The 53,724-nt window shown below is 63.1% G+C and carries 53 protein-coding genes and 1 tRNA gene (1 of these 54 only partly in view); 13 read left to right on the forward strand and 41 right to left on the reverse strand.

The window, feature by feature from the left end:
* Positions 1–421, reverse strand: partial view of a glutamate--tRNA ligase gene (gene gltX, locus H1S03_RS05575; RefSeq protein ID WP_185803526.1) — the 5' portion only. The gene continues 902 nt to the left of window position 1, outside the view; the window shows 421 of its 1,323 coding nt (coding positions 1–421); the start codon lies at positions 419–421; its stop codon lies off the left edge, out of view.
* A 104-nt stretch (positions 422–525) separates the two neighbouring features.
* Here gltX and H1S03_RS05580 point away from each other — a divergent pair, with 104 nt between their 5' ends.
* Positions 526–930, forward strand: a complete 405-nt coding sequence (locus H1S03_RS05580) for a metallopeptidase family protein (RefSeq protein ID WP_185803527.1) — start codon at positions 526–528, stop codon at positions 928–930.
* Between the two features lie 347 nt (positions 931–1,277).
* Here the strand turns inward: H1S03_RS05580 and H1S03_RS05585 are convergent, their stop codons facing one another.
* The 9 genes from H1S03_RS05585 to H1S03_RS05625 all read right to left on the reverse strand — a co-directional run bounded on the left by H1S03_RS05585 (position 1,278) and on the right by H1S03_RS05625 (position 8,651).
* The gene (locus H1S03_RS05585) at positions 1,278–2,369 is read right to left on the reverse strand and encodes a DUF1513 domain-containing protein (RefSeq protein WP_185803528.1); all 1,092 of its coding nucleotides are present in this window, start codon (positions 2,367–2,369) and stop codon (positions 1,278–1,280) included.
* 5 nt (positions 2,370–2,374) lie between these two features.
* Positions 2,375–3,391, reverse strand: coding sequence for an imelysin family protein (locus H1S03_RS05590; protein WP_185803529.1), 1,017 nt, complete (start codon positions 3,389–3,391; stop codon positions 2,375–2,377).
* Entirely contained in the window at positions 3,388–4,956 is a 1,569-nt protein-coding gene (locus H1S03_RS05595) for a di-heme oxidoreductase family protein (RefSeq protein ID WP_249777814.1), read from the reverse strand. Before H1S03_RS05595 ends, H1S03_RS05590 begins: the two co-directional genes overlap by 4 nt.
* Before the next feature lie 98 nt (positions 4,957–5,054).
* The gene (locus H1S03_RS05600; RefSeq protein ID WP_185803530.1) at positions 5,055–6,317 is read right to left on the reverse strand and encodes an imelysin family protein; all 1,263 of its coding nucleotides are present in this window, start codon (positions 6,315–6,317) and stop codon (positions 5,055–5,057) included.
* A gap of 27 nt (positions 6,318–6,344) precedes the next feature.
* On the reverse strand, positions 6,345–6,830 hold the full coding sequence (locus tag H1S03_RS05605; protein WP_185803531.1) for a hypothetical protein: 486 nt from the start codon (positions 6,828–6,830) through the stop codon (positions 6,345–6,347).
* Entirely contained in the window at positions 6,827–6,991 is a 165-nt protein-coding gene (hemP, locus tag H1S03_RS05610) for a hemin uptake protein HemP (RefSeq protein ID WP_166189013.1), read from the reverse strand. Before hemP ends, H1S03_RS05605 begins: the two co-directional genes overlap by 4 nt.
* Before the next feature lie 287 nt (positions 6,992–7,278).
* Positions 7,279–7,818, reverse strand: a complete 540-nt coding sequence (locus H1S03_RS05615; RefSeq protein ID WP_185803532.1) for an AAA family ATPase — start codon at positions 7,816–7,818, stop codon at positions 7,279–7,281.
* 164 nt (positions 7,819–7,982) lie between these two features.
* Positions 7,983–8,058 (reverse strand) — tRNA-Ala (locus tag H1S03_RS05620).
* Positions 8,059–8,318: 260 nt separating this feature from the next.
* On the reverse strand, positions 8,319–8,651 hold the full coding sequence (locus tag H1S03_RS05625; RefSeq protein WP_185803533.1) for a TIGR02300 family protein: 333 nt from the start codon (positions 8,649–8,651) through the stop codon (positions 8,319–8,321).
* A 129-nt stretch (positions 8,652–8,780) separates the two neighbouring features.
* Here H1S03_RS05625 and H1S03_RS05630 point away from each other — a divergent pair, with 129 nt between their 5' ends.
* Positions 8,781–10,055: a polyhydroxyalkanoate depolymerase gene (locus H1S03_RS05630; protein ID WP_249777815.1), complete on the forward strand. Its 1,275-nt coding sequence runs from the start codon at positions 8,781–8,783 to the stop codon at positions 10,053–10,055.
* Between the two features lie 7 nt (positions 10,056–10,062).
* Complete coding sequence (locus H1S03_RS05635; protein WP_185803534.1) at positions 10,063–10,749, forward strand: M48 family metallopeptidase; 687 nt, start codon at positions 10,063–10,065, stop codon at positions 10,747–10,749.
* A 12-nt stretch (positions 10,750–10,761) separates the two neighbouring features.
* Here H1S03_RS05635 and H1S03_RS05640 read toward each other — a convergent pair whose 3' ends face one another.
* The 16 genes from H1S03_RS05640 to H1S03_RS05715 all read right to left on the reverse strand — a co-directional run bounded on the left by H1S03_RS05640 (position 10,762) and on the right by H1S03_RS05715 (position 26,991).
* A complete protein-coding gene (locus tag H1S03_RS05640) occupies positions 10,762–13,146 on the reverse strand; it encodes a ligase-associated DNA damage response DEXH box helicase (protein ID WP_185803535.1) in 2,385 nt (794 codons plus the stop codon).
* A 26-nt stretch (positions 13,147–13,172) separates the two neighbouring features.
* A complete protein-coding gene (locus tag H1S03_RS05645; RefSeq protein WP_185803536.1) occupies positions 13,173–13,952 on the reverse strand; it encodes a crotonase/enoyl-CoA hydratase family protein in 780 nt (259 codons plus the stop codon).
* Positions 13,949–15,262, reverse strand: a complete 1,314-nt coding sequence (locus H1S03_RS05650; RefSeq protein WP_185803537.1) for an ATPase — start codon at positions 15,260–15,262, stop codon at positions 13,949–13,951. The genes H1S03_RS05645 and H1S03_RS05650 overlap by 4 nt, the downstream gene beginning before the upstream one ends.
* Positions 15,263–15,265: 3 nt before the next feature.
* Positions 15,266–15,754, reverse strand: a complete 489-nt coding sequence (locus H1S03_RS05655) for an A24 family peptidase (protein WP_185803538.1) — start codon at positions 15,752–15,754, stop codon at positions 15,266–15,268.
* A complete protein-coding gene (locus tag H1S03_RS05660; RefSeq protein WP_185803539.1) occupies positions 15,751–16,599 on the reverse strand; it encodes a tetratricopeptide repeat protein in 849 nt (282 codons plus the stop codon). Before H1S03_RS05660 ends, H1S03_RS05655 begins: the two co-directional genes overlap by 4 nt.
* On the reverse strand, positions 16,596–17,162 hold the full coding sequence (locus H1S03_RS05665) for a tetratricopeptide repeat protein (RefSeq protein ID WP_185803540.1): 567 nt from the start codon (positions 17,160–17,162) through the stop codon (positions 16,596–16,598). Before H1S03_RS05665 ends, H1S03_RS05660 begins: the two co-directional genes overlap by 4 nt.
* Positions 17,152–18,162, reverse strand: coding sequence for a type II secretion system F family protein (locus H1S03_RS05670; RefSeq protein WP_185803541.1), 1,011 nt, complete (start codon positions 18,160–18,162; stop codon positions 17,152–17,154). Before H1S03_RS05670 ends, H1S03_RS05665 begins: the two co-directional genes overlap by 11 nt.
* Before the next feature lie 3 nt (positions 18,163–18,165).
* Positions 18,166–19,128 (reverse strand): type II secretion system F family protein, encoded by a 963-nt coding sequence (locus H1S03_RS05675; RefSeq protein ID WP_185803542.1) that lies wholly within the window; start codon positions 19,126–19,128, stop codon positions 18,166–18,168.
* Entirely contained in the window at positions 19,128–20,615 is a 1,488-nt protein-coding gene (locus H1S03_RS05680) for a TadA family conjugal transfer-associated ATPase (protein WP_430700879.1), read from the reverse strand. The genes H1S03_RS05675 and H1S03_RS05680 overlap by 1 nt, the downstream gene beginning before the upstream one ends.
* Positions 20,616–20,665: 50 nt before the next feature.
* Positions 20,666–21,880, reverse strand: a complete 1,215-nt coding sequence (locus H1S03_RS05685) for a CpaE/TadZ family protein (RefSeq protein WP_185803543.1) — start codon at positions 21,878–21,880, stop codon at positions 20,666–20,668.
* A 17-nt stretch (positions 21,881–21,897) separates the two neighbouring features.
* Complete coding sequence (locus H1S03_RS05690; protein WP_185803544.1) at positions 21,898–22,539, reverse strand: TadE/TadG family type IV pilus assembly protein; 642 nt, start codon at positions 22,537–22,539, stop codon at positions 21,898–21,900.
* Positions 22,536–23,150, reverse strand: coding sequence for a TadE/TadG family type IV pilus assembly protein (locus H1S03_RS05695; protein ID WP_283810337.1), 615 nt, complete (start codon positions 23,148–23,150; stop codon positions 22,536–22,538). The genes H1S03_RS05690 and H1S03_RS05695 overlap by 4 nt, the downstream gene beginning before the upstream one ends.
* 112 nt (positions 23,151–23,262) lie before the next feature.
* Entirely contained in the window at positions 23,263–23,907 is a 645-nt protein-coding gene (locus tag H1S03_RS05700) for an OmpA family protein (RefSeq protein WP_185803546.1), read from the reverse strand.
* Positions 23,894–25,285, reverse strand: coding sequence for a type II and III secretion system protein family protein (locus tag H1S03_RS05705; RefSeq protein WP_185803547.1), 1,392 nt, complete (start codon positions 25,283–25,285; stop codon positions 23,894–23,896). Before H1S03_RS05705 ends, H1S03_RS05700 begins: the two co-directional genes overlap by 14 nt.
* A 234-nt stretch (positions 25,286–25,519) precedes the next feature.
* Positions 25,520–26,371, reverse strand: a complete 852-nt coding sequence (gene cpaB / locus H1S03_RS05710; protein ID WP_185803548.1) for a Flp pilus assembly protein CpaB — start codon at positions 26,369–26,371, stop codon at positions 25,520–25,522.
* A 404-nt stretch (positions 26,372–26,775) separates the two neighbouring features.
* Entirely contained in the window at positions 26,776–26,991 is a 216-nt protein-coding gene (locus H1S03_RS05715; protein ID WP_185803549.1) for a Flp family type IVb pilin, read from the reverse strand.
* A 283-nt stretch (positions 26,992–27,274) separates the two neighbouring features.
* Here H1S03_RS05715 and H1S03_RS05720 point away from each other — a divergent pair, with 283 nt between their 5' ends.
* The gene (locus H1S03_RS05720) at positions 27,275–28,030 is read left to right on the forward strand and encodes a lytic transglycosylase domain-containing protein (RefSeq protein WP_221892601.1); all 756 of its coding nucleotides are present in this window, start codon (positions 27,275–27,277) and stop codon (positions 28,028–28,030) included.
* A 12-nt stretch (positions 28,031–28,042) separates the two neighbouring features.
* Here H1S03_RS05720 and H1S03_RS05725 read toward each other — a convergent pair whose 3' ends face one another.
* The 4 genes from H1S03_RS05725 to H1S03_RS05740 all read right to left on the reverse strand — a co-directional run bounded on the left by H1S03_RS05725 (position 28,043) and on the right by H1S03_RS05740 (position 31,388).
* On the reverse strand, positions 28,043–28,684 hold the full coding sequence (locus H1S03_RS05725) for a CoA transferase subunit B (protein ID WP_185803550.1): 642 nt from the start codon (positions 28,682–28,684) through the stop codon (positions 28,043–28,045).
* Complete coding sequence (locus H1S03_RS05730; RefSeq protein ID WP_185803551.1) at positions 28,684–29,391, reverse strand: CoA transferase subunit A; 708 nt, start codon at positions 29,389–29,391, stop codon at positions 28,684–28,686. Before H1S03_RS05730 ends, H1S03_RS05725 begins: the two co-directional genes overlap by 1 nt.
* Before the next feature lie 114 nt (positions 29,392–29,505).
* Positions 29,506–30,177: an alpha/beta fold hydrolase gene (locus tag H1S03_RS05735; protein WP_185803552.1), complete on the reverse strand. Its 672-nt coding sequence runs from the start codon at positions 30,175–30,177 to the stop codon at positions 29,506–29,508.
* Between the two features lie 119 nt (positions 30,178–30,296).
* Positions 30,297–31,388, reverse strand: a complete 1,092-nt coding sequence (locus H1S03_RS05740; protein WP_185803553.1) for a class II histone deacetylase — start codon at positions 31,386–31,388, stop codon at positions 30,297–30,299.
* 126 nt (positions 31,389–31,514) lie between these two features.
* Here H1S03_RS05740 and H1S03_RS05745 point away from each other — a divergent pair, with 126 nt between their 5' ends.
* A complete protein-coding gene (locus H1S03_RS05745) occupies positions 31,515–32,042 on the forward strand; it encodes a L,D-transpeptidase (RefSeq protein WP_185803554.1) in 528 nt (175 codons plus the stop codon).
* On the opposite strand, the gene H1S03_RS05750 is transcribed toward H1S03_RS05745, so the two are convergent.
* On the reverse strand, positions 32,035–32,634 hold the full coding sequence (locus H1S03_RS05750) for a ParA family protein (protein WP_185803555.1): 600 nt from the start codon (positions 32,632–32,634) through the stop codon (positions 32,035–32,037). The genes H1S03_RS05745 and H1S03_RS05750 overlap by 8 nt on opposite strands.
* Before the next feature lie 101 nt (positions 32,635–32,735).
* On the opposite strand from H1S03_RS05750, the gene H1S03_RS05755 reads away from it, so the two are divergent.
* Positions 32,736–34,217 carry a flavin-containing monooxygenase gene (locus H1S03_RS05755; RefSeq protein ID WP_221892602.1) on the forward strand — a complete coding sequence of 494 codons (1,482 nt, stop codon included), beginning with the start codon at positions 32,736–32,738 and terminating at the stop codon, positions 34,215–34,217.
* Here H1S03_RS05755 and H1S03_RS05760 read toward each other — a convergent pair.
* The 8 genes from H1S03_RS05760 to H1S03_RS05795 form a co-directional block, all read right to left on the reverse strand.
* The gene (locus tag H1S03_RS05760; protein WP_185803556.1) at positions 34,193–34,423 is read right to left on the reverse strand and encodes a hypothetical protein; all 231 of its coding nucleotides are present in this window, start codon (positions 34,421–34,423) and stop codon (positions 34,193–34,195) included. The genes H1S03_RS05755 and H1S03_RS05760 overlap by 25 nt on opposite strands.
* A 9-nt stretch (positions 34,424–34,432) precedes the next feature.
* On the reverse strand, positions 34,433–34,933 hold the full coding sequence (locus tag H1S03_RS05765; RefSeq protein ID WP_185803557.1) for a GNAT family N-acetyltransferase: 501 nt from the start codon (positions 34,931–34,933) through the stop codon (positions 34,433–34,435).
* The gene (gene rimO, locus H1S03_RS05770) at positions 34,930–36,309 is read right to left on the reverse strand and encodes a 30S ribosomal protein S12 methylthiotransferase RimO (RefSeq protein WP_185803558.1); all 1,380 of its coding nucleotides are present in this window, start codon (positions 36,307–36,309) and stop codon (positions 34,930–34,932) included. Before rimO ends, H1S03_RS05765 begins: the two co-directional genes overlap by 4 nt.
* Before the next feature lie 156 nt (positions 36,310–36,465).
* On the reverse strand, positions 36,466–37,707 hold the full coding sequence (locus tag H1S03_RS05775; protein WP_185803559.1) for a GAF domain-containing sensor histidine kinase: 1,242 nt from the start codon (positions 37,705–37,707) through the stop codon (positions 36,466–36,468).
* Between the two features lie 203 nt (positions 37,708–37,910).
* Entirely contained in the window at positions 37,911–40,370 is a 2,460-nt protein-coding gene (gene ligD / locus H1S03_RS05780; protein WP_185803560.1) for a DNA ligase D, read from the reverse strand.
* The gene (gene ku / locus H1S03_RS05785; RefSeq protein ID WP_185803561.1) at positions 40,371–41,198 is read right to left on the reverse strand and encodes a non-homologous end joining protein Ku; all 828 of its coding nucleotides are present in this window, start codon (positions 41,196–41,198) and stop codon (positions 40,371–40,373) included.
* Positions 41,199–41,361: 163 nt separating this feature from the next.
* On the reverse strand, positions 41,362–42,138 hold the full coding sequence (locus H1S03_RS05790) for a COG3904 family protein (RefSeq protein ID WP_185803562.1): 777 nt from the start codon (positions 42,136–42,138) through the stop codon (positions 41,362–41,364).
* Positions 42,139–43,416: a hypothetical protein gene (locus H1S03_RS05795; RefSeq protein WP_185803563.1), complete on the reverse strand. Its 1,278-nt coding sequence runs from the start codon at positions 43,414–43,416 to the stop codon at positions 42,139–42,141.
* A gap of 134 nt (positions 43,417–43,550) precedes the next feature.
* Here H1S03_RS05795 and mgtE point away from each other — a divergent pair, with 134 nt between their 5' ends.
* Positions 43,551–44,930 (forward strand): magnesium transporter, encoded by a 1,380-nt coding sequence (gene mgtE / locus H1S03_RS05800; RefSeq protein WP_185803564.1) that lies wholly within the window; start codon positions 43,551–43,553, stop codon positions 44,928–44,930.
* An 83-nt stretch (positions 44,931–45,013) separates the two neighbouring features.
* On the opposite strand, the gene H1S03_RS05805 is transcribed toward mgtE, so the two are convergent.
* Positions 45,014–45,352: a DUF3140 domain-containing protein gene (locus tag H1S03_RS05805; RefSeq protein ID WP_185803565.1), complete on the reverse strand. Its 339-nt coding sequence runs from the start codon at positions 45,350–45,352 to the stop codon at positions 45,014–45,016.
* Positions 45,353–45,498: 146 nt separating this feature from the next.
* On the opposite strand from H1S03_RS05805, the gene H1S03_RS05810 reads away from it, so the two are divergent.
* The 5 genes from H1S03_RS05810 to infB all read left to right on the forward strand — a co-directional run bounded on the left by H1S03_RS05810 (position 45,499) and on the right by infB (position 51,827).
* Entirely contained in the window at positions 45,499–46,182 is a 684-nt protein-coding gene (locus H1S03_RS05810) for a type 1 glutamine amidotransferase domain-containing protein (protein ID WP_185803566.1), read from the forward strand.
* A gap of 191 nt (positions 46,183–46,373) precedes the next feature.
* Positions 46,374–46,937, forward strand: a complete 564-nt coding sequence (rimP, locus tag H1S03_RS05815; RefSeq protein ID WP_166189096.1) for a ribosome maturation factor RimP — start codon at positions 46,374–46,376, stop codon at positions 46,935–46,937.
* A gap of 6 nt (positions 46,938–46,943) precedes the next feature.
* A complete protein-coding gene (gene nusA, locus H1S03_RS05820; protein ID WP_166189099.1) occupies positions 46,944–48,575 on the forward strand; it encodes a transcription termination factor NusA in 1,632 nt (543 codons plus the stop codon).
* Positions 48,576–48,599: 24 nt separating this feature from the next.
* The gene (locus tag H1S03_RS05825; protein WP_185803567.1) at positions 48,600–49,211 is read left to right on the forward strand and encodes an RNA-binding protein; all 612 of its coding nucleotides are present in this window, start codon (positions 48,600–48,602) and stop codon (positions 49,209–49,211) included.
* Positions 49,212–49,289: 78 nt separating this feature from the next.
* A complete protein-coding gene (infB, locus tag H1S03_RS05830; protein ID WP_185803568.1) occupies positions 49,290–51,827 on the forward strand; it encodes a translation initiation factor IF-2 in 2,538 nt (845 codons plus the stop codon).
* A 116-nt stretch (positions 51,828–51,943) separates the two neighbouring features.
* Here the strand turns inward: infB and hppD are convergent, their stop codons facing one another.
* Entirely contained in the window at positions 51,944–53,044 is a 1,101-nt protein-coding gene (gene hppD / locus H1S03_RS05835; protein ID WP_185803569.1) for a 4-hydroxyphenylpyruvate dioxygenase, read from the reverse strand.
* 134 nt (positions 53,045–53,178) lie between these two features.
* Here hppD and H1S03_RS05840 point away from each other — a divergent pair, with 134 nt between their 5' ends.
* Positions 53,179–53,643 (forward strand): Lrp/AsnC family transcriptional regulator, encoded by a 465-nt coding sequence (locus tag H1S03_RS05840; protein ID WP_185803570.1) that lies wholly within the window; start codon positions 53,179–53,181, stop codon positions 53,641–53,643.
* Positions 53,644–53,724 lie beyond the last annotated feature (81 nt).

The following is a 53,724-nucleotide window of genomic DNA, read 5'->3' on the forward strand; positions in this document are numbered from 1 at the left end:
GGCCGCCCCGCTCCGCCCGCAGGGCTGCCTTCTCGGCGTCGCTGAGGGCGAGGGCGCCGCGATCATAGACGGGGGGGCGGCCCATGTTGAGCTGCTTCTTGCGCTTCAGATCCAGTTCGGTGGGCGTCTCGAACGCCTCATAGAGCCGCCCGTTGGCGCGCATCCGGTCCGCCGCATCGGCGTAGCGGTCCAGCCGGCTGGATTGCGTCTCGATCCGGTCCCAGGTCAGGCCCAGCCATTCCAGATCCTGCTGGATCGCATCGGCATATTCCGGCTTGGACCGCTCGGGATCCGTATCGTCGAGGCGCAGGATGAACGTGCCGCCCTGCTGCTTCGCGATCAGCCAGTTGAACAGCGCGGTGCGCAGGTTCCCGATATGCAGATATCCGGTCGGCGAGGGGGCGAAACGGGTGACGGTCATGACAGGCTTTCGGCTGTGAAAATGCTTGCCACTGCATAGACCAGTCGCGCGGGGCATTTAAGGGGGAATGTTGCCTATATGGGCGCACCCGGTACTGTGCGCGCATGGAACAGATCGACATCCTGCCTCCGGGCCTGCCCGAAATCGCCGCAATGGCGCAGGCCGTGCGCGATGCCTTGCCCGAAGATATGCGCCGGATGTGCGCCGATCTGGTCGTGCGGGTCGAGGATTTTGCCGATGATGAGACGATGGAGGAGATGGGGATCGCATCGCCCTACGAGCTGACGGGCCTCTACAGCGGCATCCCCCTGACCGAGAAATCCGTGGCCGATCAAGGGTACGGGCCCGACACGGTCTACCTCTACCGTCGGGCGATACTGGAGGAGTGGATCGAGAGGGGCGATGTCGGGCTGGAGCATCTGGTTGGCCATGTGCTGATCCACGAAATCGCACATCATTTCGGCTGGTCGGATGCGCAGCTTCACGCGATCGAGGATTGGACGCTCTAGCCTTGTGCGGAAATGCCGGGTCCTGTCTCTGGATCGTGCGCGGATCGGATTTGGCCCTGATTGCATGGAGCGGATCCTTCTGAATTCAAGCGTTAATCATCTATCAACGTTCACGACTTTGTTGTCCCGTCTCTGCGGGAATGTTCATGCTATCACAGTTACTTATAACGACGTCATGCAGCGTCATCCTACAGCGCTGCATGATGTGAGCCGGTTCGGTTCATGTTGAAAACAGTCGGGTGGGCACTCCCCCCTCCAGACCCGCCCGATGTGACTGCGCCTGCGGACCCCACGCCGCAGGCGTAGTTCTTTTAAGGGTGGAATTTTGGGCGAAGCGGGTGCCGGTTTCACGCGCTATCGGGCGTGATCGCGATCAGGTGGTTGTCCCATGTATATCGGCCCGATCCCTGCCTCGACTCCGGCACTGCGCCGATCCGGTGAAAGCTGCCCAACCCCGAGGTGACTGCGAACCCACCCCTTGCGTGGGCCACGCCGCTGGCATCCTCGACCGCATGGCTCTCGATCAGATGCCCCGCCTGCGTGTCATAGACCTGCACCAGTCCGCCGCGAGGTGACGTGACGGCGACGCGGCGATCATCGGGCGCGAAGGCGACGCTGCCGACATAGCCCCGCATCGCGCGTAGCGCCTCGGCGGGGGCGTTCATCAGAACGGGCGAGGATGCGCCGCGCCGATGCGTGCCGAGCAGGGCCACGACGTCCTCCCCGCCTTGCCACTGCATGGCGAAGGCGACCTGGCCGCGCGTGGAAATCGCCATATGCCGGATCGAATTCTTGTGCAGCGCCGGGGGCAGGGCGGCGACCTGCTGCACGGTGCCGTCGGTGATGTAGGCCAGATTCGGGGCCATGGTCGGAATGTTCAGCTTGACCCGTCCGCTATCGGGATGCGTGTCGATGCCGCCATTGGCCACGACCAACATGTCCGTGCCGGGCAGGCGCTGGATGTCGTGGGGGCCTACACCGCCGCTGGACCATTCCGCCACGCGCACATATCCGGCGGCCACGTCCCAGACGCCGATTCGGCCCTGTCCCGCCTCGAAGTCGTTTTCCGTGGTGAACAGCCAGTTTCCATCTGCGGAAAACGCGCCGTGCCCGTAGAAATGCCGCCCCTCGGGCGCGGTCAGCGTCGCGGTTGCGCGGCCCGTCAGGCAGTCGATGACAACGGCGAAGGTGCCGGGTCTGCGGGCGAAGGCAACGGCCTCGGGGCGGGTGGGCCGTGCCGCCGCCGCATGACCGCGCCCCGGCAGCGGGATCTGGAACAGGACATCCAGCGCCGCGCCGATTCCGCACAGTGCATAGCGCCCGTCCGGCAAGGCCGCCGCCGCCAGATAAGCGGGTGAGCCGACATCCGCCCAGGTCGGTTTCGGGATCAGACCCGCCGCCAGCAAGCCGCCGACGAAATGTCGCCTGCCCGTGTGCATGGCGCTCAGTCCCCGTCCATCGAGTTGAAACCGGCGGCGACGCCCAGACGTGGACCAAGCTCATCCCGCGCGAGGGTGCGGATCGCCTGCACGCCCTGTTCGATGACCTCGATCCGCAGGCGACCCTGCGCAGCCGAGACGCCTGAGAAGGTCGGATCATCCAGCCGCGCCAACCGCGTCTGGCTGTAGGCGAAGGCGGTGTTGAACTCCGAAGCGAGGTCCGTCCCCTCACCCGCCATGCGGATTGCAAGGTCGTTGAGCGCGTCCAGGCTCAGTTCCACATGCCGCGCTGAGCGGCCGGATCGCCATGCCTCGGCCCGGGTGGGGCGGGGGCGATCGAATGAGCCCATCGGACGGCTGAGACGTGTGTCCGCCGTGAATTCCAGCCCGGTGGTCAGGGATTTGAACAATTCGCGCAGCACCTCGTTTTCGGACCTGTAGGTGCCATCCGGCGCAGGGTTCAGCATCCGCGCGGCGTAATCCTCATGCCAGTCACGGGAAATGGCGGCTGTGGTCGCGGCGATATCCTGTGTGGCGGTGCGCACCAGTTGGCAGCGATAGGTCGCATCCCCCATGGTGGAGATCGCAGGATCGTAAAGCAGGAATTCCAGCGCGTAGAATCCCCGTGCCGCGATTGAAACGTCGGCATATTCCTCCGCAATGTTCGCGATCGGATCCTGATCCGCGATCAGTTCGGCCAGACGCTTCGGTGTCGCCCCCCGGCTGTCGGGCCAGAAGGCCAGCGCGAAGGCCCGGTCGTCCTGCTCCGTCGGGCCGAATCGCAGGTGGCTGGCCGCGACCCAGGCATCGAACGCCTCGCCGTAGGCCGTCCGCAGCGGGGGCGCGGTCGCCTCGCATGTTTCCTGCGCAATGTCGGCCAGATGATCCGAACGTTCGGCGAGCATCTCGAACCTGGGCAGGATGTGACTGTTCACCACATCCTCGACCATTGCGGCATCGTCCTGCGCGGCGAGGGCGGTCGGCAGGGTCAGTATCGTCAGGGCGGCAAGAATACGAATCATAAGCTCTCCAGAAAGGCGATCAGCGCGGCGCGATCCTCGGTTGGCAGGGCGATGACGGCATCGCGCTGCGACGCGGCCTCCCCCCCGTGCCACAGCACCGCTTCGAGCAGGGAGCGCGCACGTCCGTCGTGCAGGAAATAGGTATGGCCACTGACCTGTTGCGTCAAACCGATGCCCCACAGGGGGGGCGTGCGCCATTCCTGACCCGTTGCGCGACCCTCGGGCCGGTGATCGGCCAGGCCCTCGCCCATGTCGTGCAACAGCAGGTCGGTATACGGCCAGATCAACTGAAAGCTCTGCTCGGAGCGGTCGCGCAACCGGTGCGTCACGAAGGACGGCGTGTGGCAGGCGGTACAGCCGGTGGAATAGAACACCTCCTTGCCGCGCAGAACCCGCGGGTCGTCCACATCGCGCCGCGCCGGAACGCCCAGATTGCGACTGTAGAAAGCGACCAGTTCCAGCCCCTCGGCGTCTACCTCGGTGCCGCGATCGTCGCCGTCGCCGTGAATGGCGTTGCGGCAATCGACCTGCGCGGGGGTGCATTCGCCCGCCGCCGCCGGAAAGATCGGGGTGGAGATGCCGATATCGCCCGCAAAGGCACCGGCGGATTGTTCCAGCACCGTCGGCTCAATCGCCTTCAGCCCGAACCGGCCCAGCATCGGTTCGTCGTGCACCAGGGACCAGACCACGTTGGGCCGCCCGGAAATGCCGTCATCGTTGGCGTCGTCGGGGTCGGCATTGGCCAGAATGTCCGCCGCCGGGATCGCCTCCAGCAGGCCCAGCCCGATCATCTGCGGCGCCAGGCGCGGGCTGAACATCGCGTCGGGGTGCAGCGGTCCATAGCCCAGATCGGCGGCGGTATAGGTCGGATGGCGCAGCGATGCCGTCTGACCGTCGGGGAAGGTCACGGTTTCCTCTTGATAGCTGATGTCGAGGCGATATTCCGCGCGGTAGCCCTGCACCGCGAAATCCTGCAACTGCACGCCGTAATTGGGATCCGGGCTGGTGGCGATGTAGCCCTCGATCTGCGGTATCAGATCGTCCAGCGTGCCGGGGATCGACACGCGCAGGAACATCGAGATTGCGTTGCTGTCCTCCGCCTCGGGCGGGTGGCCGCGGCCGTCCTTGATGTGGCAGCGCTGGCACGAGCGTGCATTGTAAAGCGGCCCCAGCCCGTCCGAAGCGAGGGTGGAGGACGGCGCGGAGACCCACAACTTGCGAAACAGCCCGTTGCCAACCTTGAAGGTCAACTCATCCTCGAAGGTCAGATTGTCCGAGGGCTGCGAGAACGCGTCGGCTGTGCCCACCACCCGCACGGTCGCGGCCCCGGCGGACAACTGCTCGAACCGGGCGGGGGCGGTGAAATCGTCGGTCAGCGCCGTGACGCCGGCGATCCGCGCGGTTTCCTCCGCCGTGCGGGGGATGACGTTCAGGTGCGGATCGCCCAGAGTGGCCCGGAAATCCTCAGCCTGAATGGCCGGGGAATTATCAGCCTGAATAGCGGAGCCAGCCAGCAGCGTAAGGCCGAGCGTCAACATGGCGTGGCGCGATGATCTGTTGAGCATTCCGTGTCCCGCTACGAAGGATACGGGCGGTTCGCAATCGAACCGCCCTGATGTTCAGGCGAAGCCCGGCCACCGCGATGTGCGGCCGGGCATATGCTTTATTGGAAGACCGCGTTCGGATCGTCCAGACTGTCCGAACCTTCGATGGCGATCTGGTCCAGTTCCAGCGCCGTCACGACACGTTCGATGGATCGGGTCTGATCTATCAACCCCTCGACGCCGCCCATGATCAGGTCCTCACCAGCGGAGTTGCCGCGCTCCAGCATCTGATCGTAGGCAAAGCCTGCCTCGGCGGTGGTCTTGATCCGGCCCAGTGCCATCATGGTGGTGTTCAGCCTGGTCAGCATCTCACGGTCCAGCTCCGGGTTGGTTTCGGCCACCAGATCGGACAGCGAGGCACCTGACACCAGCGTGCCGTCGATGCGGATATATTCGCCCATATATGCGCTCTGCACGCCCAGACCGTCATAGTAGTGATCGTTATGCGTGTTGTCCGCGAAGCAGGAATGCTCCTCCTCGGGGTCGTTCAACATCAGGCCGAGGCGCATCCGCTCACCTGCCTGCTCGCCATAGGACAGCGATCCCATGCCGGTCAGGATGGTGGACAGGCCGGAGGTCTCATCACTCAGCACCTCAGTACGGGCGGCACCGCCGTCGGCCCATTGCGCGGCCATCCATTCAAGGTCGGAGACCAGCAGATCGGTCGCGGCCTTCAGATACGCGCCCCGGCGGTCGCAATTGCCGTTGGTGCAGTCATCGCCGGTCGCGTAGTCGGTCCAGGCGCGGTTTCCGGCCCCGGCCTCGTGCCCGTTCAGATCCTGCCCCCACAGCAGAAATTCGATCGCGTGATAGCCTGTGGCCACGTTCGATTCGATGCCGTCGGCCTCGCGCAAGGTCTCGCTCAGCAGTTCGGGCGTGATGGCGCTGGCATCGACCTGCGTGCCGGAGAGGGTGAATTCGGGGCTGGCGATGACGTTCAGTGCCGCGAAGGCGTTTTCATCGGTCGGCCCGCCATAGGTGGCATCGACGTAATCGATCAGGCCTTCGTCGAGCGGCCAGGCGTTCACCTTGCCCTCCCAATCATCCACGATCGCGTTGCCGAAGCGGTAAACCTCGGTCTGCTGATAGGGCACACGCGCGGCAAGCCACGCGTCCTTCGCGGTCTGAAGCGCCGGGGCCGACGGGTTCGCGATCAGCGCATCGACCGCCGATTGCAGGCGCTGCGCGGCGATCAGGCTGTCCTCGTACTTCGCTGCCGCGATATCGGCATATGTGTCGAGTACATCGGCCCTTTCAACGGCCAGCGCGGGAGAGGCGAGGGCGAGGCAGATCCCGGTCGGGATCAGATAACTGCGTTTCATAGGCTTTCCTGTCAGTGGGATGTCGTTTCAGTGGAATGTAGGTGGCTGAATGTCCGTCTGCGCCACCTCACGCGGGGCGCTCAGATGCATCCGCCTGAGCGCCAGTCCGAAATCGGTGGCGAGCGCGGTAACGAGGGGCGCCATGTCTGGCCGCACCAGAAGGGTGGCGATCAACATCGCGTCGTCGCGGTCCCCCTCCGCCGCCGTGGCGATGAAATTGGCAAAGCACGATTCATCGGCGCCCAGGCACTGACAGCCCACCGTGTGCAGCATCAGCGGACGGCGACCGTGGCGGGTGCACAAACCGCAAAGCTGTCCGAACGTGTCCAGAAGGCGACCGCCATTTGCGGGGCCGAAGCACCGCTCGAAATCGCCAGACACGCAGGTTCGGCTCTCATCCCCGTCGGACCAGAGGCGCAGGTAGAGGACGCTTGCCGCCTCGATGCCGCCAAGCTCGGTGATGTAGCCGACAGGCGCGCCGCCGCGCCGCGCATGTGAAACGTCATGGGTCATTTGGTCAGGATCAGTTTTCCGGCCCGCGTGATCCGCAGGGTGTAGACCTGATCGCCCAGAACGATCTGCGCCTGGTCGCGGCCCTCGGTCAGATCTGTCGCGGCATAAGTGGGCAGAGCATTGGGCACGGTCTGTTTCGGGGGGATCGCATGAAAGGACATTACAGCCACCCCCCGGTTCTGCCTGCATTTCGGCAAGTGGAAAGCTGTGGTGCGTTCCTGTGAGTGGTCTTCGAGCGTTCGATCAGCGGCCGCATCAGGGGTTCCCTCGCATCTGATGATTTTCGGGCTTCTCTGGCGCGAGGCCTGAGTGGCTGGACTGCGGTGAAGTTGAGTGATTTGCTCGGATATGTCAACCCGACAATTTCAGTCGGGAAAGAGAGGCCGTATGTCCGCTCTGCCACTTCTGCCGAAAAGCAGTATCGATGTGAGGTAGCACTTCGGAAAATTCACAAGCTCAGCTGTGTGGCTATGAAATTGGCGCGCTGCTCAATGTCGACGAGCGGAAGCTCCGTGATCTCGTATTCGAGCGCGGCGTAGGTTTTGCGCATGATCGCACAGGTTGCTTCGGCTTCGGCACTGTTCTGCTTGCGCTCCGCGTCCTGCGTAAAAATGTCATCCCAGTAAGGCGCCAGAAAGACGCGACGGTTGTAGCGGGTCGCTCTGGCCGCTGCGATGACGTGGGGCGGCACGGGGAGGGCGCAGAGCGTCAGGTAGCCCAGGATGTCGGGAATGCCGCGATCGAAGATTACGGGGCCTGGAATGGCCTCAGCGGAACTATAGGCGCGAAGGTCGCGCGCCAGCATCCTCTCGGCGTAAGCGGCGCGGTCCGCCCAGGGCAGGGCGCTGCCGGCGTTATCTCTCTCCTCGCGGATGATCGCGCGGCCGGATTCAGGGATCGTGTGGAAGCCGCGGCGGGCGAGCTCTGTGATCAAGCTGGTCTTGCCCGCACCGGGGCCACCCGTCACGACAAAGAAATGGTCGCTCATGGGCATCCTCGGGTTTGACAGGGGGGAAGAACTGCGAAGCGATCAGCTGCAATGGGCGTGGATCGAGGCAGCATGAGATTTTTCAGGTAAACAGCACCCGTCGGCGCGGCAGAGGCAAGGCACCTGATGATAAAAGCAGAACTATCTGATGCTTTTAGGGGTTTTGGTGGAGCCTAGGGGGATCGAACCCCTGACCTCCTGCATGCCATGCAGGCGCTCTCCCAGCTGAGCTAAGGCCCCGAACCGCTTGCGCGATACCGGCGGATGTCTAGGCCGACTGCGGGTATCGCGCAAGTGTAAAATACGACATTCGTCTTCGCTAAATTCTATGGCCCGCACACAGTGAAGACTCAGGTGCCTTCGCGGTGGCGAAGATCAACTCCCACCGCGATAGCGAAAATCAACTCCCACCGCGGTAGCGAAGATCAACTCCCACCGCGGCAGCGAAGATCAACTCCCACCGCGGCAGCGAGAATCAATCCGCATCGCGGTAGCGAAAATCAATCGTCGTCGTTGTCGTTCGCCTTCTCGGCGATCTCATCCAGCGAGACGTCGTCATCATCGTCGTCCAGAACGGTATCGTCATCCGCTTCCAGATCGGCATCATCGTCATCGTCCAGCACGTCATCGACGACCTCTTCGGCCGCGGCGGCCTTGGCCTTTTCCTTCTTCGCAGCCTCGGCGCGCGCGCCTTTGGACTTGGTCAGGGTAAAGGCCGACAACTCATGCACCGTACCGCAGTTCGGGCAGGTCGTCGGATCGTTGTTCAAATCGTAGAAGCGTGTCGTGCAGCTAGGGCAGAGACGTTTCGTGCCCCATTCCGGTTCCGGCATCTGACTTCCCTCATTCTCATGTATCCAAAGCGGTGCCGTGCCATAGGCCCGGCCTGATGTCAAAGGCTTTGGTCCCCACACAGGGCAGCTATGTGTTGCAATGCGGTGAAATTCCGCGCACCTTCGCAGATGCAAACAAAAAATGATGAGGGACAGGCGATGCTATATCACGCTTATGAGTACACGCACGCCGCGATGGGCCCCATGCGACAGGCCGCGCGCATGGGCCAGCAGATGCTGACATCGCCTTTCAATCCCATGGTCAGCACCTATCAGGCCCGTGCGACCGCCGCCGCGTGTGAGATGTTCATCAATGCGACGCGACGTTACGGAAAACCCGAATTCGGGATCGATACGGTCGAGTTGAACGGCAAGACCCTGGACGTGGTCGAGTCGGTTCCGTTCGCATTGCCGTTTTGCGACTTGCTGCACATGAGCAAGCCTGACGCGCCTGCGGATCAGACTCCGGTGCTGATCGTGGCGCCCATGTCGGGCCATTATGCGACCCTGCTGCGCGGCACCGTGCGCCAGATGCTGCCCGATCACGACGTCTATGTCACCGATTGGGTGGACGCACGCGACGTGCCATTGAGCGAGGGACGCTTCGATCTGGATGACTATACCGACTATGTGATGGAGCAGTGCCGCTATATCGCCAAGGTCACGGGTGAGCGTCCTGCCGTTCTGGCCGTATGCCAACCCGGTGTTCCGGTTCTGGTCGCGGCCTCCCTGATGGCGGAGGATGGCGACCCCGCGCGCCCGGCCTCGGTTACGCTGATGGGATCCCCGATCGACGTGACGAAGAACCCCAAGCAGCCCAACGAACTGGCCACCGGCCGGCCGCTCAGCTGGTTCGAGAACAACGTCATCGTCACGGTGCCGTTTCCCAACAAGGGATACATGCGTCGCGTCTATCCAGGTTTCCTGCAATTGTCGGGCTTCATGTCGATGAACATGGACCGCCATGTCGATGCCCACGTCAAACAGTTCCGCAACCTGATCAAGGGCGACGGGGACAGTGCCGAACAGCACCGCACCTTCTATGACGAATACAATGCCGTGATGGACATGACGGCGGAGTTCTACCTTCAGACCATCGAGAGGGTGTTCCAGAAGGGCCTGCTGGCGACGGGCGAGTACATGTACCGCGACCGTCTGGTGGAGCCATCTGCGATCACCGACATCGCCCTGATGACCATCGAGGGTGAGATGGACGACATCACAGGTCTGGGTCAGACGGAGGCGGCACATACGCTCGCCACCAATCTGCCGGATGACAAGCGGGCGCATTATGTGCAGGCCAAGGTCGGGCATTACGGCGTGTTCAACGGATCGCGCTGGCGCCAGTTCATTCAACCCAAGGTCGCGGAATTCATGCAGGCGCAGCGCGCTCCGTTCGCCTGAGATCGCGATGGCCGAGGTGCTGCGCATCGGATCGCCGCCGATCACCGTGGTTCTGCGCCGGTCCACGCAGGCGCGGCAACTGACGTTGCGCGTGCCCTCCATCGGGGGCGACCCGATCCTGACCGCGCCCCGCCGGGTGGCGCGGCATGCGATAGACGGTTTCCTGATTGAGCGTGAGGACTGGCTGCGCGCCGCATTGGGACGCACCCCGCAACCCGTGGACATCGTCGAGGGCGCGCGGATCCCGGTGGAGGGGCAGCTGCATACCGTGCAATTGACGGGCCGTCGCGGCATCCGGGCCGAGCCCGGTCTGCTGGAGGTTCCCCGCACGGGGGCGGGCAGTGCGCTGTCCGGCTGGCTGCGTGGGCTGGCCCGTGACAGGCTGGCCACCGCGACCACGCGCTATGCGGCCCAGCTCGGGGAGGTGCCGGGAAAATTGACCCTGCGCGACACGCGCTCGCGCTGGGGCAGTTGCACCTCGGACGGCAACCTGATGTTTTCGTGGCGGTTGATCATGGCCCCGGTCGAGGTGCTGGACTACGTCGCCGCGCATGAGGTCGCGCATCTGGTGGAAATGAACCATTCCCCCGATTTCTGGGCCATCGTCGACCGGCTGAAGCCCGGCTGGCAGGTGCATCGCGACTGGCTGCGCCGCGAGGGAGCGGATCTGCACCGCTATCGTTTCGATCCCTGACGGGCGCGCGGGTTACTGCCCGATCTTTGCCTCACGCAGGAGCGCGCCGATTTCCTCGTCCAGCAGGCGGCGCTCGGCCTCGCCCTTTACCGGCACGCGGCCGACTTCAAGGATCAGCGGGGCGCTCAAGGGCGTGACATGCGGGGCGGCCACGTGGTCCACCCGCCCCTTGATCCGATCCATCAACTCCTCGATCCGGTCGAAATCGACCATGCCGCGCATCGCCTCGTCGCGGGTGATCTGCAACATCAGGTGGTCGGGATCGTATCGGCGCAGCGTATCGTAGAGGATATCGGTGGAAAACGTCGCCTGACGGCCTGATTTGCGCTGGCCCGGCTGGTTTTGACTGATCAGGCCGGCGACGCGGGCGGGAATGCGGAATGTCCGCTTCATCACCATGTTCTCGGAAAACCAGGTGTCCAGGGCCTCTCTCAGATCACCCTGATCCAGCAAGCTGCCCGGATCCTCCACCGGGTCGAGCGCCCAGATCATCAGGGCGTAATCATTGGCGACAAAGCCGAGAGGGCCCAGCCCCGCGGCCTCCATCCGGCGGGTCAGGATGATACCCAGCGTCTGATGCGCGTTGCGCCCGGCAAAGGCATACCAGACCGAATGGAACTGCGCTCCGCGCTTGAACGTCTCAACCAGCAGGCGGTCGGCTTGCGGCATTTTGCTGATCCGGGATTGCAGGTCCAGCCAGTTGGCGGTGTGTTCAGGCAAGCGCGACCAAGCCGCGCGATCGTTCAGAAAGGCCAGCAGGCGGTGCGCCAGTCTGGTGGACATCGCCAGTTTCGTACCGCCGAAGGTGGCGATCTTCGGTTCCTTGCCGCTGGATGCGCTGACCTGCACCGTCATCTCACGCAGGCCCTCGTATTTCACCACCTGGCCGCCGATCAGGAAGGTGTCGCCGGGAACCAGCGTGCTGGCGAAGCCTTCCTCGATCTCTCCCAATGTCTTGCCCCGCCGATAGGCCACCTTGAGGTTGTTCTGGTCGAGGATGGTGCCGACATTCATCCGCAGGTCACGCGCGGCACGCGGGTCGCGCAATTGCCACTTGCCGTCCCGCTCCACCAACCGTTGATAGCGGTCATAGGCGCGCAGGGCATAGCCACCGGTGGCGCAGTAATCCAGACACCGCTCGAACGCGGCGCGGCTGACGGTGCGGTATGCGCCGGCGCGCTTGATCTCGGCAAACAGGGCCTCCGCCGCGAAGGGGGCGGAGCAGGCGGTCAGCAGGATATGCTGGCACAACACGTCCAGTGGCGCGTCGGGGCGCGGGTCGCCGTCCAGATCGGCATGGCGCGCCGCCTCCAACGCGACACGGCATTCGATGATCTCGAACTGGTTCGCCGGCACGATCAGCGCCTTGCTGGGGGCGTTGTAGCGGTGGTTTGCCCGGCCGATGCGCTGGACCAGCCGCTTGACGTTCTTGGGCGCGCCGATCTGGATCACCAGATCGACATCGCCCCAATCGATGCCCAGATCCAGCGATCCGGTGGCCACGACGGCCCGCAACGCGCCGCTGACCATGGCCGCCTCGACCCGCTGGCGAGCATCGCGGCTGAGCGAGCCATGATGCAGCCCGATCGGCAGGTTTTCGTCGTTCACCGCCCATAGCGCCTGAAAGAACAGCTCCGACTGGGCGCGGGTGTTTATGAAGACGATGGTGATCTTGTGTTGGCGGATCTGTTCTAGAACCTCACGCGCGGCATGTCGCCCGCCCTGACCGAACCACGGCGGCGGCTGCTCGGTTTCCAGCATCTCGATATCGGCGGGCGGGCCGGGATCGGCGACGAGCAAATGCGTATCAGGGCCCAGAAACCGGGCGAGGGCAGGCGGATCCTCGACCGTGGCGCTCAACCCCGTGCGGCGCAGGCCGGGGGCCAGGGTTTCCAGCCGCTCCAGGCACAAGGTCATCTGATCGCCGCGTTTGCTTTCGGCCAGGGCGTGAATCTCATCGACCACCACGCGCCGCAATCCGCCGAAGATGCGCGGTGCCTCCTCATAGCTCAGCAACAGGGCCAGGCTTTCAGGTGTGGTCAGCAGGATATGGGGCGGATCGACCCTCTGGCGTTGCCGCATGCTCTGCTTGGTGTCGCCGGTTCGATCCTCGATCCGCAGATCCAATCCCATTTCGCGCACTGGTGCATCGAGGTTGCGGCGAATGTCAGCGGCCAGCGCCTTGAGTGGTGAGATATAGAGCGTGTGCATCCCCTGATGCGGCCCCGCGGCCAGTTCCACCAGCGAGGGCAGGAATCCGGCCAGCGTCTTGCCGCCGCCGGTTGGGGCGATCAGCAGAGTGGAGCGGGCCTCCGCCTGCAGCAGGGCGCGCTGATGCGGATGCGGCGACCACCCCTTTGCGGCGAACCAGTCGGTGAATAGCTTGGGCAACTCCATAGGGCGGAGTTAATCCAGCGGGGGCCTCATTCAAACACCGGCGCACGTTTCTGAACGTTGGCCATTACCGCCTCCATCTGATGCGGCTTGCCGATCAGATCGGCCTGAAGCCGCGATTCCGCCAGCAGGACTTCCTCCGGCGTTTGGGTGGCGGCGATTTCCGACAGGGCCTTGGCCGTGCGTACGGCGCTGGGCGACTTGCCCGCGATGTCTGCCGCCAGGGCCTGCGCGCGGGCCAGCGGATCCTCCGCGATTTCCGTCACAAGCCCCCAGTCCTGCGCCTGCTGCGCGGCGAAGACCTCACCCGTGTAGATCAGCCGCTTCATCACGTCGGCCCGCATCAGACGCGGCAGCAGGACCATGCCGCCCATGTCGGGGACAAGACCCCATTTCATTTCCATGATGCTCAGCCGCGTGTCCGGGGCCGCAATGCGGATATCCGCCCCCAGCGCGATTTGCAGCCCGCCGCCGAAGCATGTGTGATGCACCGCCGCGATCACCGGCATCGGCAGCTCGTGCCAGACCATCGCCACCCGCTGAAACAGGTTCGAGCGCCCGTGCGTGCGATCCAACAGGGCGGCCGGGTCCGCGCCCAGCACGCCGAAGCTCGCCACATCCAGACCGGCACAGAACGCCCGCCCCGCGCCCGACAGCACCACGGCGCGCACGTCGTCGCGGTTCACCGCCTCGCCCGCGGCGGCGATCCCGTCCAGCATCGCGGGGTCCAGCGCGTTCATCTTGTCCGCACGGTTCAGGCGCACATGCGCGACGTGATCCGTGATCTCGATCGTAACCCGGTCGGTCATCCCATTCCCTTCGCATCGCTGGAGTCGCTATCGACGTAGAGGTTCTCCCACGCCCGTTCCATCAACGGGATCGTCATTTCACGCGCGATCCCCTCGTAATCGCAGATCGAGCCCATCTGGCTCATCAAGAAGGGCGCATGATAGGCCGCGAAAGGCCCGTTCGGGCTGGGATACAGATTGCGCAGCATGTGCGTGATGACATCCTCACGCGGTTCGAACCCGGCCTTGCGCGACATGATGACAAACATCTTGAGGAAGTCCTGCTGACCCGGCCGGTCGATCTTGACCTTGTAATAGATCCGCCGCAACGCGGCACCGTCGAACAGGTCCGTGGGCGCGAAGTTGGTGGAGAAGATCACAAGCGTGTCGAACGGCACGGTGAACTTCTGCCCCGATTGCAGGCTCAGCAGATCGTAGCGCTGTTCGATCGGCACGATCCAGCGGTTCATCAGTGCCTGCGCGCTTTCGCGTTGCCGGCCCAGATCGTCAACGATAAACACTCCGCCCGTCGCCTTGAGCTGCAAGGGCGCCTGATAGGTGCGGCTGACCGGATTGTAGCCCAGATCGAGCATGTCCAGCGTCAGTTCCCCCCCTGTGATGACCGAGGGCCGCTTGCACATCACATAGCGCGGGTCGAATGGCGGGCGCGATCTGATCGCGTGGGGATCGGATTGCGGACCGGCAATGACCTGATGCACGATCGGATCGAACAGGCTGATGGTCTGCCCGAACACGACCAGGGTATGCGGGATGAAGACCGCATCCCCCAGCGCATCGCGGATCGCCTCGGACAGCACGGATTTGCCGTTGCCCGGCGGGCCGTAGAACAGGATGGACCGGCCCGAATTCACCGCCGGTCCCAATTTGTCGAGCATTCCGGGCGGCAGGACCAGATGGCTCGACGCGGCCTCCAACTGAGCCTTGCGGATTGCCGCGCCGGCGACGCTTTGCCGTTTGCTCTGCGCCTCGAATGCGTCGAGCGAAATCGGGAAAGTGCCGTAATATTCCGATTGCGCCAGCGCGTCCTGCGCCCGCGCGCGGCCCAGATCGGTCAGTTGATAGCGCAGCTCGGAGGCCACCTCGACCCCCCGGTTTCCCAACGTCTCGATCAGGTTTTGCGTGCGGGCAATGTCGATCAGCGCGTCGATGATCGGCGTCATCACACCGCAGGCCCGCGCCAGTTCCGTGGGCAGGCTCAGGCTCATCCGAAACATGGTCTTGAGCATCAGATCCCGCGCGAACGTGGTGTCCAGCCCCAGATCCTCCAGTCGGGTGGGGGCCTGTGGTGCGGTCTGTGGCAGCGCGCTCATCGCTCAGATTTCCGTGGCGAGCAGCAGGAGGTAGAAGATCAGCGACACTGATAGCGCCACCCCGTAGGAGAAAACGCCCTTTGCCGACCAGCTCGCCCAATCGGGGGCCATCGCGCGCATCGCGGGAATCCGACCGACCATGCGGTGGGTCAGCAGACCCGTCAGCGCCATGATTCCCAGGATACGCATGAAAAACGTCATGTCCGCAGGATCGACGAACAGAAAGACTGCCGCAGCGAATTTGACATCGCCCGCCCCCATCTGCCCCAGCGCATACAGCACCAGACCGATGGCGAAGACGATGCCCCCCGCCAGCAGGCGCATCGGAATTTCGCTCAGCGGCACCGTCAGCGGCACCACGATCACGAAGATCGCGAGCATCGCGATACTGATCCGGTTCGGAATGCGCATGGCGCTGAAATCTGTCCAGACCGCGATCAGCGCGGGAACGGCAACAGCACACAGATGAATCAAGGCTATGGTCGGGGTCATCTGTTCACGGCACTTTGCAAGGCGGCCAGCTTGTCCGCGGCGGCGGCGAAGTGGCGCGGATGTGTTTCCACCGCCAGTTCCAGCAGCCCGCGCGCGATATCGGGCTGATCCTGGCGCAGCGCGACGAGGGCCATGTTGTGATAGATTTGCGCCCGCTCTTCCTCGCTCAACGGGACGACGGGCAGGGCGTAGTTGCCCTGCAAGGCCCGCGCGATGGCGAGGTTGTTCTTCGCGCCGAAGCTTTGTGGATCGTAGCGGACGGATTCGGAAAATTGCCGCGCTGCCCCCACCAGATCGCCGCGCGACATCTTGGATACGCCCCAGTTGTTGAGAATCGGCGCCGGTTGCGAGGTCAGGTTGCGCGCCTTGGCATAGAAACCGTCCGCCGCGTCCCACCGCTCGTAATTGTCCGCGACAATGGCGTTGAGCTGGTTCCAGCGGTATTCCTCGGCCCCCCCGCGTACGAGCGACAATTGTGCTTCGGCGCGGTCCCACTGGTTCAGGCGCACCAGCGATTGTGCATAGGTGATGCGGTCGCGATCCTCCAGATTGCCCTGTTCGTCCAGACGCTCGAACGCGATGACAGCCTCGTCGTTTCGGTCGGCGCGGGTCAGGCTGATGGCATAGCCCCGCTGGAAATCCAGCCGGTCCGGCTCATCCGCCAGGGAGGAGCGGAAAAACTGCACCGCCGCCTCCGGCTCCCCGGTGGTCAGCATCAGTTCCGTCAGGTTCACGCTGTCGATTGCGTTGAGCGTCTGCGGCGTCGGGTCGAAGGGGGCGCGTGGTTCGCACGCGCCCAGGGCCATCACCCCTGCCGTGCCCAAAATCGCCAGTTTGCGTTTCATTCTGCCTCCCCCTCGCCCAGAAGATACCGGCCTGATCCCTGTCGTACCAGCGTCAAATCCGTCTGTGCGGTGTCAGATACCGGCACGACGTCGCCCTGCAATTCCTCGATCCGGGCCAGATTGGCGCGGGCGACCTCGTTCGAACCGCTCGACAACGCGAATGCGGTCTGGAAGGCGTTGCGGGCGGTGGCGAGGTCCTGCATGCTCAGGGCGACGACGCCCAGATTGTTCCATGCCTCGACCGAGGCGGGTGCCTTATCCACCGCGATCTCCAGAAACCGTTTCGCCGCGCGCAACCGGCCCAGCCGTGCGTTGACGGTCCCCAGCGCGGCCTCGATCTGTCCTGACGGGCCGGTCTGCCCGCTCGCATAGGCGCGGGTGAAGGCGCGCAGGGCCAGTTCGTACTGCCCCGCCCGCATCAATAAATGCCCGGTCGCCAGCGGATCGTCCACCTGATCCACGTCATAGACGGTGGGCATGACACTGCGCATCTGCGGAACCGGCTCCTGCGGCGTGCAGGCGGCCAGCATGGCCAGCAGGATCAGCACGGCCCTACCCGCCAAGGGTGTTCAGGATGTCATAGACCGACGGTCCGACCAGAATGATCAGCAGCGGCGGCACGGTGAACAGCATCGTGCCCAGGGTCAGTTTCGTGGGCAGGGTGTTGGCCTTCTCCTCCGCCCGCATGACCCGCTTGTCGCGCATTTCCGCGCCATAGACCCGCAGCGCCGAGGCGATCGACGTGCCGAAGCTGGCGGACTGGATCAGAACGGTGACGAAGCTGGACACGTCCGGCACGCCGCAGCGTTCAGCCATGTCGCGCAGCACGGTGACGCGGTCCTTGCCTGCGCGCACTTCGTTCGCGACGATCTCGAATTCCTCGGCCAGGGTAGGATAGCCGACGCGGATTTCCTCGGACACGCGCAGGATCGCCTGATCCAGCGACTGGCCCGCCTCGACGCAGACCAGCATCAGGTCCAGCGCATCGGGAAAGCCGACGGCGATTTCCTCCTGCCGTTCCTGCAGGCGTTTGGTGACCCAGTAATTCGGCCCCATGTAGCCGATCAGACCGGGGATCGCGACATACATCATCATCTTGGTCAGGTCGGTATTGTCGCCTGCCGTGATCAGATAAAACACTAGCCCCGTGCCAAGCAGCCCGATGCCCAGCGTCACCCGAAGGAAAAAGAAGGTCGAAACGGCGGAGCGGCTGCGATAGCCCGCGCGGGTCAGCTTCAGCCGGATTTCCGAGAATTCCTTCTGGTCCTGCGGCTCCAGATACGGCGCGAGCGAGGCCAGACCCCGTGCGCCGAGATCGTGGCGCAGTTGCAGGCCGGTCTGCTGCCGAACTGGCCGCGTCTTGCCTGGGCGGGACTGCCCGCTATGGCCCCCGTCCTCATGCAGGCGGTCGAGCCGGTCCGCCGGGCGGCGCAGCGCGATCGGCGCGGCCAGGGCCAGCATCAGCAACATCAGCGCGATGGAGGCATAGAGCGGCCCCAGCGGTCCCAGCGCCGCCTCCAGAAACACGTAAGCCGTGTCGAGCTTGTCGAGCACTGCATTCATCGGTCAGACCTTGATATTGACCATCGCCCGCATGAACAGGACGTTGACCACCAGAAACACACCCACGACGATCACCGCCGGGGTAAACAGCGAGGTTTCCTGAACCTCGTCGTAATAATTCGGCTCCACCAACTGGATGATGATGATCGCCAGCAGAGGGAAGACCGAGAGGAACCAGCCGGACCAGCGAGCCTCGGCCGTGATTGCCTTGACCCGGCGGAACAGCTTGAAGCGTGATCGGATCACAGCCGACAGGCCTGCCAGAACCTCTGCCAGATTGCCGCCCGACTGCGCCTGAATGCTGACCGCGACCGACAGGAACCGCAAATCCTGGACCGAGATACGCTCCGCCATCCGGGCCAGCGATTCCGTGATGTCCATGCCGTATGTCGCCTCATCCGCGATGATGCCGAATTCGGTGCCCAGCGGATCGGGCATCTCATGCGCCACGATGGAGACGGAGGAGGAGAACGGATGCCCCACCCGCAAGGATCGCACGATCAGTTCCACCGCGTCGGGCAATTGTTCCTCGAACAGGGCCATGCGCGCCTTGGCCTTGTTGTTCAACCAAAGGTAGACCCCGGCGAACCCCATCAGGATCGAAATGCCGATCCGCAGAACCAAAGCCGCGCTGGAGAAGATCGTCAGCAGCACGAAGACCATGATCGCCATCATGCCGATGACCAGCACCAGACCGCGCGGCGTGAACGCGATGTTCGCCTGCGCCGCACGTTCGTATAGCGGCGCCATGATCGGGATGCCGGAATTGCGGCGATGCTGGTCCCGCTCGGCCCGCAGGGTTTCCAGCACGTCCTCGGGGTCCTCACCCTTTTCCAGCAGTTCCAGCCTGCGGTTGACCTTGCTTTCCAGGCGCACCGACTTGCCGAAGATCAGCAGGTACACCCCCTCGACCATCAGCAGGACGCCGACGAAGATCATGGCATAGATGATCGGCTCGAACGACATCAGTCTGTCTTCACAGGTGTGTAGATGGAATTGGGCAGCTCATATCCCCACTGTCTGAACCGGTCCGAGTGGATTGAGCGCAAGCCGGTCGCGGTGAAATGCCCCAAGATCATGTTATCCGCATCCAGACCGGTCCGCTTGAAGCGGAAGATTTCCTGCATCGACACGATATCCCCCTCCATCCCTGTCAGTTCCGTTACCGAGACCATTCGGCGCGAACCATCTTGTAGACGACTGACCTGTACCACCAGGTTAACGGCCGCGGCGATTTGCGCGCGGCTGGCGCTCATCGGCATTTCCACGCCGGTCATCGCGATCATGTTTTCCAGACGGCTGATCGCGTCACGGGATGAGTTCGCGTGGATCGTCGTCATCGACCCGTCGTGGCCGGTGTTCATGGCCTGCAACATGTCGATCACCTCGTCGCCGCGGGTTTCACCCACGATGATCCGGTCCGGACGCATCCGCAGGGCGTTGCGCAGCAGGTCGCGCTGCGTGACCTCGCCGCGCCCCTCGACATTGGGGGGGCGGCTTTCCATGCGGCCGATATGGACCTGTTGCAGTTGCAGTTCGGCGGTGTCCTCGATGGTCACGATCCGCTCTGAATTGTCGATGAACGAGGACAGGGCGTTCAATGTTGTCGTCTTGCCCGAACCCGTACCGCCCGACACGATGATGTTCAGCCGGCACGACACGGCAGCTTGCAGATAGGCGGCCATTTCCTCGGTGAAGGCGCCGAAGTCGATCAGCTCGTCGATGCTCAGCTTTTCCTTGGAAAATTTACGAATCGACACCAGCGGGCCATCCACGGCGCAGGGCGGGACCAGCGCGTTGAAGCGTGATCCGTCCGACAGGCGCGCATCGACATAGGGGTTCGATTCATCGACCCGCCGGCCCACGGCGCTGACGATCTTGTCGATGACCCGCAGCAGGTGCTTCTCATCCTTGAAGACGGTATCGGTCAGTTGCAGCTTGCCCTTCCTCTCGACGAAGACTTGACGGTGCGAGTTCACGAGGATGTCGTTGACGGTCGGATCCTTCAGCAGCGGTTCCAGCGGGCCCAGGCCCGTCACCTCGTCATACAGATCGTTGTTGAGCTGCTCGACCTCGGCCGCGTTCAGGACGATGCCCTGTTCGCGCAGCCCCTCGCGGCTGATCGCGCTGATCTCACGCCGCAGATCGCCCTCGCTGACCTTGTCGAGCACGGCGAGGTTCAGGGTTTCGAGCAACCGCCGGTGCAGTTCCATGCGGATGTCGAGCAGGCGGGCGCGGCGCTTGGCATCCCGTTCCTTCTCCGCGATCTGCGCCGCCGTTTCGGGCTGGGCCTTGCTCAATTTCGGTGATGGTGTCGTGGCGACCGCAGGCGGGGCGCTGCCAGTTGCCGCAACCCCGGACTTCTCCAAAGCCGGTGAGTCCTGAGGGCGGGGCGAGGGTTGTGCAGCCCGCTGACCCGGTTTTTGCCCCGGCTTCTGATAACGTGAAAACAATGCCGTACCCCCCTCAACCTCGTCCCGACGTCCCGGCCGGGCTGCGATCCTCAGATCGCGTCTGCCTGCTGTTTCTCGGCCAATTCGGCCAGCGACCCTGCAATTTTGCGCACTTCCTTGCGCAAGGCATTGCCGGAAGCGCCCTCCGCGAGTGGCACACCCTGATCGGCGGCGTTCACCACGGCCTTGCCGCCATCGGGCAACATGACATTGTATTCGATGCCCAGCGATTCCGCCATGCGCTTGACGCGCCCCTTGCCGCCTCCGGTCAGGCCGCCGGGGGCGCGGTTCATCACGTATTGCACCTTCTCCAACGGCAGGTCCTCGGCCTTCAGCGCGCGCAGGAACCGCAGCATGTTCTGGGCGCAGCGCATGTCCAGCTCCATCACGGCGAAATAGGTCTCCGCCATCTCCAGAACGACGCTGGTCCATCCCACCAGAACCGAAGGCATGTCCACGATGACGAAATCATGGGTTGTGGCCGCCACATCCAGAATGCGGCGAATATCCTCGTTTTCCACGATCTCGAAGGGAACCGTATCGGGCGGGGCGGTCAGGACGGACAGCTTCTTGCCATAGGTCACCATCGCATCGCCGATCGCGGTCCTGTCCTGCCCCTGTGGTTCGGTCAGCAACTGCATCGTCGCCTCGCGCCGGGCCAGATCCAGATAAGTCGCGACCGAGCCGAATTGCAGGTTCAGATCAATGATACAGACCTTGCGCGAGACCTTGCGCGGGGTCTGCGCCATCTCCCATGCCAGATTGACGGCCAGGGTCGTGGCCCCGACGCCGCCCGCGATGCCCTGCACCGGCAGGATCATCCCGCGCCGCGCCGACATATCGCCGACATGTGCGGGCTGATGCGACGCCACGCGCATCTTTTCCAGAGTCTCCGCCAGCACGCCCTCAGGCATCGGGTAGGGTGTGAATTCGTCCGCGCCGGCACGCACCAACCTGTGCAAGGCTGTCGCCGTCAGTTCCTCGACCACCAGCAGCACAGGCAGCCCACGGGCCTTCGCCGCCGTCACGATGCCGACATACGGGTCCAGTTCGCCCTCATCCGCACGCTGCACGGCCAGGATCACGCATTCCGCCGCATCGGGGTCCAGGCCCGCGATCTGTGTGAGCGCATCGTCCAGGCCCGCGCCCAGCCAGCCTTGGCCATATTCACTGTCCAGATCCTCGATCAACAGATCGAACTGATCCATCTCCCGCGCGATGGCGAGGGCATCTGGTGTCGCCGGCTTTTTTCTGAGTAGCGCCATTCCGGATCTTACCGCCCTTAGTTGCTGAGGTCTTCGGCCACGATCGTGGCGAGGATCTCGGGAATTTCGAACTCGACCGTCGTGTCGAACATTCGCAGAATCATCGGCATGGATTGCGGGCTGACGGCCAGAACGATCAGCGGCACATATGCCTGCCCGGCAGAGCCCAGATTTACATCCTCATATGCGATCGCGAAATCCTCCAGCTCCATCGAATAGGCGAAGCGGTCGACCTCATCGTAGATCAGCTTGAATCGGGTGAGATCGCAATCGCTGTCGGGCATGCTGCCATCCTCACCCGGGATGAAGGCGGAGCCGTTGCACACTTTCGTCGGGATCGGTTCACACGCGCCCAGATAGCAGGCATCGCCCGCATTTGCCCCTGCCGCGACGTCGCGATTTATCACCCGTGTGCCCAGACCGGTCTGCACCGTCAGCGACGTGGATACCGGCGGTGTGACAGCCGCGAGGCGTGCTGCCATCTCCAACCCCTTTTGCGCGCTCAACGCCCAATGATACGCGATGGAGACCTGAACAATCAGCAGAATCAACAGGATCAGCGGTATGAACACGATCACGAATTCCAGCGACGCGGCCCCCCGGTCCCGTCTGACGAACCGACGAGCAGCGCGATGCGCATTTGCCAACAGGCGCGTCATTGCGTTCTCGGCCAGTTTTCGGTGGCGGTCATGAAGATACCCTCCGCGAAACTGCGCTGTTCCAACTCGGTGTAATTGTAGACAGCGACGCCGTTCTCAGTGGTGAATTCGGCGTCCTTGTCCCGCATTCCAATGAACTTGACGAAGGCGAACTCGGCATAGGCCTTGATGGTGATCCGCGTCGAGGAGGCGGTGGAGACGATGGAGATGGAATCGACAATCGGCTGGCCATTCTCGTTTGTCGCGATCTCACCCCCCGCATTGGTGTGGTATCCGGTGCAGCCCAGGGGGTCGGTTCCATCCGCCGCGCCATCGAACAGGCTGATCGAATCGCCCATGCGGGTTTCGATTATACCCCGTGCCTTGCACAGGAACTCGTCCGGAACGGTGGTTCCGGTCGGGTCCAGCGGCGCACGGCTGATGAACCGCGCGGCATCGCGTGCCGCGACATCCAGCGAATTTCGCGTCTGCATTGCTTGACCATACTGTTCCGCAAAGCCGAGCGCAGCCAAGAGAACCGGCAACGTTACGACGAATTCGACGGTAATCGCCCCCTGCGAGTCCCCGAAGAACTTGCGGATGCGGTCTAAGGTTTTACGCCCCACGCGCATGCCTGTTCCGATCCGTTATGTCCTGTCTGATGACCCTATCAGGAAGCAGACACTTGTAAATATTGCGCGAAGCTGCGGCGAGGAAATCTTGCGACACTGTTGCGCAAGCGCGTTAATCCTGACCGCTATCCCCAGCACCGCCACCACCACCGCCGATCTCAAGCCTATAGACGGGACGGTCCACATAGGCGTCATAGATCGCGTCGGCGCGTGCTCCGTCGAACTCCCCCCCGGCCAGCTCTATCGCTATGCCAGCCACTCGGGTGACAGCCCGCCGGTTCAGCACCTCACGCTGGGTCGTGTCGACCACCGGCATCTGTTCGCCGAAGGTGGCAATCGCGTCCAGCCGCTCCCTGCTGATCCCCCGCGAAACGAGGAAATCCACAGCTGATTCTGCGCGTCGCAGCCCCAGTTGAAGGTTGTAGTTTTCTCCCCCGACCAGATCGGTATGCCCCTCGACCCGCAACCGTGCCTGCGGCGTCCGGCGCAACCACGCGGCCTGCTGCTCCAGCGTGACCTGCGCCTGCGGGGTGAGCGCCGCACTGTTGAACGCGAAGTTGATGGTATCGTCCACCTGACCTGCGAACCGCGCGGACAGTTCCTCGAAACTGGGGCCCGAGACGGCATAGCCGACCTGCACCGCGTTGTTCATTTCGACCGAAGCACCAAAACCGGGCAGGATGTTACGTTGTGACCCCTGATCGCAGGCAGCCAATCCGGTGACGACAAGAATCAGCCCCAGCTTATTCCAGAACATAGCCGTACTCCCCCTCGAAATCCTGAGCCGCCACGGCATCCGCGCCACCGACTGTCTGCCCCAGCAGAAACAATTCCCGCTCGTTGGGGATTTGCACGCGGTCCGTGGGCAATGAGAGCAACTGCCCGTCGGTGGGCGACACCAGATAGGGGGTGATCAGAATGACCAACTCGGTTTGCTGCCGTCGATATTCCGTGGATCGGAACAGGGCGCCCAGAACGGGCAAGTCTCCCAGCAGCGGAACCTGCGAGATCGAGTCGGTGAAATCATCCTGCAAAAGGCCGGCAATGGCGAAACTTTGCCCGTCGCGCATTTCGACGGTGGTCTGTGTGCTGCGGGTGCTCAGACCGTTGACCGATATGCCGCCACCGCCGGTCACGGCGATGTCGTTGTTGATCGAACTGACGGTCGCCGCCAGTTGCAGATTTATCAGATCCTCATCCACCACGGTCGGGGTGAAGGCCAGCTGAATGCCGAACGGTTTGAATTCGACAGATACGGATCCTTCATCATTTACGACCGGCACGGGATATTCCCCACCGGCGAGGAATTCCGCCCCCTCCCCGGACAGTGCGACGAGGTTCGGTTCCGCCAACGTGCGCAGCAATCCCTCGGATTCCAAGGCGTCGATCGCGATCTCGATCCCGATATCGCCCAGCTGGAACAACGCGCCCAACTGCCCGGCCGAGGATATTCCGACAATAGCATTGTCGTGCCCGATCAGCGGCGCGGGTGCCGTCGCATTTCCGAACACTCCGACGAAACGACCGTCCGCGTCGGTGATACCCAGGCCCAACCCGAGGTTCTGGGACACGGTGCGCGATACTTCCGCGAAGCGGACCTTCAGCATCACCTGCTGCGAGCCGCCCACCGTCATCAGATTGGTGACGTTATCGGGGGCGTATTGTTCCGCCAGCTCCAGCGCCTGACTGACCTTGCGCGCGCCAGAGACCCGCCCCGACAGGACAATGCCGGCGCCTGCGGTGCGCACCTCGATATTCTCACCCGGCAGGATGTCGGACAGGCGTTCCTTGAATTCCGACAGGTCCGGGGTGACACGGATTTCGACATTCGCGACCAACTGGTTGTCGAGCCCGATCAGCGTCAGCGTCGTGCGGCCCGGCGCGCGGCCCAGCACATACAGGCTGGAATCGCTCAGCACCGCGACATCGGCAATCCGTGGATTGGCCAGACTCAGTTCACTGATGCCAACACGCGACTGCAAAACGCTGGCCTGATCGACCGTGACGCTGATCGCCTGTGCGACGGCGCCACGTTGAACGGTCAGAACCGGTTGCTGCTGTGCCCCGGCAACATTCGCTGCGAGCACACCTACACTAGCGAGCACACTGGCCCGAATCAGCTTTCTCAAGCGCATGTTGCCGAAATCTCCTGACCCACAACCTCTGGTAACCGCACCTCTGCCGGGAGCGCTTGCTACTGATCCTGCCTGAAATCGGAAAAAACGCAAGAATCAAGGGCTTGTAAGGCGGTGCTATTATGGGATTTCAGCAACAGATCCGTGTCCATATAGCGTCAGCATGACGCAGACCTCCCGGGAAAGTGCTTTTTTCCCAGATGCTTGCTCGATTTTACTTGTATAGGCCATAAATCAGTCCGCATTCACGATCGAAACGTCCGATCCGCGGCGGATCGTGATTGTGCGGCGTGGCGCAATGACCTCTGGCACGATTTCCTCGGCAATGACCGGTTCGGGGGCGACGTAGCCGACCACATCGTCCAGGTTGACCTCCAGATCACCCGTTTCAGCCACGTCCCCGATGCCACGCAGCGACAGCGACAATGCGCCCGAGGCCTGAGCCTGCGCCAGAACGGCGGCCTGTTGCGGGGTCGCGCGAACGGTGATCGTGCGCGCTACCACGGGGCGGTTGCGGTCCTGATCCGAAATCTGATCGACGGCGATCAGGTCGATATTCTCGATGATCAGGCGGGTGACGGCCTCACCCCGGAACCGACCGGACCAGAACACATCCACCCTGTCGGATGGGGTCAGAAAGCCCGAAACACCCGATGCCACATCGACCCGAATGGTGAAGGCACGATACCCCTCGCCCAGACGCGCGGCAACGCCCGCCTCACGCCCGAAGCCGGTGATCTTGGCGCGACTGATCGGTTCGCCCATCTCCATGTTGCGCAAGAGGCTGGGGTTCGGCGCGTCCTCGCCAAACAGATCGTCCTCGGTCAGAAACCAGTTTTCGCCGACGACATCCACGACCCTGGTGGGAAAGTCGACGAACAGCACACGTTCGGGCGTCAGTTCGGAACCGTAGCTCAGCGCACGGCGCGCCACAGCGACGGTAACATAGGAATCCTTCTGGGCTTCCAGCTCCAGCGTCCTTGCGAGTCGCACCTCATAGGCATCGAAGCGGTTCTTGGCGGTATAGGCGGCGAAGCCAGCCAACCCCAATCCCACGATTAGAAACAGTAGAAACAAAAACCGCATAGTGCCCCCCAGTATATGCGTGATACGTCCTTCTCAGGACATATCGTCACTCCGAAACCAAGGTTGGTTGCCGGTAGCGATTTAGTCCAGATCTTCTTCCGAGTTTGCGGATGTTATATCTATGACGGCAGTCGCAATCGTATCGGATACGACCTTCGTGCTGTTATCCAGTTCGGGTTCGATGATAACAAGTACGCCCAGTCCAAGTGCCACCGCGACTCCACACAGCACAACCCAATCGATTGAAACCACGCCGGCATCGTTTTCGAGGAATGACCTGAACCGTGTATAGTGTTCCACTCAATTCCCCTTCACCGGCTATGTAGCATTGAATAAAATAAATGCCGCTCGCTGTTTTTTGCGAGCGGCATTCACTACTTCCAAAGGGATAGAGTGCCCTTGAATTATTTCAGAGTAGAATCTGAACCGGTCTCACCTGCGGTGCTGGAAACTGCGTTGCCAAGCTGTACAACAACGTTGTCGGACGCCGTGTCCAGACCCGACTCGACCGTCGCGACGACGCCGATTGCCAGGGCGACGACTGCGCCTGCCAGAACGACCCAGTCGACGGTTACGGCGCCGGACTCGTCCTTGGCGAACTTGCTGAAGAATTTGGTCATGTTGATCCCCTCCAAGAGATTCTGAGAATGTCGCCCGCCGAACCTGTTCGGTGACTGGAATCACTATGCGGACTGTTTGTGGCGTGAATTTGTTCGTCCACAGGCTCATGAAATGCAATCATAGGTGGAAATCTGGGGCAAATGTGGCGGGAATGTGGCGAAAATGGTCCGCGTTGTCACAAAGGTTGTCACAAAGCCAGCCGGAGCGATTCCAATTGTGGCAAAAAATCGGCAGACTGGGTGCAGTTGGAGCGTTTGCCGCCCGTCTCGCAGAGAATCCCTGATGCCCGTACGTCTGATCCTGTCGTTCTGTCTGTTCCTCATGGTGACGACGATCGCCTCTGCCGCCCACGCGCAGGGGGGCGGGGTCTTCAGGTCCGTCTCCAGTGAGCTTGCACAGCGGCCGCGCGGCGGCGTCATCGATCTGTTCGCCCGGCCCAATGTCGGGGTTCAGCGCAGCCCGGCCGATCTGGACAACTGGTTCTGGCGCGGGGTGGCACCGGATCGAAATGCAGCGGCCCCGCGACGAATGGAGGCCGCCGGCGCGCTGGCCGCGACCGGACGCTACTCGGCCCCCTCGCGGGCGCGGTTTCTGGCTTTGCTGGCGCAATATCGTGCGCCGTTGCAGGACGCGGCGGCGGCGCATGGCTTATCCCTGCCGTTCCTGATGTCGCTGGTGATGGTGGAATCGGGCGGGGCGCACGATGCGATCAGTTCGGCCGGGGCGGTCGGGTTGACGCAATTGATGCCTGCAACGGCGGAACTGATGCAGGTCGCGGACGCCACCGATCCGCGCGATAATGTTATGGGGGGCGCACGCTATCTGTCGCAAATGCTGGTGGCGCATGATGGCGACGCGGTTCTGGCCCTTGCCGCCTATAATGCCGGGCCGGGCGCCGTGGCGCGGGCAGGGGGCGTGCCGCTCTACGCGGAAACGCGGGCCTACGTGCCCAGGGTTCTGGCCGCATGGCATGTCGCCAGGCAGTTGTGCGAGACCCCGCCGGTCAGTGCGACGGGGCCTTGCGAGATCAGAGGCTAGACGCCACGAACGTCACGGGACCAGGGTCGCTTCGGTCGCGGCCTCGATCTCGGCCATGGTGATGCCCTCGGCGATTTCCACCACCTTCAAGCCGCCTTCGACCACGTCGAACACGCCCATCCCGGTGATGATCCGGTCCACCACGCCCTTGCCTGTCAGGGGCAGGGTGCATTGCTTGAGCAGCTTGCTCTCCCCCTTCTTGTTGGCGTGGTCCATGATGACGATGACGCGCCCGACGCCGGCGACCAGATCCATCGCGCCGCCCATGCCCTTGACCAGCTTGCCGGGGATCATCCAGTTGGCCAGATCGCCGTTTTCCGCCACTTCCATCGCGCCAAGAACCGCCGCCGCGATCTTGCCGCCCCGGATCATGGCGAAGCTTTGCGCGCTGTCGAAATACGATGTGCGGCTTACCTCGGTAATGGTCTGCTTTCCGGCATTGATCAGGTCGGGGTCCTCGTCCCCCTCATAGGGGAACGGCCCCATGCCCAACATGCCGTTTTCGGATTGCAGGGTGATGTCCTTGTCGCCGACGTAATTCGCTACCAGCGTCGGGATGCCGATGCCGAGGTTCACATACATGCCGTCTTCGAGCTCACGCGCGGCGCGTGCGGCCATCTGATTGCGATCCCAACCTTTGATTTCAGCAGACATCATGCTTCCTCCCGCTGGCGCACGGTGCGCTGTTCGATCCGCTTTTCGTGCTCACCCTGAATCAGGCGATGCACATAAATGCCGGGCAAATGGATTTCATCGGGGTTGAGGGTGCCGCAGGGTACGATCTCCTCGACCTCAGCCACGCAGATCTTGCCACAGGTCGCGGCGGGCGGGTTGAAGTTGCGCGACGTCTTGCGAAAGACGAGGTTGCCGGACTCGTCCGCCTTCCACGCCTTGACGATGCTCAGATCCGCGACCATTCCGCGCTCCAGGATATAATCCTGACCGTCGAATTCCTTCACTTCCTTGCCCTCGGCGATCACGGTGCCGACGCCGGTCTTGGTGTAGAATCCGGGAATGCCGGCACCGCCGGCGCGCATCCGCTCAGCCAGCGTGCCTTGCGGGTTGAATTCCAGCTCCAACTCGCCGGACAGGTATTGCCGCATGAACTCCGCATTCTCGCCTACGTAAGAGGCGATCATCTTTTTCACCTGACGGCTTTCAAGCAGCAGGCCGAGGCCGAAGCCATCGACGCCCGCATTGTTCGACGCGATCGTCAGGTCCTTGGGGCCCGCATCGCGGATTGCCGCGATCAGGTTTTCGGGGATGCCGCACAGGCCGAATCCCCCCGCCGCGATAAACATCCCGTCGAACAGGACGCCCTCCAGCGCCTCCGCCGCCGAGCCATAGACCTTCTTGACCATTGCGATGTCTCCCTGCTGTATTTGCGAATGATGTGCCGTGTCCTTTGGCCCCGAGTCAAGCGAGCCGGACCCGGACCATGAAATATTCTTGCGTGAACCCGGTCTTGCGGCGGCTCATAATACCCGGCGCAAAGCGGAGTTCACGATGTCCGGGCGCTCCAGACTGACCAGATGGCCGCATCCCTCGATCTGCGTCAGGCGGGCGGCGGGCAAGGCCTGCGCAAGGCTTTCGTGCAGTTTTGGTGGGCAGATCCGATCCTCGGTGCCGACGATGACCTCCACCGGCATCGTGCACCGGTCCAGATGCTCCAGCATGGCGCGCCGACCGTTCAGGGCCGCCGATTGCCGGTGGTATGTCGCCTCGTCCGTGGCATCGCTCATCTGCGCGACCGTTTCCGAAAGGCGTTCCCCCACGCTCGGATCGTGCGCGAAGAACATCGCCTGGAACGGCTCCGAGAACGCCGCCAGACCGCTGGCACGAACCGCGGCCTGTTGCCCGGCCCGCCATTCCTTTTCCTTGTCGCGCGCCGCGGTCGGATCGGTCGCCATCAGACAGGCGGAGCGTACGCGTTCCGGGGCGCGGGCCATCACCTCCATCGCGACCATGCCGCCCATCGACAATCCGCCCAGATCGAACCGGTCAGGCGCGTTGGCCAGCACCCGGTCGGCCATCGCCCCGATGTCATCGTCGCGCGTCACGTCCGCGACATGCACGTCGTCGAATTCGGCGATCTGGGGCGCGTACAATCTGTGGTCGCATAAATGTCCCGGTATCAGGATCAGCATGGTCGTTTCCTTTGTCGTGAGTTGGCCGCGTTAACGACTTTGGCGCGATGGAATGCCCGCCGCAGCCCAGCCACGAGGCAGCGCGGCAGTGTCATCGGCAACCATCGTAACCGTCGGTTTCATCGGCAACCATTGTAAACGGCGATCTCGTCGATCAGTTCGCGGTACATGGCGTTCATCCGCTCATCCGGTTGTTGTGCCGTAATCCGGGGGCTGAGGGGATCCGGCGCTACAATCTGACTGCGCGCCATTTCGCCCAGGACCGCGTGGCCGCAGAATGGCACGTGGACCTCGGAATATCCGCCCTCATGCGCCATGGCCAGACGACCGGCGCACAGCTCGTCCGCTGCCTCCATCATGCTGCGTGTCATGGCCGCGAAGGTATCGGACCCGGCCATCATGCGGCCCAGGGGGTCCACGCCGCTGGCGTCGAAGCCACATGCGACGATTATTATGTCCGGTTTGAAGGTGCTCAGCACAGGGCGCACCACCTGCTCCACCGCATAAGTATAGGCCACGTGCCCCCCGCCCGGGGGCAGTGGGATATTGACGTTGCTGCGCGCATCGGTCTGCACGCCGCCGGTTGTCCAGGGATAGTTGGCCGCCTGATGGAGCGAGACGGTCAGAACGTCCGGGTCGTCAGCAAAGATAGCCTCCGTCCCATTGCCATGATGCACGTCCCAATCGACAACGGCGAAGCGTTCGGCCAACCCGGCAGCCTTCGCCGCCTCGATGGCGACGGCAATATTTGCCAGCAAGCAATAGCCCATGGGCGTATCGGGCAGACAGTGATGCCCGGGCGGGCGGCTTAGCGCATAGGCGTTGTCGAAATGTCCGCGCAGCACCCCATCCACGGCGGCGATCACCAGCCCGGTGGACAACGCCGCGATCTCGAACCCGCCGGGGCCGAAGGGTGTCCGCTCCCCCAACTCCCCGCCACCCGTGTCGGACAGGCGTTTGAATTCGTTCAGGTAGTCCGCAGGATGCACCCGGCGCAAGGCCTCCTGCGTTGCCTCCGGCGCGGTGCGGATATCCAGATCGCGCGACAGGCCCGTGACCTCGATCAGATTGCGCAGGCGGCGCTTTGTCTCGGGGCTTTCGGGCAATCCGCCGGCGACCAGGGGCTGCACCAGCCCGCCGACAGGTGCGACCAGGGCGTAATTTCCGCCTGAGTGCCAGAAGCACCGCTCATCACTGAAAAACGCCGTCATCGTACCCTCCGCATTTTTGGGCAGTTGAGACCGATGGGAACCGGATTGCAACTCACCGCGTTTGAAAACTGAGCGGCTGGTGAGGGGCATCATCGGTCAATGTATTGTAATTCAGAGGTTTTTATCATGTCTGCAACCCACTTTTCACGCCGCGCCGCCCTTGCAACGCTTGCAGGTGGTGCATTGATGGTCCCCTCGATCACGAGGGCCGCGACCGTTGCGGACTGGACGCCATATTTTCCGAACATCACGCGCGGCGGGCTGCATTTTTCGACGGATGCCCGGCAATTGACATGGTGGGCGCCCGGCGGAACGATCAGCCGGGTGATGACCTCCGCCGTTCCTCGGAGTGAGGATCTGACCCGGCGCGGCAGCACCGAGGTCGTGCGCAAGCAGCGCAATCCCAGTTGGTCCCCGACGCCCGACATGCTGGCCAAGAACCCCGATATTCGCCCCACGCCGGGCGGTGCGCCGGACAATCCGCTGGGCAGTTACGCCCTGTATTTCGATTGGACCTATTACGCGGTTCACGGCACCAACAATCCCGACAGTGTCGGTACGGCTGCATCCTCCGGTTGTTTCCGTCTGGCGGCCGAGGATATCGAGTTCCTGTATTATACCGTTCAGGTCGGCACGCCGGTCGTCGTCAGCTGATCGCGTCGATTTCGGCAGCGATGGCGGCGACCTCGATTGCCGCCTTCGATCTGGGCTGAAGTTCGGCGGCTGCCTTTCCCATCGCGAAGGCTTGCTGAAAGATCACGCGGTTTCCCAGATGCTGATCCAGCAGATCTGCCTCCAACGCCTCACGCGCGTCCTGTGCAGCGCGCCCCGTTGGCGGCACGCGGTTGAGCAGGACACGCAGGGGCGTTTTCTCCTTCTTCGCCATCTCAAGCACCGGTTCCAGGGCCCACAGGTCCATCATCGACGGCTGGGAGGGCGCGATGACCAGATCGCTGTCCCGGATCGTCGCACGCAACAGGATATCCGCGTTTCCCGGGCAATCGACCAGCACCAGATCGGCCTTGCGTGCCGCTGCCCGGATGTCGGAGCCGGCCTTCCAGTCGGAACTGGCCGTACACGCCATGTCGGATCGCATCGCGGCCCAGCGGGTCAGCGATCCCTGCGGATCCAGATCGACCAATGCGACCTTGCTCCCGGATGCCAGCCAGTGATGGGCGAGTTGCGTCAGAACGGTCGTCTTTCCTGCGCCGCCTTTCTGCTGTGCGAACGTAACGATCCGGCTCATAACTCTCTCCCGCAGTGCAATATTCGTCAGAGTGACGCCTTTCGCGGGTAAAGAGAAACAAAATCGACTTGTGCTTGCGTGGATGTCGCAATGTGCTCCAAATGACGACCGAAAGGGGGGCCGGGATGCCGGACGCGGATGTCATCATCGTCGGCGCAGGCCTGTCGGGCATCTGCGCCGCAAGCCTGTTGAGCGCCAAGCGCCCCGCGGATCGCGTCATTGTGCTGGAGGCACGGGAGGCCATCGGCGGCACCTGGGATCTGTTTCGCTATCCCGGTATCCGTTCGGACAGCGACATGCATACGCTGGGGTATTCCTTTCGCCCCTGGCGGGGGCAGAAGGCGATAACCGACGGTGGCTCCATCCTGAGCTACATCCGCGACACGGCGCGGGAGCAGGATGTCGAACGGCTGATCCGGTTCAGGCACCGGCTGTTGGCGGCAAACTGGGACGGGACGGCGCAACACTGGGAATTGCGCGTTCAAACCCCGGAGGGGCAGATCACGCTGACCACACGCTTCCTGCTCGGTTGTACGGGATATTACGACTATGAGGCCGGGTATCAGCCGGATTTTGCGGGGCAGGAGGATTTTGCCGGTCCGCTGGTGCACCCCCAGCACTGGCCCGAGGGGTTGGACTGGCACGGCAAGCGGATCGCCGTCATCGGCAGCGGCGCCACCGCCATCACCCTCGTACCGGAGCTGGCGCGAAAGGCCGCCCATGTCAGCATGATTCAGCGCACCCCCTCCTACGTGGCGGGAATGCCAGCCCGCGACAGGCTGGGGGACAGGGTGAAGCGTATCCTGCCCGAACGGGCCGCCTATGCCGCGATCAGATGGAAAAACATCCTGATGGGGATGGGCACGTATCAGGCGACGCAGCTTTGGCCCGGTTTCATCGGGCGGCTGCTGGCTAGGAAAGCGGCGGAGCGTTCGGGCACGGATCCGGCGGATTTCCACGCCCCCTACGGACCCTGGGAACAGCGGTTGTGCCTCGCGCCGGACGGGGATTTGTTCGATGCGCTGCGCACGGGGCGCGCCAGCATCACGACCGGCCAGATCGCCGGGTTCGCGCCGGACGGCGTTCGCATGGAAAGCGGTGATCTGATCCCTGCGGATGTGATCGTTGTCGCCACAGGGCTGCGGATGCGCCTTGGCGGAGGCGCGGCCCTGTCGCTGGACGGCGCGGCGCTGCGCTTTGCCGATCACGTCTCCTACAAGGGGGCGATGCTGTCGGACGTGCCGAATTTCGCGCAGATGTTCGGCTATACCAATGCGAGCTGGACGCTGAAATGCGAATTGATCGCCCGTTGGGTCATTCGGCTGCTGGACCGGATGGAGGCGGTGGGCGCGACCGTGGCGACGCCGGTGCCACCGCAGGATCTGAAGCTGCGCAGCGCGGTGCCGCTATCGTCAGGATATGTTCAGCGGGCACACGGAACGCTGCCGATGCAGGGCGACCGCGGCCCATGGCGCGTGCATCAGAACTACCTCAGGGATGTCTACGCGTTTCGCTATGCGCCGGTCGATGACGGGGCGATGGTGCTTTCCACCGTGGATCAGTCCTTCTCCACGCGGGCGTAGCTCCCCTCGGGCAGGTCGAGAGCGGCGTGCAGATCGCGCAATTGCGAGGTGGTCAGCATCAGCACCTGAACCTTGCCCATGCGTGGATCCAACTGTTCCACCCGCGCACCGTCGTCGAAGATGGTGATCGTTACATCCTCGGTCGCGGGGGTGTCACCGACCAGGGTCACGACGGTCGCATCGAATTCATGTTCTATGGTAAACATGACCCAAGCCTAGGACGCTTCGCCGGCGTGGACCAGTGCGGAAATGTCAGCCCAGTCGAACCGGATCGCCGTCGAGGGAAAGTCATAATCCGGATCCGGGCCGCGCCAGGTCTCTACCGCGCCGAGGCGTTCGTAGAACCGCCGCGCGCCATCATTGCCCGCGACGATATACAGATATGCGGAACTGATGCCATTTTTCGCGATGCGGGCGAAGGCCGCGCCCAGCAATCGGGGGCCAAGTCCGGCGCCCTGTGCGAAATCTGCGACGTGAAGCGCGTCCACATAGGCCGGATTCGCCGCGTCCACGCTGACGAAGCCCGCCAGACTATTTCCCTGCATGGCGACCAGGGTCGTCCCCTCGGGCAGGACCGCCCATTTTTTGGCAAGCTGTGCGCGCGCCCCGTCATTCAAATAATCGGCGGGCAGCAATTCGGCATATGTCGCGCGCCAGCTTTGCAGATGCAGTGCGGCGATTGCGGGCAGATCGGCGGGCGTGGCGCTCCGGATCAAACCGGGGTGCCCCACAGATCGTATTCGCTGGCCTCATCCACCTGGACGTTGACGAAATCGCCGGGCTTGAGGTCCGCGAACCCCTCGTCGATGAACAGGTTGCCGTCGATTTCGGGGGCGTCGGCCTTGGTGCGGCAGACGGCGCCTTCCTCATCCACGCTGTCCACGATGACCTGCTGGATGGAGCCGACCTTGGCCTCCAGCTTTTGCGCGGAGATACGCTGCGCGACCTCCATGAACCGCGCGTAGCGGTCCTCCTTCACCTCCTCCGGCACATGGTCGGGCAGGGTGTTGGAGCGGGCGCCGGTAACGTTCTCGTATTTGAAGGCTCCGACGCGATCCAGCCGCGCCTCCTCCATCCAGTCGAGCAGGTGCTGGAATTCCGCCTCCGTCTCACCGGGATAGCCGACGATGAAGGTGGAGCGCAGGACGATCTGGGGATTGATATCGCGCCATGTCGCGATCCGCTCCAGCGTTTTGGACGACGCGGCGGGACGGGCCATGCGTTTGAGCACGTCGGGATGCGAATGCTGAAAGGGAATGTCCAGATAGGGCAGCAAATTGTCGCCCATATGCGGGATCAGCTTGTCCACATGCGGGTAGGGATAGACGTAATGCAGGCGCACCCATGCGCCCAGCTTGGCCATCTCCCGGCTCAGATCCTCCATGTGGGTGCGGACCTCGCCGCCCTTCCACGGATGCAGGTCATGCTTGCGATCCACGCCATAGGCGGAGGTATCCTGCGAGATCACGAGGATTTCCTTCACCCCGCTTTCCACCAACTTCTCCGCCTCGCGCAGGACGGCATGGACAGGGCGGGAGGACAACCTGCCGCGCATGTCGGGGATGATGCAGAACTTGCACTTGTGATTGCAGCCCTCGGAAATCTTCAGATAGGCGTAGTGGCGCGGCGTCAGTTTCAGTCCCGCAGGCGGCATCAGGTCGATGAAGGGATCGGGGTCCGGCGGGACGGCGGAATGTACCGCGTCCAGAACCTGTTCATATTGATGCGGCCCGGTCACGGCCATGACGGAGGGATGGGTGCCGCGGATATAGTCTTCCTCCGCCCCCAGACAGCCCGTCACGATGACCTTGCCGTTTTCGCGCAGGGCCTCGCCTATCGCCTCCAGCGACTCGGCCTTGGCACTGTCGAGGAAACCGCAGGTGTTCACGATGACACTGTCGGCCCCGGCATAGTCGCCCGTGATCGCGTAGCCTTCGGAGCGCAATCTTGTCAGGATGCGTTCGGAATCCACCAGCGCCTTGGGGCACCCGAGGGAGACCATGCCGATGGTCGGCTGGCCGGGGCGCGCGGTGCCGCGGATCACGGCAGCCGGGGCGAGGTCGGGGCGAAGGTCTGGTGGATTGGTGCTCATCCCCGCCTCATACATCCAGTTTCGCCCCACGAAAAGCGCGCAGTTCGTGTGCGACACGCCATGTCGCAACGAAAGGAGGGCATGATGAGCGAATGTTCCGCCTCCTCGACGGGGGGGCGGAATGCGCCGCTCCTTCGAAGGTGCATCCGGGCGGTATCAGGCGGCGATTGACAGGGCAGGCATTTTGAACGCGAAAATGGTGGTTCCGTCCTCGCATGTCACATCGATCCGGCCACTATGGGCCACTGCGATTGACGAGGCGATATAAAGGCCGAGGCCCAGCCCCTCTCCATTCGCATGAACGCCGCGTTGGAATGGGTGGAACAGATTTTCCTGCAACTCGTCGGGGACAGCCTCGCCCTGATTGGCGACACTGATCTCGATTCCGCATTCGCGCATCAGGCCGCGCACCTCGATCGGCGTGCCGGGGGTTGCGTAGCGAACGGCGTTCGACAGCAGATTCGAGATTGCCTGCGCGACGCGCGGCGCATCGCAGCTGACCGGCTGGTCAAAGGCCAGATCAAGCAGGATTTCGTTCTGCGGCGATGCCGCGCGAATTTCCTCGACGATCTGGGTGATGACTTGCGTCAACGGCGCATCCGGCGTGGCGGAAATGCGGATGCCACCGCCAAGCCGTGCCTTGGCGTGCATCATGATGTTTTCGATCAGGTCGTTCATGCGATGCAGCGAGGACCGCATGAACGGCAGGATTTTTCGCGCTCCCTCGGTCAGAGGTTCCCTGTCCAGTTGGCGAAAGCCTGCATCCAGCGCCGCCACCGGATTGCGAAGGTCGTGGCCCAGCACCGCCACGAACTCCTCCTGAATTCGGGCCAGTTCGCGCTCCTGCTCACCCAGCCGCTTCTCTGCCTCCAGCTGCTCCTCAGTCTCAAGGCTGCGGCCGATGATGTCGGCGAACATCTCAAGCATCGCCACCGCGCGCGGGTGCTTGATATCGCGAGGTTCCGTGTCGATCGCGCAGAGGGTGCCGAAAAAGCTGCCATCGCTGCGGTAAATCGGGATCGAGGCGTAGCTGACGATCCCGAACTTGGCCGCGATGGGGTGGTTTCCATAGACATCGTCGGTTGCGGTGTCGTTGAACAGGACTTTGTTCGACGTTTCCCGAACCGACTGGCAAAAGGTCGACTGGATCTCAATCTCATCACCCTCGGCCAGGCCGAAGTTGACCTCGTCAACGGTGCGGCACGCCACCCAGCGGTCGGCGGTCACCCGCGCCACTGCCGCAAAGCGCATGTTTGTGGCCAGCATGACGGTTTCGAGGATGGTGCCGACAAGATCGCTGCCCGCCAGAATCTGAATATCGGCCTGGAAATCGTGGTCTCCCGCCAGAAAGGCGCTGTGATCCTGGATCACCGGCTGCTGCAGCGCGTTGTCATTCATTCTTGTCTCCTGAAGGATGGCACTCGCGGTGACACTAGCGAAACGATCAGCAAAGAGTTGCAAATATTTGCTGGAGCGCACGGACAATATGGCAAATGTATAGGGGAGGCAATATGGTCTAGAATGCTGCCAATGGAACGCCGTGTCAGGCTATACCATGTCAGGTCAGCATGAACGCGATCCATTTTGTTCGGCTTGGGTGGCTACTTTTCCGACAGGGACTGAAGCGCGTCGATGACGCCATCGCTCAAGCTCTGCAGGTTCTTTTGTGTTTCCAGCCCCGGACAGTCCAGTTTCAGCCGCGCCGCCATATCGGCCATGGAAAAGCGGTTGGCACCCTCCAGCGTTTTCAGCTCCTCCCACGTCACCGGCACCGCCACGGGCGCACCGGCGCGGGCGCGCAGGGAGTAGGGCGAAATGGCCGTGGCGCCGCGTTCGTTGCGCAGCCAGTCGATGAAGATGCGACCCCGACGCTTGGATTTGGACATCGTCGCCGTGTAGCGATCCGGGTAGCGGGTGGCCATGACATGCGCGAAGGTCTTGGCGAACAGCTTGACCGTGTCCCAGCCGCGGGTGCGCCGCAGCGCTATCCACACATGCACCCCCTTGCCGCCCGTCACGATTGCCCCACTGTCGAGGCCCAGTTCCGCCAGAGTATCGCGCAATTCAAAGGCTGCATCGCGCACATGGCCCCAGCCAAGCCCCTCGTCCGGGTCGAGGTCGAAGACCAGACGGTCGGGCCGGTCCAGCCTGTCGGTGCGCGCGCCCCAGATGTGGAATTCGATGCTGCCCATCTGCGCCGCCGCGATCAGGCTTTGCGGTCGCGTGGCATAAAGGTAATCGGCCATGTCGCCATCGCTTTCCTCGATGCTGATGCGGGACAGTTCATCCGGCATGCCGCCGCCATCATGCTTCTGGAAAAAACATGACGCGTCGATGCCTGACGGGCAGCGATACAGCGACAGGGGGCGATGCCCGCTCAATGCGATCAGGCGTTCGCCGATCCGGGCGTAATGGCGTGCCACATCGCCCTTGGTGCAGCCTGAATCGGGAAATACCGGACGCTCCGCGCTGCTGATGCGGATGCCCTGAACGGTGGTTTCGCTGTCTTGCTGCATCGGTTCCTCCAATCGCACCTCGTCGGCCGGCTTGTCGTCGCGCAGGCCCAGAAAGCTGGCATGCCTGACATAGCCGTCGTCGGTGAATTCCGCGAACTCCACTTCGGCCACGAGGTTCGGGCGCACCCAATGCGCATCCTCCGCGATCTCGTCAGGAACATCGGCGCAGGGCGGTGTCTTGCGCGGCACGACAGCGTCCATCAGATCTGTCATCGCGGCATCGGAAAATCCTGTTCCCACGCGGCCCTTGTAGCACAGCGCATCGCCCTGATGGCTGGCCAGCAGAAGCGAGGCAAACGGGCGTCCTGCCTTGTCCGAGGGGGAGTAGCCGATGATGACGAATTCCTGTCTGCGCGTGCATTTGACCTTGCGCCAGGCCTTGCTGCGGGTGCCGCGATAGGGGGCGTCGATACGCTTGCTGATGATCCCCTCGGCCCCGGCTTTGCAGGCGCTGGCAAAGACCTGCGCCCCGTTGCCGACGATATGTTCGCTCAGCCGCAGCGGGCCGCCGGGCTGCACACCTGAGAGCAGACCGGCCAGCCGTTCCCGCCGCTCGATCTGCGGTGCCTTGCGCAGATCCTCACCGTCGATGTTCAGCAGGTCGAAGGCGAAGAAGACCAGCGCGTGACCCTGCTTCAGCGCCTGTTGCAGCGAGGAGAACGCAGAGCCCTGAATGCGGGCGGCCATCACCTCCCCGTCGATCAGCGCGGCATCACAGGGCAGCGGGTCGAAGGCACCGTCCAGCGCGTGAAACCGGTCGGTCCAGTCCTTGCCCGACCGGGTATAGAGCCGCGTTCCGCCCTTTCCCAGCGCTGCAAGGCAACGGTAGCCGTCAAACTTTGTCTCATGCAGCCAGTCGTCGCCCTCGGGCGCGCTATCGACCAATGTGGCAAGTTGCAGCTTCGCAAAGGCGGGGCGTTTCCGGTTGCGGGTGGTTGTGTTCTCAGGCGGGGTCTTGGCGGGGGCGTCGGCGGCGATTTCCTTCATCGTGCGGCCGGTCTTCACGGATAGGGCTGTGCCCGTGGTCAAGGCATCGGCATCATCGCGGGCGTAATCGTCACGCTCCTTGATCAGCAGCCAGTTTTCACGCTTTTCCTTCGGCTTTCCGCGCATCCGCACCAATGTCCAGCCGCCCTTCATGCGCTGGCCTTGCAGGGTGAATTTCAGCTTGCCGTCCTTCAGGCCCTCTTCGATGTCCTCCTGCGGGACCCAACTGCCGGTATCCCACAGCATGACCGTGCCGCCGCCATATTCGCCCTTCGCGATCGTGCCCTCGAAATCGCCATAGTCCAGCGGATGATCCTCCGTGCGCACGGCCAGTCGTTTTTTGGACGGGTCGGGGGAGGGTCCCTTGGTCACGGCCCAGCTGAGCAGGACGCCGTTCCATTCCAGCCGGAAATCGTAGTGCAGTCGGGACGCCGCGTGTTTCTGAACCAGGAATCGCCGCCGAGCCTGGGACGTTCCGACCTGACCGCGCGGCTCCGCCGTGCGGGAGAAATCCCGCTTTCGGTTGTATTCCGCCAAGGGATCGGGGGATTTGGCCATCTAGGATGCCTTTTTGCCGGATGCCTTCTTCTTCTTGCCGTCCGCGTCCTTCAGGCTTTGTTTCAGGGCGCTCATCAGGTCGACCACGTTGCTGTCGCCGCCGGTGTCATCATCGTCGGTGCGCACGCGTGGGGTCTTCTTGTTCTTGATCTTGGCATCCAGCAGCGTCTGCATCGCCTCGGCATATTTGTCGTGATAGGCGGCGGCGTCGAACGGCGCGCTCTTGCGGTCGATCAGCGAGGTCGCGACCTCCAGCAGATCCTCATCGACCTTGTCATCCTCGATATCGGTGAAGATCTCGTCGGCCTCGCGCAGCTCATCCTCGTAATGCAGGGTTTCCATCAGCAGGCCGTCACCGCAGGGTTTCACGGCAGCCAGATATTCCTTGCCCCGCATCGTGACCTGACCCAGCCCCACCTTGCCCGCCTGCCGCAGCGCATCGCGCACCACGCGGTAGGCATCCTGCGCCAGATCATCCGAAGCGCTGATGTAATACGGCTTGTCGAAATAGAGCGGCGGGATTTCGCAGGCGTCGACGAATTGAACCAGCTCGAAGGTCTTTTTCGTCTCCAGCTTGATCGCGTCAATCTCGTCCGGGTCCAGCAGGATGTATTCGTCGTCATCGACCTCGTAGCCCTTGACGATGTCGTCGCTCTTGATGGGGCCGATGCCGGGCACGGATTTTTCATAGCGGATACGCTTGCCGGACGGTTTGTGGATCTGGCGGAACGATACGCGCGCACCCGTTTTGCTGGCCGAGAATATCTCGACCGGGATGGAGACGAGCGACAGGCGAAGCTGTCCTTTCCAAAGCGCGCGCGGTGCCATCTTGGTCCTCTCCTGCGAATGTGGGCCGCCATGATCGAAGGCGGGGTTTCTTAAGATATAGATTTCACCCGGCAATCGTTCCACATTTTAGACCTGAAACTGTATTGTGCATGGGGCTTGCGGCGTCAGTCGTTCCGCCAGATGGGCGAGGGGCACATAATCGTTAGTCCGTCAGGACAGTGGCGACCTCGTATTCCTCGATCTGTTCGGGCAGCAGGTAATAGACCTCCTCGGGCGGAGTTTGCAGGGCATGGGTCTGAACGCGCGGATCGACGCCCATTGTTGCAGTATGTTCCAGCACCTCGCCCTGAATCGCCTGTACCTGACGCGCCGCCTGCGCACCTGACAGGAAACTGCCCTCCAGAAAGGCCGCCTGATGCATCCCGACCCAGGACCGGCGGCTGACCGTGCGTTCGATGCCCGAAAACAGGATCAGCGGGCAGGCGGAGGCGCAGGCCGCATCCGGGGTCAGCAATGTGTCGTATTCCGCAGCGCGCACCAACTGCCCCATGCGCAGGGCCTCCTGCACCACACCGCCGGGGGAATGCAGGGCGATGGTGTCGATCCGCTGCCCGTCGAGAGCGGCTTCGAACCGGTCGGACGTACCAGCGGAGATGAAGCCGGACAGCAGCATCACACGACCGAAATCGGGGGTTTCCTCGATGGTGAAGGCCATATCCTCCATCTGCGTGGGCAGCGGAATCGGCCCGCCCTGCCTGCCGTCGCGCGCGGGAACGGTGGTCGGGCGGTAGCGACGAACCTGATCGCCCGGCGCGGCAGGCTCCGTGATCGCGGGGGAGACATCGCCGCCCCGCATTCCGGTCCAGACGGCGGACGCATCCGACCAGACGAGAAAACCCGCGATCCCCAGTTGAGCGATCAGGACCGCCCCCAGAATGCGCGGCAGCGGCAGGTTGGTGGCGCGCAGCAGCAGGCCCATCTAGTCGCGGACCGTGTGGATGGCCGCGACCTTTTCGGCGCGGGTGGCGTCGGGACGGGCCCCTTCGATCCGGTCGAGCGCACGCATCGCGGCCTCCAGATCGTCCAGCGTCATGGCGCGGGCGGGGTCGCCGCGACTCTCGCCCTCTCGTATTGCCGCCTGCGTGACGGCGAGGATCAGCACGAGCACCGCCGGAAGCAGATCAATGGCGATAGCGCCCGCCCAGCTGGGCACGAAGTTACCGGCGTAGCGGATGACCGCATCAGCGGTGGAGATCGGAGTGTAGGTCGTCTCCTCCGGCTGGGGCAGGGCCTGAACCTCCTGCGCGGCAATGGCGAGGGTCTCGGCCCGCAGTTCCAGCGCCTCAAGCACCGAGGTGATCGTCGCGTTCTGCGCGTCACGAATGGTCGCGGTGCGGTCAAGCTCCGGCAGGATCACGGATGCGGCCAGGTCGTTCGCCGCCCGCTCCACCAACGGGGCGACGGACATTTGGCGCAAGTCTGTGATGACCCCGGCAAGGCGCACGGATTGCTCGGCGAACGCGACGGAGCGCTGTTCGACAGCGCCGCTGGCCACGATCAGGCTGCGCATCCGGCTGAGGATCTCGTTGCCCTGCGCGAAGGCCGCGTCGATGCCGATGCTTTGCGCCTCGATCAGCGATTGCAGGGAGGCCAGCTCATCCGCCTTTTGCGTCAGAACGCGGTAGACGGCCCCCTGACCGCCGACGCCCGACAGGGCGCCCGATGCCTCCTGCTGGCTGAGCGCGGTAAACCCGTCGCTGGCGCGCGCCACGTCCAGGCCCAGACCCTGCGCCGCCTGCGCGTTGGAATTCGCCCGCTCCAGCGCCGCCTGATAATCCTGCACGGTCACGGCGAGGTGCTGCTCCACCGCGGCCGACCCGGCCAGCGCTGCGGCATTCAGCCATGAGGACATCGCAACGATTGCCAGACTGCCGAGCACGGTGGCAAGCCCCAGCCCGATACGCGAACCCGCGCCGGTCAGCGCGGGCAGGATGCGCATGACGTAGGACCAGAACACGAAGATGCCCACCGACACCGCGACCGAATACGCCACGGCGGCGAAGATCGACATCGCGCCGGTCTGTTCCAGCAAGCCGGACACGCCCAGATAGGTGTAGATGCCCGACGCGACCGCCAGAACGCCCAGTGCCAACGGCGTGAAGGTATCCAGCCACCGGACATGCCCCCGCAGCTCCCGCGCGGCGCGTACGCCGGACTGACCTGTCTGGTCTGGCTGCTCGGCGTGCTGATCTGTCATGGAACGCTCCTCAATGAGTCTATGGCAAATATGGCGGATCGACCCAGTTTCAAAGACGACCGAATGCCGGGCCGCCTTTCAACCGGTCTTGCACGTGCTAAAACATGATCTGAACACCGACCGAGGGGACTACCATGGCCGAAAGCCCGCAAGAGCTGCACAAGAACGAGGATGTCTATGCGCTCAACGCAGCGGCGGTCGAGGCGATCCTCGCGGCGATGGAGGCCGGCGATCGTGATCGGTTGATCGAGTTTCTGGGCCACATGCACCCCGCCGACGTGGCCGACCTGTTGGAGCAGATCGAACAACCCAGACGGATCCGGCTGATCGAGATGTGGGGATCGGACATTGACCCCGAGGTTCTGTCCGAGCTTGAGGAAGGCGCCCGCGACGACGTTCTCAATACGCTGACGGCGGATCAGCTCGGCTCCGCTGTGCAGGAGCTGGACACCGACGACATGGTCTACCTCGTCGAGGATCTGGACGATGCGGACAAGGAGGAGCTGCTCGATCAGCTGGACGACGCGGACCGGGTCGCTGTCGAACAATCGCTGACCTATCCCGAATACTCCGCCGGTCGCCTGATGCAGCGCGACATGGTCACCGCGCCCGCGCATTGGACGGTTGGCGACGTGATCGACTACATGCGCGCGTCAGACGATCTGCCCGAACAGTTCTACGATATCATCATCGTCGATCCGGCGATGCGCCCGATCGGTGAGGTCAGGCTGGGTCGCGTGATGGCGCATCCGCGCAGTGTAAAGCTGGAACACATCATGGAAAAGGACCTGCGCACGATCCCGGTGGATCAGTCGCAGGAGGACGTCGCCTACGCCTTCAACCAGTATCACATGATCCAGGCCCCGGTGGTAAATGCCGACGGACGACTGGTCGGAATCATCACCATCGACGATGCGATGGACGTGCTGGAGGATGAGGCGGAGGAGGACATGCGCCTGCTGGCTGGTGTGGGGGACGAGGAGATCTCGGACACGACCTGGCAGATCGCGCGGCAGCGCTTTCCCTGGCTTCTCGTGAACCTGTTCACGGCGATCCTGGCCTCGATCGTGATCTCTCTGTTCTCCTCGACAATCGAGGCGGTGGTGGCGCTGGCCGTTCTGATGCCCATCGTGGCCAGCATGGGGGGCAACGGGGCGACGCAGACCCTGACGGTCGCGGTGCGGGCCATCGCGACGCGCGATTTGACAGGATCGAACGCCATGCGGGTGGTGCGCCGCGAATTGGTCGCCGGCACGTTGAACGGCATAGCCTTCGCCGCGATTATCGCCGTTGTCGGGATCATCTGGTTCGGCAATCCGATGCTGGGCGTCGTTCTGGCCATCGCGATGATCGGCAACATGGCGATTGCGGGGCTGGCGGGAATACTCGTGCCGCTGAGCCTGGACAAGTTCGGCGCCGACCCCGCACTTGCCTCGGGCACCTTCGTGACGACAGTGACGGATGTGGTTGGCTTCATGCTGTTTCTGGGGCTGGCGTCGCTGCTGCTGTTGTAACCCGCGCATTTCACTTTCCCGATACATCCCCGCCGGAGGCTTCTGGACCCTCGCCCGGACGTTCCGTCATATTGCTGATCGTTCTAGCCTGATTTCTGCGGATCGTGCCCCCAGTTCATCAGGCTGTAGCGCCACGCGGAATGTTCCATGTCCTCGTCCGGGCCGCCCTGGGCGAGGTGCCGTTTGATATAGCCCGTGACCTTGGCCATATGATCCCATTGATCGTCCGAGATATCGTCCTTGTTGGTCCGCTTGATCCTCACGATGCGGCGACCTGATTTGTGCCCGGTGCTTTCCCCGCTGCCAGTGTCTCCAACAGACTTGCTTTCATCGGTTTCGAGCCAGTCTTCCAGCTCCTTCGGGGCCATGTTGACCAGATCGCGCCACGCGTCCCAGATTTCGTCTCTGCTTTTCGTACTCATCACATTCCTCCCGTGCATTTCTGCGGTGGTGAATGAACGGCACGGGGCGGGCGGGGTTCCTGCGGCGGAACGTCCGGGTGAGAGGGCGCGTTGGTGTGCGCTGAACATTGCAGCCCCCCACAAGATATATTCCAGGAGATTTACAGATGACCAAATCCATTCTGATGATTCTGACATCGCACGACACCTTGGGCGATACCGGAGAGAAGACGGGCTTCTGGCTCGAAGAATTCGCGGCCCCCTATTTCGTCTTTCGCGATGCGGGGCATGAGATCGTCCTGGCCTCGCCTGCGGGCGGGCAGCCGCCGCTGGACCCCAAGAGCGATGCGGAGGACGCGCAAACCGACGCAACCCGGCGGTTCAAGGCGGACCCGGCAGCGCAGAGCGCATTGGCCAACACGCGCCCGCTGGCCGAAATATCCGAAGATGCGTTCGACGCCGTGTTCTATCCCGGTGGTCACGGTCCCATGTGGGATCTGGTGGGTGATGTGAAATCCGTCGCGCTGACCGAGGCGTTCTGGGCTGCGGGCAAGCCTATCGGGGCCGTGTGCCATGCCCCGATCATCTTCAAGCATGCCAGGACGCAGACCGGCGATTATATTGTCGCGGACCGCGACGTCACCGGCTTCACCAATGGTGAGGAGGACGCCGTCGGCCTGACCGATGTCGTGCCGCATCTGGTTGAGGATGTGCTGAAGGAGCGTGGCGGCAACTATGCCAAGGCGGACGATTTCGCGCCCTTCGTGCGGATCGACGGCCATCTTGTGACCGGGCAAAACCCCGCATCCTCGGAAGGGGCGGCAAAGGCGCTGCTGGGTTTGCTGGGCTAGTCGCTGCCGGACGGGATGTCGCGGCCCCGGCATCGTTGCCGGGGCTTGCGCATCCGGGTGGTTGGTTCTATGTTGCGTTCCAACAGCGACTGTCGGCCTCCACCCCCGATACTCACCGAAACACGCAACGGGCCGCTGGCCCGTTTTTTTATGCCCGAAACTTTTTCATACCCGAAACTTGGCGAGTGCCCATGACCGACATGATTGCAAAGGCGTCCATCGACCGGCGCATCCACGACATCATCGCCCCCGCGGTGGAGGATATGGGATTCGAGATCGTGCGCATCCGCTTCATGGGGGGCAAGACCAAGGTCGTGCAGATCATGGCGGAAAGGCCCGAGGGCGGCATCGAGGTGGACGATTGCGCGAAGATCTCGCAAGCCGTCTCTGCGCTGCTGGATGTCGAGGATCCGATCGAGGGGGAATACGCGCTCGAAGTATCCTCACCCGGGATCGACCGCCCGCTGACGCGCCTCAAGGATTTCGAGCGTTACGAGGGCTATCAGGCCAAGGTCGAGACAACGGAACTGATCGACAACCGCCGCCGGTTCAATGGTGAGTTGCGCGGCGTTCAGGACGGTGAAATCCTGATCGAGATCGCCGAGGGCATCGTTGGTCTGCAATTCGACTGGCTGGCCGATGCCAAACTGATTCTGACGGACGAGCTGATCGCGGAAAGCCTTAAGGCCCGCGACACCAAGCTCGAAGGATTTGACGAGATCATCGAGGATGATGCCTCGAACGAAGAGGAGTGACGGACAATGGCAACGGTTGCGGCAAACAAGCTCGAACTGCTTCAGATCGCCGACGCGGTCGCGCGTGAGAAGATGATCGACCCCGGTCTGGTCATCGAGGCGCTGGAGGAAAGCTATTCCAAGGCGGCGAAGGCCCGCTACGGCGCGGATTACGATATCCGCGCGTCCATTGATCGCAAGACCGGCGATCTGACCATGACCCGCGTGCGCACCGTGGTCGAGGAGGTCGAGGATCACTTCACCGAACTGGACCTGCACGACGCGAGAGAGATCGACCCGAACGCCCAGATCGGCACCGAACTGTCCGACCCCTTGCCGCACATGGATTTCAGCCGCATCGGCGCCCAGTCGGCCAAGCAGGTCATCATGCAGCGTGTGCGTGAGGCCGAGCGTGAGCGTCAGTACGAGGAATTCAAGGACCGCAAGGGCACGATCATCAACGGTCTGGTCAAGCGGACGGAATACGGCAACGTCATCGTCGATGTCGGCCGGGGTGAGGCGATGCTGCGCCGCGACCAACTTATCCAGCGCGAGGCATTCCGCAACGGCGACCGCATCCGCGCCTATATCAAGGACGTGCGTCTGGAGCAGCGCGGCCCGCAGATATTCCTGTCGCGCACCGCGCCGGAATTCATGGCCGAACTGTTCAAGATGGAAGTGCCCGAGATTTATGACGGCGTGATCGAGATCAAGGCCGTGGCCCGTGATCCCGGCAGCCGCGCGAAGATCGGTGTCATCTCCTACGATTCGGGCATCGACCCGGTCGGGGCCTGCGTCGGCATGCGCGGCAGCCGCGTTCAGGCCGTCGTGAACGAGTTGAACGGTGAGAAGATCGACATCATCCCGTGGAACGACGACGCCGCGACCTTCCTGGTCAACGCGCTGCAACCTGCCGAGGTCGCAAAAGTCGTGATGGATGAGGATGCCGGCCGGATCGAGGTCGTTGTACCGGATGAGCAGCTGAGCCTCGCCATCGGACGTCGTGGTCAGAACGTGCGTCTGGCCAGCCAGCTGACCGGCTGGGACATCGACATCATGACCGAGGCCGAGGAATCCGAACGTCGTCAGGCGGAATTCGCGGAACGCTCCAAGCTGTTCATGGATTCGCTCGATGCGGATGAAATGGTGGCGCAGCTTCTGGTTTCCGAAGGGTTCACCAACCTTGAGGAAGTCGCCTACGTGGAAATCGAGGAACTGTCGGGCATCGACGGCTTCGATGAGGAAACGGCGCAGGAGCTTCAGGCCCGTGCGCGCGACGCGCTGGACGCGATCAACGCCGCCGCGACCGAGAAGGCCCGCGAGATGGGCGTCGAGGATTCGCTGTTCGAGTTTGAGGGTCTGACCCCGCAGATGATCGTGGCGCTGGCCGAGGACGGCATCAAGAACCTGACCGATTTCGCGCAATGCGCGGATTGGGAGCTCGCTGGCGGCTACACCACCGTAGACGGCAAGCGGGTCAAGGATGATGGCTTGCTGGAGCAATTCGACGTCAGTCTGGAGGAAGCCAAGGAACTGGTGCTGACCGCGCGGGTTCTGCTGGGTTATATCGACGCGGACGAAATGGTCGCGCAGCAGGCAGCGGATGCCGAGGCTGCCGCCGCGGCCGAGGCCGGCGAAGAAGAGGAAGCCGAGGGCTGATTGCAGCCTTCGGAAGGGTATACCGTGAGCAGGGGTGGACGCGATAAAGACCGCAGTGAGCCGGAACGGCGCTGCATCGCCACGGGGGTGAGCGGGCCGACCGCCCCCCTCGTGCGCTTTGTTGTGGGGCCGGAGGGGGACGTGTTTCCCGACGTGGCCGAAAAGGCGCCCGGACGCGGCATGTGGGTCAGCGCAGACCGCGCGGCGATTGACCTGGCGGTAAAGAAAAACCTGTTCAGCCGGTCCGCAAAGGCCCCGGTAAAGGCCCCCGCCGACCTGTCGGAGCGGGTCGAGGCATTGCTGACGCGGCGACTTCAGGACGCGCTGGCCCTTGCCAGAAAGGCCGGGCTGGCCCATATGGGGTTCGATACGGTCCACCGACGGTTGAAGTCCGCTCCGGTCGCCGCATTGATCGAAGCTAGCGACGGATCGGAGGCGCAGCGCGCCAAGCTCCGCCCGATGGCTGGGGAAGCACCCGTGATTTCCTGCCTTTCAAGGGAAGAATTGGGTTTGGCATTCCGCCGGGATAATGTGATACATGCCGCGCTGGACGCAGGTGGTGTCACGAAGACGGTCCTCAGGGAGGCGTCGCGGCTCAATGGGCTGCGGGGCCATGAGGCCGTTTCGATAGACTGACCGCCGCGATACACGCGACGGACGGGATGGATTTGGGCGACGGGGCAAAGGGGCTCCGACGAAAAGGTTAAGGTCAGTATGAGCGACAACAAAGGCGACGGCGACAAGGGCAGGACGATCGGAACACGCGGTGGCGGGACCGAGACGAGCCGGGTCCGGCAAAGCTTCTCTCACGGGCGGTCCAAATCCGTCGTGGTGGAGAAGAAGCGGAAGCGTGTCGTGGTGCCAAAACCCGGTACGGCCGCGACCTCGGGTGCGAACGCCGCACAGGTCCGCAGCGCACAGGGTGGCGCCAACGCAGCCGTGTCCGACAGTGAGATTGATCGCCGCCGCCGCGCCTTGATGGCCGCGAAGGCGTCTGAAGCCGATCGTATCGCCAAGGAAAAGGAAGCCGAGGAACGCCGCAAGGCGGAGCTGGCCTCCCTGCGCGAACAAAAGGAATCGAAGGAGCGCGAGGCGGCCGAGGCCGAAGCCCGCGCCGTAGCCGAGGCCGAGGCCAAGGCGATGCAGGAGGCCGAGGAGGCCAAGCGCAAGTCCGACGAGGAAGCGCGCGCCCGCAACAAACCGCGTGGCAAGAAGGAGGAGAACGTCGTCTCCCCCGCCGACGCGCCCGCACCGCCCAACGAGGTCGAAGGCCCGCGCCGCACCGCGCCCGGCTCCGCGCCCAAGCGTGACGACCGCCGTGAGGACCGCAACGCCAAGAAATCTACGGGTGGTGACAAGCGTCGCTCCGGCAAGCTGACCATCAACCAGGCGATGGGTGAGGGCGGCCGCCAGAAATCCATGGCCGCGATGCGCCGTCGTCAGGAACGTCAGGCCCGCAAGGGTGGCGGATCGAACGAGCCGCGTGAAAAGGTGGTTCGCGACGTGAAACTGCCCGAGGCGATCACGGTGGCCGAACTTGCCAACCGCATGGCCGAGCGTGTGGCCTCCGTCGTGAAATCCCTGATGCAGAACGGCATCATGGCGACTCAGAACCAGAGCATCGACGCCGATACCGCCGAGCTGATCATCGAGGAGTTCGGCCACCGCGTCGTTCGCGTCTCGGATGCGGATGTCGAGGATGTCATCACCACCGTTGTGGACGATCCCGCAGACATGAAGCCACGCGCCCCGGTCATCACGATCATGGGCCACGTCGATCACGGCAAGACTTCGCTGCTGGACGCGATTCGCAAAACGAACGTTGTCTCGGGTGAGGCTGGCGGTATCACGCAGCATATCGGTGCCTATCAGATCAGAACGGATGACGGGACGCTGCTCAGCTTCCTCGACACGCCGGGTCACGCCGCGTTCACCTCGATGCGCGCACGTGGTGCTCAGGTCACGGATATCGTGATCCTGGTGGTTGCCGCCGACGATTCGGTCATGCCGCAGACCATTGAGGCCATCGCCCATGCGAAGGCCGCGAAGGTTCCGATGATCGTCGCCATCAACAAGATCGACCGCCCCGGCGCCGATCCGATGAAGGTGCGCACCCAGCTTCTGCAGCACGAAGTCGTCGTCGAGGCGATGTCGGGCGACGTGCTGGATGTCGAGGTCTCCGCCGTTACGGGTGAGGGGCTGGACAAGCTGCTGGAGAACATCACGCTTCAGGCCGAATTGCTCGAACTGCGCGCCAACCCCGACCGCGCCGCCGATGGCGCCGTGATCGAGGCGAAGCTGGACGTGGGCCGCGGCCCCGTTGCCACGGTTCTGGTCCAGAACGGCACGTTGCGCCGCGGCGATATCTTCGTTGTGGGTGAACAATGGGGCCGGGTCCGTGCGCTGATCAACGATCAGGGTGAGCGGGTCGAGGAGGCCGGACCTTCGGTTCCGGTGGAGGTTCTGGGCCTGAACGGCACACCCGAGGCTGGCGACGTTCTTAACGTTGTGCCGGATGAGGCGCGTGCCCGTGAGATCGCGGAATACCGCCAGCAACTCGCGAAGGACAAGCGCGCCGCAGCCGGTGCCGCAACCACGCTGGATCAGCTTCTGGCGAAGGCCAAGGCGGACGAGGACGTTTCCGAACTGCCCATCGTGGTCAAGGCGGACGTTCAGGGTTCGGCCGAGGCGATCGTGCAGGCGATGGAGAAGATCGGCAACGACGAGGTTCGGGTGCGGGTTCTGCACTCCGGCGTTGGTGCCGTCACCGAGAGCGACGTGACCCTGGCCGAGGCCGCGGGCGCGCCGATCATCGGCTTCAACGTCCGGGCGAATGCACCTGCGCGTGAGGCGGCGAACCAGAAAGGTCTGGAAATCCGCTACTACTCGATCATCTACGATCTGGTCGATGATGTGAAGGCGGCGGCCTCCGGCCTGCTGTCGGCGGAGGTTCGCGAATCCTTCATCGGGTACGCGTCGATCAAGGAGGTCTTCAAGGTCTCCAATGTCGGCAAGGTCGCGGGTTGTGTCGTCACCGAAGGTGTGGCGCGGCGTTCCGCCGGTGTGCGCCTGCTGCGCGACAACGTCGTCATCCATCAGGGCAAGCTCAAGACGCTCAAGCGCTTCAAGGATGAGGTCAAGGAAGTCCAGAGCGGCCAGGAATGCGGTATGGCGTTCGAGAACTACGAGGATATTCGCGAAGGCGATGTCATCGAAATCTTCGAGACGGAGGAGATCGAGCGCACGCTCTGATCCCCGCCCGGCTCAACCAAAAGGCCCGCCATCACTGGCGGGCCTTTTGCGTATTCGGGGGATGTCGCCGGGGCATCCTGGCGTTGATGCCTCCGGCTTTGATGGTCGAATTCGGGTCAGGCGCCGACGACGCCGCGCGCGATCTGATCGGCCTCGATGCTTTCGAACAGGGCCCTGAAATTGCCCTCACCGAACCCGTCATCGCCCTTGCGCTGAATGAACTCGAAGAAGATCGGCCCGATCACCGTTTTCGAGAAGATTTGCAGCAGGATACGGGTTTCACCACCGTCCACCACGCCCTCACCGTCGATCAGCACACCGTGCTTCATCATCTTGTCCACTGGTTCCTCATGCCCGACGACGCGGTCATGGCTTAGCTCGTAATAGGTTGCCGGGGGCGGAGGCATGAACCGGATGCCCTTGTCGTGGATTTGATCGATGGATGTATAGATATCCTCGGACCCGACGGCGATGTGCTGAATGCCTTCGCCGTTGTAGCGCTTGAGGTATTCGACGATCTGCCCCTTGTCCCCGCGATCCTCGTTGATCGGAATGCGGATCTTGCCGCAGGGGGAGGTCAGCGCGCGGCTGAACAAACCTGTGAACTTCCCCTCGATGTCGAAGAAGCGGATTTCGCGGAACTTGAAGGTGTCGCAGTAGAACTTGAACCACGTGTCCATGTTCCCCTTCACCACGTTGTGCGTCAGGTGATCGAGGTAATAGAAGCCGACGCCCTCGGGCTTCGGGTCGCGTGCACCGGTCCATTCAAAGTCGCTATCATAGGGCGAGCGGCCGTCATCGTAGTCGTCGATGAAGTACAGCAACGATCCGCCGATCCCGATGACTGCCGGGGCGTCTATGCTCTTGCCCGTACCGGTATATTCCGTGGCACCCGTGTCCAGCGCCCGCTTCAACGCCACCTTTGCGTCGACCACACGCCAGGCCATCGCAGGGGCGCAGGGGCCGTGATCCTCGACGAATTGGGCCGCGTGACTGCCGGGCTCCCGGTTGACGATGTAATTGATGTCACCCTGACGATAGAGCGTGATGTCCTTGCTCTTGTGCTGCGCCACCGGTGTATATCCCATCGAGCGGAAGAGGGTGTCCAGCTTTTCGGGTTCAGGATGGGCGAACTCCACAAATTCGAATCCATCGGTTCCTGCCGGATTGGAATCGGAGATCGTGGCCTTCGGCGCATCGTGTGGAAACGGACCCATGTTGAGCCTCCCTTGCATGTGAATTTGTCCGAACGTACCGTCCGTAACATGCGATCGGTGCGCAAAAATTTCTGTTTATGGCTATGTTGTGCGTGTAAATTTCAGAGAATAGGAAAACAATGCGAGGGATTTTCATGGCAGGCCGAATCGATGCGTTCGACCGTGCTCTGCTGACATGTCTGCAGGGCAATTCCCGTCTGACGGCTGCTGAGTTGGCGGAAAAACTGCATCTCAGCCCCTCGCAATGCGCCCGCAGGCGGCAGCGGTTGGAGGAGGACGGATATATCGTCGGCTATCGCGCGGTGGTGGATGCCGCGCGCATAGGCGCCTCGGTCGAGGCCTTCGTTCAGGTCACGATGGCCGCCCACAGCCGTGAGAACGCGCAGGATTTCGTGCGAATGGCCGAGCGAACGCAGGCCGTGGTCAGTGTCTGGACCCTGACGGGGGAGGCCGATTACATGCTGCGCGTGTTCTGCGCCGATCTGACTGCTCTGAACGAGCTGGTGCAACGAACCCTGCTGCCGCATCCGGCGGTGGCCCGGGTGCAGAGCCAGATCGTGATGGAACGCTTGAAGGACAATGCGCCGATAGCGCCCTAGGGTGTGTCCCCATAATCAGGCTTCCCCATTCGTTCGTCGCGTGATTCAGTATCTCCGACAGAGGAGGTTGTGATGCGGCGA

The sequence above is a fragment of the Pontivivens nitratireducens genome (assembly GCF_014235845.1).
Lineage (GTDB): Bacteria > Pseudomonadota > Alphaproteobacteria > Rhodobacterales > Rhodobacteraceae > Pontivivens > Pontivivens nitratireducens.

Bases quoted from the DNA above. Each gene is read 5' to 3' on its own strand.
- H1S03_RS05580 (WP_185803527.1), top strand. From the start codon at position 526: ATGGAACAGATCGACATCCTGCCTCCGGGCCTGCCCGAAATCGCCGCA.
- H1S03_RS05585 (WP_185803528.1), bottom strand. From the start codon at position 2,369: ATGCACACGGGCAGGCGACATTTCGTCGGCGGCTTGCTGGCGGCGGGT.
- H1S03_RS05590 (WP_185803529.1), bottom strand. From the start codon at position 3,391: ATGATTCGTATTCTTGCCGCCCTGACGATACTGACCCTGCCGACCGCC.
- H1S03_RS05595 (WP_249777814.1), bottom strand. From the start codon at position 4,956: ATGCTCAACAGATCATCGCGCCACGCCATGTTGACGCTCGGCCTTACG.
- H1S03_RS05600 (WP_185803530.1), bottom strand. From the start codon at position 6,317: ATGAAACGCAGTTATCTGATCCCGACCGGGATCTGCCTCGCCCTCGCC.
- H1S03_RS05605 (WP_185803531.1), bottom strand. From the start codon at position 6,830: ATGACCCATGACGTTTCACATGCGCGGCGCGGCGGCGCGCCTGTCGGC.
- hemP (WP_166189013.1), bottom strand. From the start codon at position 6,991: ATGTCCTTTCATGCGATCCCCCCGAAACAGACCGTGCCCAATGCTCTG.
- H1S03_RS05615 (WP_185803532.1), bottom strand. From the start codon at position 7,818: ATGAGCGACCATTTCTTTGTCGTGACGGGTGGCCCCGGTGCGGGCAAG.
- H1S03_RS05625 (WP_185803533.1), bottom strand. From the start codon at position 8,651: ATGCCGGAACCGGAATGGGGCACGAAACGTCTCTGCCCTAGCTGCACG.
- H1S03_RS05630 (WP_249777815.1), top strand. From the start codon at position 8,781: ATGCAAACAAAAAATGATGAGGGACAGGCGATGCTATATCACGCTTAT.
- H1S03_RS05635 (WP_185803534.1), top strand. From the start codon at position 10,063: ATGGCCGAGGTGCTGCGCATCGGATCGCCGCCGATCACCGTGGTTCTG.
- H1S03_RS05640 (WP_185803535.1), bottom strand. From the start codon at position 13,146: ATGGAGTTGCCCAAGCTATTCACCGACTGGTTCGCCGCAAAGGGGTGG.
- H1S03_RS05645 (WP_185803536.1), bottom strand. From the start codon at position 13,952: ATGACCGACCGGGTTACGATCGAGATCACGGATCACGTCGCGCATGTG.
- H1S03_RS05650 (WP_185803537.1), bottom strand. From the start codon at position 15,262: ATGAGCGCGCTGCCACAGACCGCACCACAGGCCCCCACCCGACTGGAG.
- H1S03_RS05655 (WP_185803538.1), bottom strand. From the start codon at position 15,754: ATGACCCCGACCATAGCCTTGATTCATCTGTGTGCTGTTGCCGTTCCC.
- H1S03_RS05660 (WP_185803539.1), bottom strand. From the start codon at position 16,599: ATGAAACGCAAACTGGCGATTTTGGGCACGGCAGGGGTGATGGCCCTG.
- H1S03_RS05670 (WP_185803541.1), bottom strand. From the start codon at position 18,162: ATGAATGCAGTGCTCGACAAGCTCGACACGGCTTACGTGTTTCTGGAG.
- H1S03_RS05675 (WP_185803542.1), bottom strand. From the start codon at position 19,128: ATGTCGTTCGAGCCGATCATCTATGCCATGATCTTCGTCGGCGTCCTG.
- H1S03_RS05685 (WP_185803543.1), bottom strand. From the start codon at position 21,880: ATGGCGCTACTCAGAAAAAAGCCGGCGACACCAGATGCCCTCGCCATC.
- H1S03_RS05690 (WP_185803544.1), bottom strand. From the start codon at position 22,539: ATGACGCGCCTGTTGGCAAATGCGCATCGCGCTGCTCGTCGGTTCGTC.
- H1S03_RS05695 (WP_283810337.1), bottom strand. From the start codon at position 23,150: ATGCGCGTGGGGCGTAAAACCTTAGACCGCATCCGCAAGTTCTTCGGG.
- H1S03_RS05700 (WP_185803546.1), bottom strand. From the start codon at position 23,907: ATGTTCTGGAATAAGCTGGGGCTGATTCTTGTCGTCACCGGATTGGCT.
- H1S03_RS05705 (WP_185803547.1), bottom strand. From the start codon at position 25,285: ATGCGCTTGAGAAAGCTGATTCGGGCCAGTGTGCTCGCTAGTGTAGGT.
- cpaB (WP_185803548.1), bottom strand. From the start codon at position 26,371: ATGCGGTTTTTGTTTCTACTGTTTCTAATCGTGGGATTGGGGTTGGCT.
- H1S03_RS05715 (WP_185803549.1), bottom strand. From the start codon at position 26,991: ATGACCAAATTCTTCAGCAAGTTCGCCAAGGACGAGTCCGGCGCCGTA.
- H1S03_RS05720 (WP_221892601.1), top strand. From the start codon at position 27,275: ATGCCCGTACGTCTGATCCTGTCGTTCTGTCTGTTCCTCATGGTGACG.
- H1S03_RS05725 (WP_185803550.1), bottom strand. From the start codon at position 28,684: ATGTCTGCTGAAATCAAAGGTTGGGATCGCAATCAGATGGCCGCACGC.
- H1S03_RS05730 (WP_185803551.1), bottom strand. From the start codon at position 29,391: ATGGTCAAGAAGGTCTATGGCTCGGCGGCGGAGGCGCTGGAGGGCGTC.
- H1S03_RS05735 (WP_185803552.1), bottom strand. From the start codon at position 30,177: ATGCTGATCCTGATACCGGGACATTTATGCGACCACAGATTGTACGCG.
- H1S03_RS05740 (WP_185803553.1), bottom strand. From the start codon at position 31,388: ATGACGGCGTTTTTCAGTGATGAGCGGTGCTTCTGGCACTCAGGCGGA.
- H1S03_RS05745 (WP_185803554.1), top strand. From the start codon at position 31,515: ATGTCTGCAACCCACTTTTCACGCCGCGCCGCCCTTGCAACGCTTGCA.
- H1S03_RS05750 (WP_185803555.1), bottom strand. From the start codon at position 32,634: ATGAGCCGGATCGTTACGTTCGCACAGCAGAAAGGCGGCGCAGGAAAG.
- H1S03_RS05755 (WP_221892602.1), top strand. From the start codon at position 32,736: ATGACGACCGAAAGGGGGGCCGGGATGCCGGACGCGGATGTCATCATC.
- H1S03_RS05760 (WP_185803556.1), bottom strand. From the start codon at position 34,423: ATGTTTACCATAGAACATGAATTCGATGCGACCGTCGTGACCCTGGTC.
- rimO (WP_185803558.1), bottom strand. From the start codon at position 36,309: ATGAGCACCAATCCACCAGACCTTCGCCCCGACCTCGCCCCGGCTGCC.
- H1S03_RS05775 (WP_185803559.1), bottom strand. From the start codon at position 37,707: ATGAATGACAACGCGCTGCAGCAGCCGGTGATCCAGGATCACAGCGCC.
- ligD (WP_185803560.1), bottom strand. From the start codon at position 40,370: ATGGCCAAATCCCCCGATCCCTTGGCGGAATACAACCGAAAGCGGGAT.
- ku (WP_185803561.1), bottom strand. From the start codon at position 41,198: ATGGCACCGCGCGCGCTTTGGAAAGGACAGCTTCGCCTGTCGCTCGTC.
- H1S03_RS05790 (WP_185803562.1), bottom strand. From the start codon at position 42,138: ATGGGCCTGCTGCTGCGCGCCACCAACCTGCCGCTGCCGCGCATTCTG.
- H1S03_RS05795 (WP_185803563.1), bottom strand. From the start codon at position 43,416: ATGACAGATCAGCACGCCGAGCAGCCAGACCAGACAGGTCAGTCCGGC.
- mgtE (WP_185803564.1), top strand. From the start codon at position 43,551: ATGGCCGAAAGCCCGCAAGAGCTGCACAAGAACGAGGATGTCTATGCG.
- H1S03_RS05805 (WP_185803565.1), bottom strand. From the start codon at position 45,352: ATGAGTACGAAAAGCAGAGACGAAATCTGGGACGCGTGGCGCGATCTG.
- H1S03_RS05810 (WP_185803566.1), top strand. From the start codon at position 45,499: ATGACCAAATCCATTCTGATGATTCTGACATCGCACGACACCTTGGGC.
- rimP (WP_166189096.1), top strand. From the start codon at position 46,374: ATGACCGACATGATTGCAAAGGCGTCCATCGACCGGCGCATCCACGAC.
- nusA (WP_166189099.1), top strand. From the start codon at position 46,944: ATGGCAACGGTTGCGGCAAACAAGCTCGAACTGCTTCAGATCGCCGAC.
- infB (WP_185803568.1), top strand. From the start codon at position 49,290: ATGAGCGACAACAAAGGCGACGGCGACAAGGGCAGGACGATCGGAACA.
- hppD (WP_185803569.1), bottom strand. From the start codon at position 53,044: ATGGGTCCGTTTCCACACGATGCGCCGAAGGCCACGATCTCCGATTCC.
- H1S03_RS05840 (WP_185803570.1), top strand. From the start codon at position 53,179: ATGGCAGGCCGAATCGATGCGTTCGACCGTGCTCTGCTGACATGTCTG.